Source organism: Arthrobacter sp. K5, from assembly GCF_040448525.1.
In the GTDB taxonomy this organism is placed as follows: domain Bacteria; phylum Actinomycetota; class Actinomycetes; order Actinomycetales; family Micrococcaceae; genus Arthrobacter; species Arthrobacter globiformis.
Genome location: NZ_CP159279.1, coordinates 4676960 through 4733465, shown reverse-complemented (window position 1 = coordinate 4733465; position 56506 = coordinate 4676960). Strand labels below are relative to the sequence as shown.

The window sequence follows — 56506 nt, the reverse complement described above, 5'->3', positions numbered from 1 at the left end:
CGCTGGCTCCGTGGCTCGATGATGTCACTCCTGCGTCCGCCGTCACCGGACGGAAAGTCCTGATCGTTCACGGGAACGAGGACCGGTGGACGAGCCCGTCGGCCTCACTGCGGTTCGCGCGGCGCGCGGCACCGGGCGCGGCGGAGCTGCGCTACGTCTCGCTCCGCGGGGCGGGGCACTTCATGTTCCGGCGGGTCCGGCTGTGGCACAGGCTGGCCACCGGGTTCCTGATGAAGGCCTTCATGGAACGGACCGGAGTTCCCGGGGCAGCATCCTCCGCGTCCGCCGCAGCCCTGGACAGGGTGATTCCCCCGTCCGGCGAGGCACTGCCCTTGGTCCTCTAGGAAGCAGGCGACCACTGTCATGAGCCCGTTTCCGCTGGAGGCGTTTCTGGCCAGCCTGCCGTGGACGGCGCTGGGCGTGGTGCTGGTGCTCGCCGTCACCTATGCCGTGGCCGTCGGCCAAGCGCGGCATTCGGTAATGGACGTGGCGTGGGGTCCGGGTTTCGTCGTCGTCGCGGTGATCTCCTTCGTCCTCTCAGCCGGGGAGGGCGACGGCGGCAGGCGGGTACTCCTGCTGGTCCTGGCGGGAATCTGGGGGATCCGGCTTGGCGCGCACATCGGCCGCCGGGCGCGCGGCGGACATGAGGACCCCCGCTACGTGGCGCTGCTCAAAGGAGCACGCGGGTCCCGGAACGCCTACGCCCTCCGCCGTGTCTACCTGCCCCAGGGCCTGGTGATGTTCTTCGTCTCGCTGACCATCCAGGTGGGCATGTTCACCACCGGTCCGCTGGGTCCTCTCGCCGTGGCGGGTTCGGCAGTTTGGCTGACCGGGTTCATCTTTGAGTCCGTAGGCGACCGGCAGCTGGAGCAGTTCAAAAGCGATCCGGCCCGAAAGGGAACCGTCCTGAACACCGGGCTGTGGCGCTACACCCGGCACCCCAACTACTTCGGCGATGCCGCCGTCTGGGCGGGCCTGTTCCTCGTCGCGGCGGAGTCCTGGCCCGGCGTGCTGACCGTCCTCTCCCCTGCGCTGATGATCTGGACGCTGGCCGCCAAGACCGGGAAGCCGCTCACCGAGAAGGCCATGTCCGGCCGCCCCGGCTACCGTGAATACGTGCAGTCCACCAGCAGCTTTATCCCCTGGCCCCCGCGGCGGCACTGAAGGCCTCCGAGGACCACATGCCCTGGACCCCAGCCGCCAGCGACCGCTTCTACCGCCTCCTTGTCCGGACCGGGCTGTTCCTGCGGTGGCTGTTCCGGATCCGCCTGATCGCGACCGGGCAGCAAAACCTGCCCGGCGAAAAAGCGCGCAGTGGCGACACGGCGGCGAGGGCGGTGCTGCCGGGCCGGGGTGCCGTCGTCGCCATCACCCATTTCGGATATCTCGACTTCGCCGCTGCCGAACTGGTGCTGTGGCGGCACAACCGCGGGCAGCTGCGGTTCATGATCCACCAGGGAGCCGCGGACCACTGGCTGGCGGGTCCTTTCATCAGCGCAGCGGGCCAGGTGGTGGTGCCCCGCGGTTCGGGAACTGCGGCCTACGACAACGCCGTGGCCAGGCTCCGCGCCGGCGAATACCTGGCCGTCATGCCCGAGGCCGGCGTAAGCCGCAGCTTCAAGGTCCGCGAATGCAAAACGGGGGCCGTGCGGATGGCGGCCGAGGCGGGCGTGCCGCTCATTCCGGTCTCCGTCTGGGGTGCCCACCGGATCCTGACCCGCGGCAACGGCCTTCCCCTCCACCGCGTCTGGCGCACGCCGGTCCGGGTGCATGTCGGTGAACCGGTGCATCTGGCCACGGGGATCGACGCTGAGGCTGAGACGGCGCGGCTCCGCAGGACCCTCCAGGCGGGCATCGACGCCGCGATCGCCGGCTTTCCCGTGGCGCCGCGGCCGGGCGACTGGTGGATGCCGGCGGACCTCGGCGGCGGCGCCATCTCGGAGGCGGAACGCCAAAAGCTCGATGCGGCCGATCTGGCGAGGGACCGCCGTCGTACTTCCCGAACGGCGCACCCAACTACGTAGCAGCACAGGGCGTTCCCAGACCTGGGAACGCCCTGTGCTGCTACATAGCTGGATCAGCTACATGGCTGGGTCAGTCGGAGACGACGAACGTCTCGGAGCCCTGCCGGCGGGCCTTGCCCGCTTCCATCAGCGGCCCGACGACGGCGCGCAGCGCTGCCATTGAATCGTCCACTTCCATGAGCACCGGGTATTGGTAGGCGATGAGGGCCAGCAGGTCACGGACCGCGGCCTCTGCCTCATCGGCGTCCAGCTCCGGCTCGTGGCCGAGGAACACATCCGAGGGGTGATCAGAGTTGCCCTGGGCATAGCTGATCGCGAAGGCCTGGATCTTGCCCTTCCGGCTTGCCGGCACGCCTGAACCGAAGGCGCTGGCCTTCGGGGCGCGCAGCACGATCGCGCCGTGCGCGCCGCTGAGCTCATCCAGGAACAGCCGCTGCACCGTACCGATGCCCAGTTCGCCCGGGCTGTCCCAGCCGTGGACGGACGAGTAGTACCGGCCCACGACGTCGGAAAGCTCCACGGACCCGGTGGCCAGGTCCTCGATGCGTTCCGACGCCGCTTCCTCGGAACCGTCGCCGAAGACCGGCAGCTTCAGGGCCGCCGGCTCCACCACGACGAGCCGGGTGTGCTGGATCGGGGTGAGCCCGGCCGCCTCCGCGAACGCGGCGCCGGTGGTACCCGGCTCCACCTTGCAGCGCAGCCGGGTAACGCCCGACGGCGATCCCTCCGCCTCGCGGCGCAGCATCATGAGCAGCGTGGAGCCGATCCCGGCCCGGCGGTGGTCGCGGGCGACTTCGACGTACACCCAGAGCCGCTCCGGGTGCAGGCTGGCCTCGTGGACCACGCCGGCGGCAACCGGGATGGCCACGCCGTCGACGACGTCCTCGGCCACGATGCAGCGCCTCCACGGCGCGTTGCCGGAGGGCGCGAGGGTGCCGCGGAACTGACCCGCCTGGTCGGTTTCCGGGTCGCCCCAGATCTCCAGCAGCGCCAGGTCGTCGCCCTCGCGCCATTCACGGTATTGGATCGCCACGGCTAGGCGCCGATCAGCCGTGCGGCCAGGTAGCCCTCCACCTTGTCCAGGGACACGCGTTCCTGGCTCATGGTGTCGCGTTCACGGATGGTGACCGCCTGGTCCTCGAGCGTGTCGAAGTCCACCGTGATGCAGAACGGGGTGCCGATCTCGTCCTGGCGGCGGTAGCGGCGGCCGATGGCCCCGGCGTCGTCGAAGTCGATGTTCCAGTTCTTGCGCAGCTGGGTGCCCAGGTCCTTGGCCTTCGGGGACAGGTCCTCGTTGCGGCTCAGCGGCAGCACCGCGGCCTTGACCGGCGCGAGCCGCGGGTCAAGCTTGAGCACGGTGCGGACGTCCACTCCGCCCTTGGCGTTCGGGGCCTCATCCTCGGTATAGGCGTCGATGAGGAAGGCCATGAAGGACCGGGTCAGGCCGGCGGCGGGCTCGATCACGTACGGCGTGTACCGCTCGTTGGTGGCTTGGTTGAAGTAGCTGAGGTCCGTTCCGGAGGCCTTGGCGTGCGTGGACAGGTCGAAGTCCGTGCGGTTGGCGATGCCTTCGAGCTCGCCCCACTCGGAGCCTTGGAAACCGAAGCGGTACTCGATGTCCGTGGTGCCCTTGGAGTAGTGGCTGAGTTTGTCCTGCGGGTGCTCGAAGAAGCGCAGGTTCTCCTCGCGGATGCCCAGGCCGGTGTACCAGGCCATGCGCTCCTTCATCCAGTACTCGTGCCACTCTTCGTCGGTTCCCGGCTCGACGAAGAATTCCATTTCCATCTGCTCGAACTCACGGGTGCGGAAGATGAAGTTGCCCGGGGTGATCTCGTTGCGGAAGGACTTGCCGATCTGGCCAATGCCGAAGGGCGGCTTCTTCCGGGAGGTGGTGAGCACATTGCTGAAGTTCACGAAGATGCCCTGGGCGGTTTCGGGGCGCAGATAGTGCAGGCCCTCGTCGCTGGCAACGGGGCCCAGGAAGGTCTTCAGGAGGCCGGAGAATTCCTGCGGCTCCGTCCACTCGCCCCGGGTTCCACAGTTGGCGCAGGCGATGTCCTTGAGGCCGTTCTCGGCGGGGCGGCCCTTCTTCTCCTCGTATTCCTCTTCGAGGTGGTCGGCGCGGTAGCGCTTGTGGCAGGAGAGGCATTCGACAAGGGGGTCGGAGAAGACCTCGACGTGGCCGGATGCTTCCCATACCTGGCGGGGCAGGATCACTGAGGAGTCCAGGCCCACCACGTCCTCGCGGCCGCGCACCACTGACTGCCACCACTGACGCTTGATGTTTTCCTTCAGCTCGGCACCGAGGGGTCCGTAGTCCCAAGCGGAACGCGAGCCTCCGTAGATCTCGCCGGCCTGGAAAACGAAACCTCTCCGCTTGGAAAGGGAAATGACCTGGTCGAGGACGGATTTTGCTGCCATGGGAACTCCAATTTCTACAGGGCCGCTGGGTGCGGTCCGCGGTGTCTCTGGCCCTGGACCGCGGCTGGATGCCGGGCGGGGGCGTGTGAAAGGGAAAACTGTGCAGGAAGCTGCGAGTCCTAGCCTACCGGGAGCTGCCTCCGGAAGGCGCCTCGCCTGGGGAAGGCGCTCCCCATCTCCGGAAGGCGCCGCTCATCTTCGGAAAGCACCACGCGGCCAGGGCAGGGTGGCCACGACAATGGACGCGAGGGTCAGCAGGGTCCCCAGAACCGTGGCCGCCTCCACCACGGTGCCCGGCGTGGGGACCAGCAGGTCCAGGCCGAGCGACCCCAGGAGCTGCCCGGCGATCATTCCCAGTCCTGTCACGAGCACGCCGAGGCTGCGGACCAGCAGCGCGCCGAGGCCGATGAACACGCAGCCCATGGGCCCGCCGAGGTAGTACCACCACTCCCCCGGCAGCGGGTTGGCCGGCCCGGCGACGGCCACCTTGATGGACCAGGCAACCCACAGCACGCAGGTTCCGGCGATGAAGTTCACCAGAGTAGCCGCGATTGGGGTTCCGTAGTGCACGGTGGCGGTGCCGTTCATGGCCTGCTGGAAGCTCATCAGGAACCCGGCGAGAACCGGCAGGATGATCGGCAGCAGGAGCGCTGCGGGTTCGGCCGCTCCGCCCGCTGCCGCACTGCCGGCCGCGCCCGCAGCCCCCGCTCCGCCGCCGGCGAACCGGGGCGACACCGCCCAGGAGACGGCCGCGATGGTGAGGATGCAGCCGATGACGCGGATGCCGGTCACGGACTTCTTGCCGGCCGGGCCGATGCCCAGGCGGTCCACGAGCAGGCCGCTCAGTGTCTGTCCGGTGACGGTTGCCACGGTGAAGAGGGCAATGCCCAGCAGCCCCACCGTGAAGGACTGCGCGAAGACGAAGAAGGCGCCGATGCCGCCGGCGAGCGCGTAGTACGGCGGGAAGCGGCGTTCCCGCAGGGCGGGCAGGATTTGGGCGAGGCCGGCGCGGCCGCGCGGAGCCAGCAGGGACACGATGACCATCACGATCAGCCCTGTGCTGAAACTGACGACGGCGGCGGCTATCCCGTCCCCGAGGCGGGCACCGAGGGCCCCGTTGATGCGCCCCTGGACGGGGATGGCAAGCCCGGAGGCCACAGCCATCGGAAGGCCCACGGCAAGGGGCAGCCGGGGTGCATGGGTCATTCGTTTCACCTTACGTCAGGCATTATTACTGGTATGAGCAACCCGGAAATCGAAGAGATCCCCATCCGCGACACCATGATCCGCCTGGGCCAGCTCCTGAAGCTCGCCAACCTCGTGGAGGACGGCGTGGAGGCAACGGAGCTGATCAAGAACGGCCTGGTCAAAGTCAACGGTGAGATCGATGACCGGCGCGGCCGGCAGCTTCACAACGGGGACACGGTCACCGTGAACGGCCAGACCGTCCGGGTCAGCGCTCCCCAGGCGTAAAAGCTTTTGCTGCAGGAGGGCCTACTTGTTCAGCACCTCGTGGGTGAGGAACTCGGACACGTGCCCGACCTCCTGGGCATTGATGCCGTGCCACATGCCGGTGTAAAGGACCTTGGTCAGCTTTACATGCTTGCGAACCCAGCCCATCGTGTATTCGATCTTGTCCGGCGTGATGACCGGGTCCTGCTGGTCCCGGCCCCAGAACAGCGGCACCGTTCCGTCCAGTTCGGCGTCGCGGAACTCGCCGTCGGACTCCGCATTGACCACAAAACCTGAAAGGCCGACGACGGCGGCAAAGTCAGCGGGCCGCTGCCGGAGCAGCGTAGTGGCCATGGCCATGCCCATCGAGAACCCAAGAAGGGTGACCGACGGGTGGTTGGCCTTGACCGTGTCCAGCCAGTCCAGGACGTACGCTGACGCAGCCTTGACGGCGTCGACGGAGTATTCGATCGAGCCGGTCAGCGGGAACCAGGAAAAGCCCGGCCCCATGGCGATGGGTGCGCGGACCGATGCCACCGCGAAGTCGTCCGGCAGCATCTCAGCCAGGCTGAGGAGGTCCTGCTCGTTCGCGCCGTAGCCGTGCAGCAGGACGAGCAGTGGCTTGCCGGCCCTGGCTTCCTCAGGCTTGGACCACAGAACAACGGGGGCAGGAAAGGAGTCGGCTAAAGTCATGGCTCCATTCTTACAGTTACCCATCGGTAACAACCTACGGTGGCGTAGCCAGGCGGTCACGGTACAGGATGGAAAGGTGAGCGGAATCGAACCCATGCAGCAGCCCCCGGAGCCCTTGGAAGAATCCCAGGTGCCTGCGGACCGGCACCCGTGGAGCCGGTATGTGGCGATGGGTGATTCCTTCACCGAAGGTATCGGTGACCCCGAACCCAACAGCCCGGGCGGCTACCGCGGCTGGGCGGACCGGGTAGCAGAAGAGCTCGGACGGGGTCTTGAGGATTTCGCGTATGCCAACCTTGCGGTGCGGGGACGGCTGCTGCAGCAGATCATCGACCAGCAGCTGGCGCCCTGCCTGGCCCTCAAGCCCGATCTGGTGACGCTGTCCGCCGGCGGCAACGACCTCATCCGGCCCGGCGGCGACCCCGATGCCCTGGCCGAACGGCTCGACCCGGTGGTGCAGATCCTGGCGATGAGCGGAGCCACCGTGGTGCTTTTCAACGGCCCGGACACAGGATCGTCCGTCCTTGGGCGGATCCGCAGCAAGGTGGCCATTTACAACGAAAACCTCCGGACCATCGCCGCCCGGCACGACGCGATCATCGCCGACATGTGGTCGCTCCGGCAGCTGAAAGACCCGCAGATGTGGAACGAGGACCGGCTGCACTTCTCGCCGCTGGGACACCACACCATCGCCGCCATGGTGCTCGAAGCCCTGAACGTCCAGCACAGCCTGGAGCCACTCTCGCCGAAGCCGCTCCCGCCGCGCAGCTGGCGCGAGGCCCGCAGCGAAGACCTGGTCTGGGCCCGCGAGTACTTTGTGCCGTGGGTAATCCGGCGCATGCGCCACCGGTCCTCCGGCGACGGCATCGCCCCCAAGCGGCCGACGCCGGGACCCGTATTCGGTCCGGGTGTTCCGTTGGGTTCAGGTGAAGGGCCGCTGGGCCTGGGTGATCCCGTCCGGCATTAGCCGGCGGATGGCTGGGGCAGGTGGCCGGTTGGTAACTGAACTGCCAAAGGTGAGGAGCGGCGTCGGGCATGGAACCCCATGAGGTGCTGCGGACCCGCCTGGCCGGGCAGCAGCTGAGGGATCCGCGGGCCGCCGCGGCGGAGGATGCCCTGAAAAACCTGCTGGCGGTCCAGGCGCAGGAGTTCCCCTACGCGCGCTGGTCGCTGGCCCAGCGGACCACCGGCGCGGCGGCCGCCGACGTGGAGCAGGCAGTTGCCGACGGACGGATCCTCCGGACCCACATCCTGCGGCCCACCTGGCATTTTGTGCACCGCGCTGACCTGCCATGGCTCCGGGCCCTGTCCGCACCACGGCTGCACCGGGCGAACGGCGGCACGTACCGCAAGACCGGGATCGACGATGCGGCAGCGTCCCGGAGCGCCGGAGTGCTGGCGGAAGCGGTGTCCGGCGGCGTGCACCTCACCCGTGAGCAGCTGGCTGCAAGTCTGCAGGGTGCGGGATTCCCGGCCAAGGGACTCGCCCTCGCATACCTGATCATGCACGCCGAGATCAGCGGGGTGCTGGTGAGCGGCGCTCCCGTCCGCAGACCCGGCGGCGCGCTGCGGCAGACGTACGCGGCGTTCGATGAGCGCGTGGCCGGGGCCACCCCGGCTGCCGTGCCCTCACGGGAGGAATCGTTGGCGGCCCTGACTCTGAGGTATTTCGGAAGCCGCGGGCCCGCCACCGTCCGGGACTGCGCGGACTGGTCCGGACTCACGATGACTGATGTGCGCAGGGGGCTGGCACTGGCAGGAGAGAGCGCTCCGGGCGCCATCGTTTCCGCCAGCTTCGACGGCGCCGAGTTCTATCTCCGGCCGCCGGAGGCTGAGGAGGCGCAGGGGCGGGGCGGGGAGTCGGCGCCGGCGGGTGCCTGGGATGGCCAGCCGCAGATCGACCTGATCCAGTGCTACGACGAATACATCATGGGCTATTCGGTCTCACGGCACTACTTCGGCGGAAGCGCGCCGGCCTATCCCTTTGGCGACAATCCCATGCACGTGGTCCTGCTCGACGGGGTACTGGCGGGCTCCTGGCGGCATTCCCTGGTCCGGCGGGGGTCCGCCGCACAGCGCTGCGTACTGGACATCCGGCTCTCCCGGCCGCTCGGAAGGGAGCTGGAAAACGCGTTGGACCTGGCGGTGGCAAGGTACGGGGACTTCCTCGGCATGCCGGCGGTCCGGATTCCGGCTGGCACCTGACGTCCAGTGCGGACCTCCAGCGACGATGTGCGCCCTGGGCATAAGGATCCTGGACGCGTTCCCCGGCGGGACTAAGCTGGAATGGACACTCACCGAGAGGGCCCCACCGTGTTCGACTTGTTTTTCTGGATCATCATTCTGGCCGTCCTGGTTCCCATGGGCATGCGGATGTACCGGCGGTCGGTCCAACAGCGGAACCAGGGGCCCGGCCTGCCCGGACAGTACCCCGGCCAGTTTCCCAACCAGATCGACGACCAGTTCGGCAACCAGCCAGGCAGCCGGTTCGGCGGCCCGTTCCAGGGCCGTCCGGACAACCGGCCCCGGGACGGATACACGCAGCAGGACTATTTCAGCGGTGGATTGGCGTTTCCGCAGCGCGGTGGCCGGGAAGAGCTTCCGCCCCTGAATCAGCCCTACCCGGGTCAGCCGAACCCCAACCAGCCCGGTCCCGGCGGCACTGGTGCGCCGTCCTGGCGGCAGGGGCCGGTCCCCTACGAGGACAGCCCCGAATACCGGGCCAACCCGCCCCAACCACAACAGAACCCGGTTACTGGCCCGGCGCCCTCCGCTCCCCCGCCGCCGTCGGCCCCGCAGGGTTTCCGGGCGCGGAAACTGGCCGAACTGGACCAGCAGTACAGCGACGGCCAGATCTCCATGGAGGAGTACATGGCCCGGCGCAACGACATCATGAACGGTTAGGCAGCCGGCCGCCGCTGTAGGCTACGGGCTGACCGCCAGGGTGACAGGTGCTGCCGTCGAGGGTCCGCCGCATTCGGCCGTGCCACCGATCCGCTGCCAGTTCAATTGCACCTTTTCTTCCGCGAGGGTCCCGCCCACGGCGTCCAGAGCCCGTACGGTCGCTGATCCGGGAGAGTCCATGTCGAAGCTAAAGCGCCAGGTGTCCGCGCCGACCTTCTCGACCGCGATGCGGTGAACGGCAGGACCACCACCCGGGGGGAAACCGAGACCGTTGGCGCCGGTCGGTGTCGTGGTCGGGCTTGGAGATACCGGCTGCGGGGTGGGGCGTTCGGTCGCCCGGGAACACGCGTCCGGCGTGCACAGCTGGACCCAGGCGACGTTACGGGTGTCCCCAGCCAGGGCCACAGTGACTGAGTTGTTCCACCCGATTGCCGGGCAAACCCGCGCGCATCCCGTCACCGGCAGGAGCCCTGACAGCAGGACTGCAAGGCAGGCAATGGATCTCAGCCGGGGCATGCGGCCAGCATAGATCCCCCCATGCCCGCAGGATAGGTGCCTGCAGGATAGGTGTCCGCCGGCCGTCGCGTTTGGCCGGTCCTTCCCGGCAGGCTGACCGCAGCCGGTGGAGGCCCCGCATCGGAACTGCGCCTACGCAGCGAGCGGATCCTGATTGCGTTCACGCTTCAGGGATTTGGCACGATGAAGCAACTCCCGTTTACGGCCTAGGCGTATGGCTATAGTCGGGGTCCCAGCCGCGGGCGGCGGTGCAGTGGATTGGCTGGTGCAGCTGGTTAGTCCGCGGTTTTCGGGCAGGCCGGGGTCAAGGCCGTTGAGTATGGCTTGGATTTGTGGTGGCCAGTGGGGTGGTTCCCAGTCGGGTTGTTCGCTGGGATAGTGGCGGCCGGTGGGTGAGGTCCAGCCGGGAGGGTCGTTGGCGGTGGCGGCGGTAGGGGCCCAGGCGGAGCCGTGTTTGAGGCGGTGGTGTTTGGGGCAGGGTTGGCTAAGGTTGCTGATCCCGGTGGGTCCGCCGCGGGCCCAAGCCAGGAGGTGGTCGGCGTCGTTGTCCAGGGAGTGGTTGTTGCAGGCCGGGAACGTGCATTTGGCGTCCCTGAGCCGGAGCCATTGCCGTATGGGTTTGGGGATGCGGTAGCTGGTCCGCCCGATCTCCAGGGGAGCGCCGTCGCGGGGGTCGGTCAGCACCCTGCGGAATGACGGTGCCTCGGCGACGAGTGCACGGGCCATGGAGGGCGGGATCGGCCCGTACCCGTCGAGCAGGGCCGGTTCCTCGGTCAAGCCGAGCAGGGAAAACGCCGGAACCGTGACCAGGACCTGGGCCACGGGCGAGGGGACACCCCCGACCGGCGCAAGGCCTTCCTGTGCCCTTTCAACAGTACTGCCGCCGGTGTGGCCGCTCCCCGGGCCACCCGCAACGCCGCCAGACCCGGTACCGTCTGCCGCCCCCTCGACGATTTCACCCGTGATACTGACCGGCGTGGGTTCGAGGCCGGTGGTGAGGAGCCAGGTTGAGGCGATGTCGGCGCGCAGCTGGGTGAGGGTCCTGGCCTCGGCCGGTCCCTGCATGGCCCGGGCGGCGGCGGTGGTGCGGTCCCAGATCCCGGCCGCCTGCGCCGCGGGCAGGTAGGCCGAAAACCAGGCCATCCCGTCCCGGTCCGGGATGTACTCCACCCGCCGGTCAGCGGCACTGCGGCTGTGGCGTGTTTCGATGCTGACCCGGTGGTGCCGCTCCCGCCAGGTGCGGACCTTCGCCCGGAACCGGCACGGAACAAGCTCCCCCGCCGGGCAGCCCCTGGCCGGGACCGGCGCGGCCGGGTCGAGGAAATGCGCCTCCAACGCTGCCGCCCCGGCCGGATCGAGGTCCGCGGTCTCGTCCACCATAATCCGGGCGTGCTGCCAAGAAACGGACCCTGCCTGCAGCGCGGACAACGTCAACGGCAGCCCGGTGATCAGGATGCCGGCCTCGAACCGAAGTGCACTGGCGGCGCGTTCGCTGATGGTCAGGACACCGGCGATCTCCGATGTCACGGCCATCTCCCTGACGGTACGGTCCTGCGGGGACGCGGCTGGCGGCGTCACGGCCTTCTCCACGTGGGCGTAACCGGCAACGAGCCGCACCTTCAAAGCCGCCATACGCGCTTCCATTTTGGCCAGCTCGGCCAAACCATCAAGGCACGCATCCGCCCGATCCCGCAACGGATCGGCCACGCCCCGTCCACGCCCGAGATCTGCCCACCCTTCAGCAGGCCATTTCCCATAGCGAGATCAACAAAAACAGCCAGCGCACCGACCGAGGCGCCGATAGCCTCCACCGTCTCCACAGCTGCACTGCTTTCCATACCCGAAGCATCTCACCGGGCACCGACATTTTTACTGCGCGGGCGCGGCTCTGGGGCCACACCTGCCTGTGAGGACCGTTCGCGCGAAATCCCTTACGGCGCCGGGAAAAGGAACAGCCCGCGGCCCGCTGCTTGTGGCTGCGGGACGCGGGCTGGGGCATAGGCCGGTCGTGACCGGCCCAAACTCAAGTTTTGATGTAAACCGAGTTTCGAGTTTAGTCGATCTGCGGGAAGCCGAGGTCAATGACCGAGGTGGACGGATCCGGCCAGCGCGTGGTGACCACTTTGCCGCGGGTGTAGAACCGGATACTGTCCGGACCATACATGTGGGTGTCGCCGAACAGCGAGTTCTTCCAGCCGCCGAACGAGAACGTGCCCACCGGGACGGGGATGGGAACGTTGACGCCCACCATTCCGGCATCGACGTCGAACTCGAACTGCCGTGCTGCGCCGCCGTCGCGGGTGAAGATGGCCGTGCCGTTGCCGAACTCGTTCTCGTTGACCAGCCGGACGGCGTCGCTGTAGGTGTCGACGCGGACCACCGACAGGACCGGGCCAAAGATCTCGTCGTCGTACACCCTCATGCCGGGCTTGACGTGGTCAACCAGGCTGACGCCGATGAAGAAGCCGTTCGAATCGAACTGCTGCGAGCGCCCGTCGACGACGACCGTGGCGCCTTCGCTTTCCGCTCCCGCAACGTAGGAGGCCACGCGGTCCCGGTGCTCCGCGGTGATCAGCGGACCCATCTGGGAGGCCGGATCGGTTCCCGGACCAATCTTGAGGCCCGCCATGCGGCTGGAGATCGCCTGCACCAGGTCGTCCGCGATGTTGCCCACTGCGACGAGGACGCTGACGGCCATGCAGCGTTCGCCCGCCGAACCGTAGGCAGCGGAAACCGCGGCGTCGGCCGCCATGTCCAGGTCGGCGTCGGGCAGCACCACCATGTGGTTCTTCGCCCCGCCCAAAGCCTGGACGCGCTTGCCGTGGTCGGCTGCCCGCTTGTAGATGGACTGCGCGATGGGCGTGGAGCCCACGAAACTCACCGCTTTCACCTCGGGGTGCTCGAGCAGGACGTCGACGGCTTCCTTGTCCCCCTGGACCACGTTCAGCACGCCGGCGGGCAGCCCCGCTTCGGCAAAGGCCTCGGCGATGAAGATGGCGGCCGAGGGATCCTTCTCGCTGGGCTTCAGCAGCACGGTGTTGCCGCAGGCCAGGGCGCTGCCGATCATCCACAGCGGCACCATGGCCGGGAAATTGAACGGGGTAATGCAGGCCACCACGCCCACCGGCTGGCGCACTGAGTGGACGTCGATGCCGCTGGAGACCTGCTCCGAGCGCTCACCCTTGAGCATGTGGGACAGGCCCGTGGCGAACTCGATGTTCTCCAGGCCGCGGGAGATTTCCCCTTCGGCGTCGGAGAGGACCTTCCCGTGCTCACTGGTGAGAATGGCCGCTAGCTCGGGCTTGCGCTGGTTCAGGATTTCGCGGACCCGGAAGAAGATGTTGGTGCGCTTGGCCAGGCTGGTTGCCCGCCACGCCGGGAGCGCGGCGCGGGCGGAGGCGATCGCCTCTTCAGTCCGCGACGCCGAGGCGAGCGCCACCTGCTTCTCCTGTTCCCCGGTGGCGGGGTTGAAGACGGGACCGAAACGTTCGGCGTCGCTGACGCGGCTGCCGTTGATGAAATGCGGAATGGTTTCCAAGGGAAGTCTCTCTTCGTGCGTTGCTGGCAGGTGGGACTGGGAAAAGTGTCTGGCCGTGAGGGCTACTTCGCGGAGCCCAGCGAGCCGTCGGCGAGCTTGATGATCATCGAGCAGTCCTTGCCCGCCTCACCGGCGTCAATGAGCTGCTGGAACAGCTGCTGGACGTGCTTTCCGATCTCGAGCGGCGTGCCGGTGTCCTCGGCGGCGCTGATGGCCAGGCCGATGTCCTTGTTCGCCAGTTCGGTGGTGAAGGTGGGCGCAAAGTCGTTGTTCGAGGCCGCGGTGGGGACGACGCCGGGCACCGGGTACCAGGTCCGCAGCGCCCAGGAGTCGCCCGAGGAGACGGACGCGATGTCCCAGAAGACCTGCTTGTCCAGGCCCAGCCGGTCAGCCAGGACCGCACCCTCGGCGGTGGAGGCGAGGTTGATGAAGAGCATCAGGTTGTTGCAGATTTTGGCTGCCTGCCCGGTGGTGGCGCCGCCGGTGGGGATGATGTTCGCTGCCATCGGGCCGATGTAGCCGGTGGCGTCCGCAACGGCGCCCGCCTCGCCGCCCACCATGAAGGTCAGCGTCCCCGCCTTGGCACCGCTCATGCCGCCCGAGACCGGGGCGTCCACAAAGCGGAAGCCGGCGGCAGCAGCGGCGTCGTGCAGTTCCTGGGCGGACGCGATGTCGATGGTGGAGGAATCCACCAGCAGCGTGCGGGTGTCGGCATGCGCGAGGACGCCGTCTTCACCGAGGTAGACCGCACGGGCGTGCTCGCCCTTGGGCAGCATGGTGAACACAACGTCAGCGCCGTCGACGGCCTCGGCAATGCTGCCGACCGGCTTGACGCCGGCCTCCTCTGCGGCGGCCAGCGCTGCGGGATTGAGGTCAAAACCGCGGACATCGTGCCCCGCCTTGGCCAGGTTCGCGGACATGTTGCCGCCCATGTTTCCGAGGCCAATCCAGCCGATTACTGCCATTCGTAAGCTCCTTTGCTTCGGATCCGGCCGCTCGGGCCGGAAGCTCTGTGTCCACAATCACACCCTGCTAGAGTGCAATCAAGGGGAAAAATTACAGACGGTATGTGCACTGATGCACACAGATGAAAGGCTTGCCGTGGACCTGAGGCGGCTTCCGAGCCCGGACGACCTGCTGATCCTGCTGACAGTTGCGCGTCTGGGCAGGTTCAACGCGGTGGCGGAAACCCTGGGCACCACCCACACCACCATCTCCCGCCGGATCCTCGCCCTGGACAAGCAGCTTGGCGGGCGCACTCTTGAACGCAGCCCGCAGGGCTGGGAGCTGACCCAGCTCGGTGCCGCCGCCGTGGAGGCGGCGGAAGCCATCGAGAACACTCTTGGATCACTTTCCGGCCTGATCAGCCAGGACCAGAGCGCCCTGTCCGGGCTGGTGCGGGTGGCGACGACGGACGGTGTGGGAGCCGTGTTCGTTACGCCGGCGCTGGTCCGGTTGCAGCAGCAGAACCCGCAGCTGAACATCGAGATGCTGAGCGCCACGCGGAAGGTCAGTCAGAACAGGTCCGGCGTGGACCTGGAAATCGTGGTTGGCCGGACGGATGTCAGCAACGCCCAAACAATCTTCCTGAGCAATTACTACCTGCGCCTCTACGCCAGCCCCGGCTACGCCGCGGAGCATGGACTGCCGGGAACGCTCGACGACGTCGGGCAGCACGGCTTTGTCTCTTACGTTGAGTCTGCGCTCCAGGTGGCCGAGTTGGGGCACCGCTGGTCCTCGCAGCTGCCGATGCCTACCTCGAGCTTCCAGGCCACGAGTGTCTTCGCCCAGGTTGAGGCGGTGCGGCAGGGCGCAGGCATCGGGCTGCTGCCGAACTTCATGGTGGCCGGGCAGCCGGATTTCGTTCCCGTCCTCGCCGGCGACTTCGAGCGCCAGCTGCCCATCTGGGCGGTGGCGCGGCCGGAGTCCCTCCGCTCGGCTGCGGTGCAGGCCGTCATCTCGTCACTCAAGGAGGAGGTCAAGGCCCGGGCGGGCCTGCTGGCGGGCTGACGCGCGCCTGCCCGCCGTACCCCCGTCAGGCCGTGCCCCCGTCAGGCCGTGCCCCCGTCAGGCCGTGAACAGCCGCCGCACCACTTGCCCGGACGCCAGCGCATCCAGTCCCTCGTTGATCTCGGTGAGCGGCCTGGTGTCGGTGTGCAGCAGTTCCACCGGCAGCCGGCCCTCCCGCCAGTAGCCGAGGTAGAGCGGGATGTCCCGCCCGGGAACGGCATCGCCCATGTACGAACCAAGCAGGCGTTTGCCGGCCCCGGCGAACTGCAGCGCCGGCACTGTCAGCTCTGCTGAGGGATGGGGCAGACCGACCGAGACGACGGCGCCGCCCCGGGTCACGTGCCCGAGGCACGCGGCGATCACGCCGGCCGAGCCAACCGCTTCGACAGCGACGTCGACCCCGTCCCCGGCGGCTTCCGCGATGAGTCCGGCCGCGTCCTCGGGCGTCCCCACGGCGGTGGCGCCGCAGTCGAGGGCGAGCTGGTGCTTGCCGGAATTGGGATCGATGGCGATCACGCTGCCGGCCTCCGCGAGGGAGGCGGCCATGACGGCGGAAAGGCCCACTGCCCCCAGCCCGAAGACGGCCACCGACTGGCCGGCCGTGACGGCGGCGGTGTTGAGCACAGCGCCCATGCCGGTGAGTACGGCGCAACCGAACATCGCCGCAACGGTGTCCGGGACGTCGTCGTCAATTACCACCACGGACTCCCGGGCCACTACGGCGTAATCGGCGAAAGCCGAGACGCCCAGGTGATGGTTGATGCGCTCCCCTGCCGGCGTCCGCAGCAGCGCCTCGCCGTGGAGCAGGTCGCCGGAGCCGTTGACCTCGGCCGCCTGGTGGCAGAGCGCGGGACGGCCGGACCGGCAGGCACGGCAGTCCCCGCAGCTCGGCACGAAGACCAGCACCACGTGGTCCCCCACGGACACGTCGGAGACGCCGCCGCCGACAGACACGACCCGCCCCACGGCCTCGTGGCCCAGCGCCATGGGCAGGGGCCGGACCCGCGAACCGTCCACCACGGAAAGGTCCGAGTGGCACAGGCTGGAGTAGGTGATGGCAACACCCAGCTCGCCGGCGCGCGGCTCGGGCCGGGCCAGCTCCTGCACCACCAGGGGCCGGGCGTCCGCGTAGCTGGGCTTCTGCGATGCACTACCGGTGCTGGGGACGGCGGAGTAGAGGACTGCTGCTTTCATGGAAATCCTTGGTCTCGGTGAACGGGCAACTGCCCGGCCCCGCACGGGTGGCGGGTCCGGGCAGCTGCTGGATGCTCGTCAGGGTCGAGGCTAAAGCCGGGCCTACTTCTTGCCGGCTGCGAGCAGGTCGGCAGTGCCCTGGGCGTCGGCCGCGTCCACGTCGTGGAGCGAGATGCCGCGGGTTTCCTTCAGGAAGAACACCGCGACAGCGGTGATGGCGCAGGCAATCAGCAGGTAGATGGCCACCGGGACGGAGGACTTGTAGGTGCTCAGGAGCGACGCGGCGATGATCGGGGCCAGCGAACCGGCCACGATGGAGGTCACCTGGTAGCCGAGCGAGACGCCGGAGTAGCGCATCCGGGTGGGGAACATTTCCGCCATGATCGCCGGCTGGCCGGCGTACATCAGTGCGTGGAACAGCAGGCCGATCATGATGGACGCCAGGATGATGACGTCGTTCTTGGTGTCCATCATCGGGAAGGCGAAGAAGCCCCAGGTGGCACCGAGGATTGCCCCGGCCATGTATACGGGCTTGCGGCCGAAGCGGTCCGACATCTTGCCCACCAGCGGAACGGCGGCGAAGTGCACGGCATGGGCCAGCAACAGCAGCAGCAGGATCCGCGTCGTGTCGGCCTGGACAACCGTCTTCAGGTAAGTGATGGAGAAGGTCACCACGAGGTAGTAAAGGATGTTCTCGGCAAAGCGCAGGCCCATGGCTGTGAAAACGCCGCGCGGGTAGCGCCTGAAGACCTCGGCCACGCCGTAGCCCTTGTGCCCCGCCTCGACCTCTTTGCGGGCTTCGAGGAAGATCGGGGCGTCGTTGACCTTGGTGCGGATGTAGTAGCCGATGAGGACGATCACCGCGGAGAGCCAGAACGCGACGCGCCAGCCCCAGCCGAGGAAGGCTTCCTGGGTCAGGGTGGAGGACAGGATGAACAGCACGGCCGTAGCGAGCAGGTTGCCCATGGGCACGGCGGACTGCGGCCAGCTGGCCCAGAATCCGCGGGACTTGCTGGGGCTGTGCTCTGCCACGAGGAGGACCGCGCCGCCCCATTCGCCGCCGACCGCGAAGCCTTGGGCGAACCGCAGGAAGACCAGGAGCGCGGGCGCCCAGTAGCCGATCTGCTGGAACGTCGGGAGGCAGCCCATGAGGAAGGTGGAGACACCGACCAGGATGATGCTCAGCTGCAGCAGCTGCTTGCGGCCGAACTTGTCGCCGAAGTGCCCGAAGACGATGCCGCCGATCGGGCGGGCAATGAAGCCGACCGCGTACGTGAGGAAGGCGGCGATGATGCCGTCCAGCTCGGTGCCGGCGTTGGGGAAGAAGGTCTTGCCGAAGACCAGGGTGGCAGCCGACGCGTAGAGGAAGAACTCATACCACTCCACGACGGTGCCGGCCATGGACGCCGTGACAACTTTCTTGAGGCCTGTGGCCTTGATATCGGTTTCCTCTGCACGCCTTGCGGCGGAGCTTTCCGTACTCATTGCGAACTCCTTCGGCGTCTTCCTCGACGCCACGGGGACCAGTCGATGGCGAACTGGTGTGATGCGCACCACGAACGCCGGATTCAACGAGTATGGTCTGCCGATGACGCAAGCTCAACGCCAAATAGTGCAGGGCACATCTGCATAAATGCACATATGCGGCATCGGCATTGCCACGATACGGTCGGCTCCGGCGCCGCGGACCGGCCCTGGAGTCAGTTCAGGAGGTGTGCCCTGAGCTGGGCGTTCAGCTGGCCGATCTCCGTGAGGAAGCCGTCGTGGCCGATGGGCGAATCGATCATGTGGACATCCACGTCCCCGGGCAGGGCCTCGGCGAGTTCCAGCGACTGGGCGGGAAAGTACAGCCGGTCCGTCTCCACGGCGGCAACGAAGAAGTCCGCGGAGGCCCGCGCCAGGGCTTCCTTGAGCGTCCCTCTCCCCCGGGCGACGTCATGGCTCATGAGCGCTTCCGTCAGGGCGATGTAGCTGTTGGCGTCGAAGCGCCGGACCAGCTTGCTGCCCTGATGGTCGAGGTAGCTCTCCACCTGGTACCGGCCACGGTCCGCCAGGGCGTCGGCCTGCAGCGGCTCTTCGGCGGCCTGGGCGTTCCTGCCGAACCGGAAATCGAGTTCGTAGGCAGACCGGTAGGTAATGTGCGCAATCCGCCGTGCGAGCGCCAGGCCCTCCACGGGTTCCGGCCCGCCGTAGTAGTCGCCGCCGTTGAAGTGGCGGTCCTGCCGGATAGCAAGAGTCTGCGCCTGGGCGAAGGCGATCTGTTCAGCCGTGCTCCTGGCACCGACGGAGATGACACCGCAGCGGCGCACCCGCTCCGGGAAAGTCACTGCCCATTCGAGGGCGCGGGCCCCACCCATGGAACCGCCCACCACCGCGTGCCAGCTGCTGATGCCGAGCCGGTCGGCGAGCCTGGCCTCGGCGAGGGTGGAGTCCCTGAGCGTCACCAGCGGAAAGCGCGAACCCCAGGGTTTGCCGTCCGGAGCGGCCGACGACGGTCCCGTGGACCCGTAACAGCCGCCCAGGATATTGATGGAAATGACAAAGAACCTGTTAGTGTCCGCCGGCGCGCCGGGCCCGGCGAACTGTTCCCACCAGCCCTCCTCGTCACCGGCACCCCGCGTCACGTGCGTGCTGCCGGTGAGGGCATGCTGAACGAGGATGGCGTTGGAGCCGTCCTCGTTGAGGGTTCCCCAGGATTCGTAGGCCAGTGTGACGTCCGGCAGGAAGCCTCCGGCCTCGAGCTCCAAGCCGCCAATGTTGACGTACCGGACTGTGCCGTCCTGGTTTGCGCCGCCGGGAGCGGTGCCGTCCAGACCCGTCCGGTGCGGAGCCCCGGCGGCCGGAAGGTCGGTGCTGCTGACAGAAATCGTCATAGGTAAACCTCTTCTTCGCGCTTGCCCGCCGACAGCTGTCCGGCAGGCCAGGTCTTCACCCGGGGCACCCCACCGCGGAAGGAGGGTTGCCGGCCAGCAAGCCGGGGCTGTCGCTGGCACTCATGACCTGTTGCCCAGTTTACGAAACACGCGGACATCTGCGCGAAGAATGTGACGGCTGTGTGACTCCCGGGCCTTTTCCGGGGCCTTTTTCGCCGGCACTCATGACCTGCGATCAGTGCACGAATGGCTCTGTTACGCGCACAGCTTTGTGACGAACTTCGACAAAGTATGGACTTTTCTCCAGGTTAGGCAACCCTAAGCTGAGAGCCCCGTCACAAAGTGCCAAGATGAGGGCATGCGCATGGATCACGTCTCTTACGCCTGTGAACACGATGGCCTCGCGGCCACCACCGAACGTATCTCCTCTGCCCTCGGCGTCGAAGCCGTAAAGGGCGGAGTGCACCCCCGGTTTGGAACCCGGAACATGATCATCCCCCTGGCAGGCCACAAGTATCTCGAGGTTGTTGAGGTCCTGGACCACCCGGCGTCGGACAAGGCACCGTTCGGCCAGGCCGTCCGGGCCCGGTCCGCAGCGGGCGGCGGCTGGATGGGCTGGTGCGTCGAAGTTGACGACCTTGCCCCCTTCGAGGAGCGTCTGGGCCGCTCCGCCGTCAACGGCAACCGCAAGTTCCCCGACGGCCGGGAGTTGGTCTGGAAGCAGATTGGCATCCTGGGCCTGATCGCGGACCCGCAGGTTCCGTACATGCTGAAGTGGGAAGGCGATCCGGGACTGCACCCGTCCAACGCCTACGACAGCAATGTGAAGATGTCCAGCCTCACGATTGCGGGCTCTGCCGAGCGCGTGACCGAGTGGCTCGGCGAGCCCGTCGAACGGCCGCTTGAGGATGTCGCAGTGAACTGGGTGGCCCCGCACGGCACTCCGGGAATCCTCTCCGTCACGTTCGAAACCGCGGCAGGCGCCGTCACCATCTGACGCATTTTCTGCCCTTAACTTCGGCCGCCATCAGCAGGTGCCAACGACGCCACCCGCCGATGGCGGCCGAATCATTTTTAACGGCTGCCAGCGCAGGACCGATGACGTGGGACCGCCAGCCCAGGACCACTAACCCAGCCCGGCCGCCTTGCCGAACAGACTGAAGCCGACGAACGCCACGATGTCCAGCAGCGCGTGCGCGATGACGAGCGGCATCACCCGGCGGGTTTTGGTGTAGACCCAGGCGAAAACGACGCCCATGACCGCGTTTCCGATGAAGGGCCCGAACCCCTGGTACAGGTGGTAGCTGCCGCGAAGCATCGAGGAGACAAAGATCGCCAGGGGCATGGACCAGCCGAACTTGGCGAACCGGTCCAGGAGATAGCCCACCACAATGACTTCCTCCACGATCGCGTGGCGCATGGCGGACAGGATCAGCACGGGCACTGTCCACCAATATGCGTCCAGGCCGCTGGGGATGATCGCCGTCGTAATTCCCAGGGCACGTCCGGCGGCGTAGAGGCCCAGCGACGGGATGCCGATCAGGGCGGCCAGCCCGAGCCCCTGCACCAGGTCCTTTCCGGGCCGGGCAAAGTTGAATCCCAGCTTCCGGAAGGCGGAGCCGGCGTCGTGCCCGGACCCGGCCTTCGCCTGGCGCTGGTCTGTCATAAAGTAGATCACCAGCAGGACCGGCACCAGGGCGAAGATGATGTCCAGCAGCTGGTACGTCAGGTCGAAGTACTCCCGGGTGCTTTGTGACCTATTCAGCGTGGACGTCCCCTGCGCCAGCGGTGCCCGGGTCATCTTGTCCAGCAGCTGCACCACGGAATAGACGGCGGACTGCCCCAGCGACAACCCCAGGACAATCCAGACTTCGAACCGCAGCCGGCGGCGGGAGGGAACCAACATGTTCCTATCTTGCCTGTACCTGCTGGTACTTTCCTGTCAGCCTGTTGGCTCCTGCCATTCGCTTCCTGCTGGCCAGTCGGTTCCTGTCCGGCTGCGGGCTGACCCTATGCTGGGAAACCATGAGCGCTCCCGGGAAAGTCATCATGATCCGGCACGGCCAGTCGGCGGCCAACGCGGACACCTCCATCTACAACAGGGTGCCCGACTACCGGATTCCACTGACGGAGCTCGGACTGGAGCAGGCGAAGGCCGCCGGGGAGCGCATCCGCCGGGAGCTGGACGGACGGCAGGTGAGCGTCTACGTGTCTCCGTACCTGCGCGCCTACCAGACCCTCGAGGCGCTCAACCTGGGAGCCCTGACCGAGCGGGTGATCGAGGAGCCGCGGCTGCGGGAGCAGGACTGGGCCAACTTCCAGATTTCCGGCGACATCGAGGACCAAAAGGAACTCCGCAACGCCTACGGCCACTTCTTCTACCGCTTCCGGGAGGGCGAGTCCGGCTCCGACGTCTACGACCGGATCTCCTCGTTCATGGAAACCCTGTACCGGCACTGGTCCAAGCCGGACTACTCCCCCAACGCCCTGCTGGTCACGCACGGGCTGACCATGCGCCTGTTCTGCATGCGCTGGTTCCACTGGTCGGTGGAGTATTTCGAGTCGCTGAACAACCCCGAAAACGCCGAAGTCCGCATGCTGGTGCGCAACAGTCTGGGCAAGTACGAACTCGACACGCCCTTCACCCAGTGGGTGGACCGGAGGGTGGACGAGACGGTGCTGGACGCACCGCCGGTAATCTTTTAGGCGCCGGCCACGATCACTTCGGTGCCGCGGGCCTCGAACGCGGCCTTGTCCGCCGCAGAAATGCCGGCATCGGTGATGAGCCGGGTGAAGTCGTAGCCGTCCATGGTGGCGAACGCCCGGCGGCCCACCTTCGAGGAATCTGCGATCACGTAGGAGACGCTGGCACGGCTGGCCAGCAGCGCATTGACCGTTGCCTCGGCCTCGCCGGTGTTGGTGGGCCCCACCTCGGCGTCGACACCGTTGACCCCGATGAAGGCGATGTCCAGCACTACCTTCTGCATGATGATGTCCGTGTACGGGCCCACGAGCTCATAGGACCGGGTGTTGAGGATGCCGCCTGTCACCATCACCTTGAGGTTGGGCCGGACGGCAAGCTGCGAGGCGATGTTGATCGCGTTGGTGACCACCGTGAGGGTGGGCTGGTTCGACGGCGAATTGAGGTCCTCGCGGGTGGCCAGGATCTGCGCCAGGGCGGTGCTCGTGGTGCCGCCGCAGAGCCCGATCACCATGCCCGGGGCAATGAGCGCCGAGGCGGCCAGGGCAATCTCCTGCTTGGCCACGGCGTGGTCGTCCCGGTTGTACCTGCCGGGAAGGTCGTAGGCCAGGGCGCCGGTGGTGGCGCCGCCGCGGGTCCGCGTCAGCAGCCGCCGCTTGGCCAGGCTGTCCAGGTCGCGCCGGGCGGTTGCGGGTGACACGCCGAGCCGGGTGACGATCTCCTCGACTTCCACCTGGCCGGTCGCGGCAAGGAGATCAAGGATGGCCGTCAGTCGGTCGGTGCGGGTCATGCAGGGCCTTTCAGGATCCAAAAGCGCCACGAAAAATGACGCTTTGTGATTGTAGCAGACCCGTAATGATCATGTTCCGTCACGAACGTCGGGCGGTGGCCCCGCCTGACACTACCGTGCGCGCACCCCTGCGCGCCAAACCGCGTGGGTGAGCGGCATGCCGGGCCGGTAGGCGAGGTGGGTGGCGGACGGGGCGTTGAGGACGTGCAGGTCCGCCCGGTGCCCCACGGCGATGGAGCCCACTGCGCGTTCGCCGTCGACGTCGTTGCCGGACTCGCGCTGCAGCGCCAGGGCGCCGCCGTACGTCGCCGCCCGGACGGCCTCGTGGACGCTCAGGCCCATCTGGAGGACGGCGGTGGTGACGCAGAACGCCATGGAACTCGTGTAGGACGTGCCGGGGTTGCAGTTGGACGCGAGCGCCAGGGGCACACCGGCGTCCAGCAGTTGCCGGCCGGGGGCCAGCGGCTGCCGGGTGGAAAGGTCGCAGGCCGGCAGGCAGGTGGCCACCGTTCCGCGCCGGCCCGTTCCTGCGGCGGCATCCCAGCCGGTCCAGCCGGCGGCGAGGCCGGCGATGTCCTGCTCCGAGAGATAGTTGACGTGGTCCACGCTCGCTGCGCCGAACTCCACGGCGAGGCGGACCCCGGCGCCGTGACCCAGCTGGTTGCCGTGCACCCGCAGCCCCAGCCCGGCGTCGCGGCAGGCCTGCAGCACGGAGCGGGACTGCTCCTCCGAGAAGGCGCCGCGTTCGCAGAACACGTCGGCCCACCGGGCGTAGGGGCGGACCGCGTCCAGCATCGGGCCGCAGACGAGTTTGGCGTACTCCTCCGCGTCCATCCCGGCCGGCACCAGATGGGCGCCCAGGTAGGTGACCTCGTCCGCCACGGTCGACGCGATCCGGGCGCTTCTGGCCTCCTGCTCCACGTCGAGGCCGTAGCCCGTTTTCGTTTCCAGGTACGTCGTGCCTTGCGATACCGCTTCGGCGACGCGCCCCTGCGCCAGCCGTGTGAGGTCGTAGTCGCCGGTGGTCCGGGTGGCTTCGGTGGTGACGGCGATGCCGCCGGCGCTGTAGTCCTCCCCCGCCATCCGCGCTTCGAATTCGGCCGTCCGGTCACCGGCGAAAATCAGGTGCGTGTGGGAGTCCACCCAGCCGGGCAGCACGGCCCGGCGGCCGGCATCCACGGCGTCGTCGGCCGCCGGTGCGCCGGATGCCTGGCCAATCCACGAGATCCGTTCCCCCTCGATCACCACTGCCGCGTCCTTGAGGACACGGTGTTCCGGGTCCTGGGTCATCAGTTCGGCGATGTTGGTGATCAGGGTGCTCATGGATCCATTCTTCAGCGCCGGATGGACCAGCGCGTCGCAGCCAGCGCATCCGCCGTCCGGGATACCGGACCGGCACTGGTTTCTCCCGCGGCGTTGGTTTCCGGACCCGCCAGGATCTGGGCCGCGGCCAGTTCCGCGATGCCGGACGACGTCTGGAATCCGTAGCCGCCCTGGCCGGCGAGCCAGAAGAACCCGCGGGCCTCGGCGTCGAACCCCACGACCGGGACGCCGTCGGCCGCCTCGGTGCGCAGGCCGGTCCAGGCCCTCCGGACGGGGCCGATCCCCAGCGTCGTCAGCGTATTGAGCCGGGCGATGAGCCGCTCCACGTCCCCGGGACGGGGACGTGCGTCCTCCGCCGGGCTGGCCACGTGCTCCGACGGTGAGATCAGCACGTCGCCGCCTTCCCTGCGGAAGTAGAAGGAGTCGTCGGCGGCAGCCACCATGGGGCTTCCCTCCGGCAGTGGATGGTCGACGCCGACAATCGCCGCCGTGCGCCGGTACGGCTGCAGGCCGATCTTCTCGACGCCGCTCAGCACCGCCAGTTCGTCCGCCCAGGCGCCGGCGGCGTTGACCAGGACGCCGGCGGAGAAGCCTTCCTGCCCGGCGCCGATCTCCCAGCCCGATCCGAGCCGCTGGGCGGAGTGCACGCGGGCACCGGTAATGATGTCCACGCCGGCAGCTTCGGCACGCTCCCGGTGCCTTGCCAGCAGCACCGGGGCGTCACACCCGAAGGACCCGGTGGCCAGCCCCGCGGCGGAGAAGGACTCCGGTTTCAGGGCCGGGCACAACCCGAGCGCTTCCCCGTGGCTGATCAGGCGCATCTCGCCGCTGGCCTCGGCCCGCACCGTCTCTTCGTCCCCGATGAGCATAAAGCTTCGCGGCGTCAGCACGGGCTGGGGCTGTCCGGCGTCGTCCGCTGCAATCAGCTCGAGGGTGCGGACCGTGAGTTCCTGGACCACCGGCGGACCGTAGCTGGGGATGAGCTGCCGGGCCGAGCGTGAGGACGTGTGGTACGCCAGCTGCTGCTCCGCCTCCACGAGCGCGACGGTGCATTTGCCGGCCAGCGCGGAGGCCAATGAAAGGCCGGCAATCCCGCCGCCCGCAATGACCACGTCATAGGTTGATGCCATGGGCTCAATCTTTACAGATAGCCATAACCTACGCAGCCACCGCGTCGCGGCTCTTGACGAACGCCTGGACGCAGGTTTCGACGTCGTCGGCGCTGTGCGCGGCGGAGAGCTGGACGCGGATCCGGGCGGCGCCGCGCGGCACCACGGGGAAGCTGAAGGCGGTGACGTAGACCCCGTGCTGGAGCATCTGGTCGGCCACTTTTGCTGCCAGCACGGCGTCGCCGAACATGACCGGCACAATGGCGTGCTCGCCGTCGAGCAGTTCGAAACCTTCCTCCGTCATCCGGCGGCGGAACAGCTCCGCGTTCCGGAACAGGCTGGCCCGGAGCTCCCCGGAGGTCTGCACGAGTTCCAGCGCTTTGATGGTGGCCGCCACGATGGCCGGCGCCAGGGAGTTGGAGAAGAGGTAGGGGCGGGCCTTCTGCCGGAGCATCGCCACCACTTCGCTGCGGCCGGACACGTAGCCGCCCGAGGCGCCGCCCAGCGCCTTGCCGAAGGTGCCGGTGAAAATGTCCACCCGGTCGGACACGCCTGCGTGCTCGGGGGTCCCGGCTCCGGTGGCGCCCATGAACCCGACGGCGTGGGAATCATCCACCATCACCAGGGCGTCATGCTTCTCGGCCAGGTCGCAAATGGCCTCCAGCGGGGCCAGGTAGCCGTCCATGGAGAAGACGCCGTCGGTGACGATGATCTTCCTTCGCGCATCCTTGGCCTCCACCAGCTTCGCCTCCAGGTCAGCCATGTCCTGGTTCGCATACCGAAACCGCTGCGCCTTGCAGAGCCGGATCCCGTCGATGATGGAGGCGTGGTTCAGGGCGTCGGAGATGATGGCGTCCTCCGGGCCGAAGAGCGATTCGAAAACGCCGCCGTTGGCGTCGAAGCAGCTGGAGAACAGGATGGTGTCCTCCGTGCCCAGGAACTGTGAGACCTTCGCTTCGAGTTCGAGGTGGAGATCCTGGGTGCCGCAGATGAACCGGACACTGGCCATGCCGAAACCGCGGTCGTCCATGGCGGACTTGGCCGCCGCGATGATGTCCGGGTGATCGGCCAGGCCCAGGTAGTTGTTGGCGCAGAAGTTCAGGACGGGCGAGCCGGCCTCACCGATCTGCCCGGCCGTGATGTGGCTGGCCTGGGCGGAGTCGATGTGGCGCTCGGTCTTGTACAGGCCTGCGGTGCGGATGTCGTCGAGCTCGGCGCGGAGCTGGTTCTTGATGGCTGAGTACATGGCGGGTTCTCCTCGGCTGGGAAACAGTTAAAGACTATGGGTGGGAGGTGGCAGGGGCAGGCCCGGTACGCGTCAGGTTCCGGGCGCCGTCAGCTTTTGGCGCAGGTCAGATTTCCGACCAGTCGAGCACGACCTTGCCGCCGACGCCGGCCTTCGCGATTTCGAAGCCCTTCTCCCACTGGGTGGCCGGCAGCACGTCCGTCACTACGGCGGAGATGCTGGCGTGCAGTGCGGGGTTGGAGGACAGCATGGCACTCATCGCGTACCAGGTCTCGTACATCTCGCGGCCGTAGATGCCCTTCAGGGTGAGCATGTGCGTGACCACCTTGCCCCAGTCGATGTTGATGGACTGGCTGGGCAGGCCGAGCATGGCGATGCGTCCGCCGTGGTTCATGTTGTCGATCATCTCCGGCAGCGCCGTGGGGTGGCCGGACATTTCCAGTCCAATGTCGAAGCCCTCGCGCATGCCCAGCTCCCGCTGCGCTTCCCGGACCCGCGTCTTGGAAACGTCGATGGCGAGGTCCACGCCGAGCTGCCGGGCAAGCTCGAGCCGCGGGGCAGAGACGTCAGTGATGGCGATCTTGCGGGCGCCGGCGTGGCGGGCCACGGCGATGGCCATCAGGCCGATCGGCCCGGCGCCGGTGATCAGGACGTCCTCACCCACCAGCGGGAAACTCAGCGCGGTGTGCACGGCGTTGCCGAACGGGTCAAAGATGGCGCCGAGCTCGGGTGTGACGGACGGGTCCTGGTGCACCCAGACATTCGTCTCGGGGATGACCACATACTCGGCGAACGCGCCGTCCCGCTGCACACCCACGCTGACCGTGTGGATGCACATCTGCCGGCGGCCGGCGCGGCAGTTGCGGCAGATCCCGCAGACGATGTGGCCCTCGCCGGACACGCGGTCGCCGACTTTGACATAGCGCACGTCCTCGCCGGTGGCCACCACTTCGCCGTAGAACTCGTGACCGGCGATCAGCGGGGCCTCGATGATGCCCTGCGCCCAGGCGTCCCAGGACTGGATGTGCAGGTCAGTGCCGCAGATGCCGGTGGTCAGCACGCGGATCTTGACCTCGCCGGGTCCCGCCTCGGGTTCCGGGCGGTCGGTCAGCTCAAACCCGGCGTGTGCGCCGGCCTTGTAGAGGGCCTTCATTGGCTTCCTTACGTTCGGCATGCAGTGGCATGCGGGGGAAATCTCCCTTCATTAGAGCCACCTTGGACCCGTTAGCACAAGGGGAATTTTCTCAATCGACGATTAAGGAATTGCTAAGGAATAGGATGGAACGCATGGAGATCCACCAGCTCGAAATGCTGCGGGAGCTTGGCGCGCTGGGAAGCGTCAAGGCCGTGGCCGATACCCTGCTCGTCACACCCTCCGCCGTGTCCCAGCAGCTCGCCCAGCTGCAGAAAAGCGTCGAGGTGCCGCTGACCCGCAAGGAAGGCCGGAACCTGGTCCTCACTGAGGCCGGGCAGGTGCTCGCGGACGCGGGTGCCGCCGTCGTCAGCGCCATGGCCGACGCGCGGATGGCGATCGGTGCGTACCACAGCTCAACCGTGGCGCCAGTGACTGTGTGCGGATTCCACAGCGCCGGGCAGGCGCTGTTCGCGCCGCTGGCGCGGCTTCTGGACGGCCCGGACAAGCCGAAGGTGCTGCTCTCCGACGAGGACGTGGCCCAGCAGGAATTCCCCGCGCTGACCGCGAGGTACGACCTCGTCCTGGCGCACCGGATGGACCACAGTCCCAAGTGGCCGGAGGAAAGGGTGGCCGTGATACCGCTTGCCCATGAGCCGCTGGATGTGGCGCTGCCGGCCGGCCACCGGCTGGCGGGCCAGGCGGCGCTGACAGCGTCCGAGGTCGTCGGCGAGCCCTGGGTGACCAGCCGCGCCGGCTACTCGCCCGCGGACGTGCTGTCCGCCGTCGCCGCGGTATCCAGCCGGGAACTGAACATCGTGCACCGGATCAATGACTATTCCACGGTGGCGGCGCTGGTGGCCTCGGGAAGCGTGATCGGCCTGCTGCCGCGGCATACCGCGCGGCCGGTGCTGAACCCGGACATCGTGCTGCGGCCGCTGCACGGGATCAGCACCCGGCGCCGGATCGATATCCTGGCGCGCCCGGAAAACCTCAAGCGCGCCTCGGTCCGGGTAGTGTGCGAGGCGCTGCAGGACATCATGGCCCGGCTCAGCCACGGTTAAACCCAACTGGGTCGCAGCACAGGGCGTTCTGAGCGCTCAGAACCCCCACAGCTGCGACCCAGTTGGGTTGCAAACGCTAGACGGTGACGCCGAGCTTCTCCAGGATCAGCTCGCGCACGCGGCCGGCGTCGGCCTGCCCGCGGGTGGCCTTCATGACGCCGCCGACGATCGCGCCGATGGCCTGCACCTTGCCGCCGCGGATCTTGTCCGCCACGTCCGGCTGCGCGGCCAGGGCTGCGTCGATGGCTTCCAGGAGCGGGCCGTCGTCCGATACCACGGCGAGGCCGCGCTTCTCGACGACCTCGGCCGGGGTACCTTCGCCGGCGAGCACGCCGTCCAGCACCGCGGAAGCCATCTTGTTGTTGATCTTGCCCGCTTCCACCATGCGGCTCAGCTCCACGATGGTGGCCGGCTCGATGCCCAGCTGGCCGGGGTCGACGTCGGCGTTCTTGGCGCGGCCCACGATCTCGCCCATCCACCACTTGCGGGCCACGGATGCCGTGGCGCCGGCGGCGATGGTTTCCTCGATCTCGTCCAGCACGCCGGCGTTGACGACGTCGCGGAACTCCAGGTCCGAGTAGCCCCAGTCCTGCTTCAGCCGCTTGCGGCGCTCGGCCGGCGGCTCGGGCAGGGTCGCGCGGAGCTCCTCCACCCACTCCCGGGAGGGAACCACGGGAACCAGGTCCGGCTCCGGGAAGTAGCGGTAGTCGTCGGCGTCGGACTTGGCCCGGCCCGACGTCGTCGTGCGCGTGTCCTCGTGCCAGTGGCGGGTTTCCTGGATCACCGGCTCACCGGAGTCCAGGACGGCAGCGTGGCGCTGGATCTCGTAGCGGACGGCATGTTCGACGGCGCGCAGCGAGTTCACGTTCTTCGTCTCGGAGCGGATGCCGAAGCGTTCGCGGCCGTGCGGGCGCAGCGAAACGTTGGCGTCGCAGCGGACGTTGCCGCGCTCCATCTTGGCGTCCGAGACGCCGAGGTTCTTGACGATTTCACGCACTGCCGCCACGTAGGCCTTGGCCAGCTCGGGGGCGCGGGAACCGGCACCCTCGATCGGCTTGGTGACGATCTCCACGAGCGGAACGCCGGCGCGGTTGTAGTCCACGAGCGAGTATTCCGCGCCCTGGATGCGTCCGGCCGAGCCGCCGAGGTGGGTGAGCTTGCCGGCGTCCTCCTCCATGTGCGCGCGCTCGATCTCGACCCGGAACACGGTGCCGTCCTCGAGTTCGATGTCCAGGTAGCCGTCATACGCGATCGGCTCGTCGTACTGGGACGTCTGGAAGTTCTTCGGGGTGTCCGGGTAGAAGTAGTTCTTCCGGGCGAAGCGGCAGGATTCGGCGATCTTGCAGTTCAGCGCGAGGCCGATCTTGATGGAGGACTCCACCGCGGTCTTGTTCACCACCGGCAGGACGCCGGGCATGCCCAGGTCCACCTCGTTGACGTTGGTGTTGGGCTCGTCGCCGAACACGTTGGGCGCGGAGGAGAACATCTTGGTCTTGGTGTTGAGTTCAACGTGGACCTCGAACCCCAGGACGGGGTCGTACTTCTCCATGGCTTCTTCGAAGCTCAGAATCGCGTCAGCGCTCATTATTTTGCCTCCTGGGTTCCGACAAGCTCAACCAACGCCGGGGCCTTGTCCAGCAGCGGACCGCCCCACTTCGCCTCCAACAGGGATTCCAGGACAGCGCCCACCCGGTAGAGGCGGGCATCCTCGCGGGCCGGAGCCAGCAGCTGGATGCCGACAGGCAGTCCGTCCTCGTCAGCCAGGCCGCCGGGCAGCGACAGCCCGGGGACCCCGGCCATGTTGGCGGGGATGGTGGCGACGTCGTTGAGGTACATCGCCAGCGGGTCATCGAGCTTCTCGCCCAGCTTGAACGCCGTGGTGGGCGCTGTGGGGGAAATCAGGACGTCGGCCTTGGCGAAGGCAGCCTCGAAGTCACGCTGGATGAGCGTGCGGACCTTCTGCGCGGAGCCGTAGTAGGCGTCGTAGTAGCCGGCGGACAACGCGTATGTGCCCAGGATGATGCGGCGCTTGACCTCGTCACCGAACCCTGCGGCCCGGGTGGCGCCCATGACGCGCTCGATGGTCATCGGCGGGTCCTCGGGGAGCACGCGCAGGCCGTAGCGGACGCCGTCGAACTTGGCCAGGTTGGAGGAGGCCTCGGACGGCATGATCAGGTAGTAGGCACCCAGTGCGTACTGGAAGTTGGGGCAGGACACCTCAACGATCTCCGCACCCGCTTCCTTGAGCAGCTCAAGGGCTTCGTTGAAGCGGTTTTCGACGCCGGCCTGGTAGCCCTCGCCGTGGAGCTCCTTGATGATGCCGATCTTCATGCCGTCCACGTTGCCGAGGCGCGCAGCGGCCACGAGGTCGCCCAGCGGGTCCGGCAGGGAGGTGGAGTCGTGCGGGTCGTGGCCGCCGATGACCTGCTGCAGCAGCGCCGAGTCCAGGACGGTGCGCGAAACGGGCCCGATCTGGTCCAGCGAGGACGCCATGGCGATGGCACCGTAGCGGGAGACGCCGCCGTAGGTGGGCTTGACGCCCACGGTGCCGGTGACGGCGCCGGGCTGGCGGATGGATCCGCCGGTGTCCGTGCCCAGGGCCAGGGGTGCTTCGAAGGCGGCGACGGCGGCTGCGGACCCGCCGCCGGAACCGCCGGGGATGCGGTCCAGGTCCCACGGGTTGCGGGTGGGCCCGAAGGCCGAGTGCTCGGTGGAGGAGCCCATGGCGAACTCGTCCAGGTTGGTCTTGCCCAGGATCGGCATCTTGGCGGCGCGCAGCTTCTTGACGACCGTGGCGTCGTACGGGCTGTGCCAGCCTTCGAGGATCCTGGAACCGGCCGTGGTGGGCTGGCCGATGGTGACGATGAGGTCCTTGACGGCGATCGGAACGCCGGCGAGCTCGTGCAGTTCCTCGGCGGCCTGCCCGCCTGCCGCGCGGATGGCATCCACCTCGGCCGCGACGGCGAGCGCCTCCTCGGTGTTGACGTGCAGGAACGCGTTGACGCCGCGCTCTCCCCCGTCGACGGCGGCGATGCGGTCCAGGTGCGCCTGGGTGACCTCGACGGCGGTGACCTCACCGGCGGCGAGCTTCGCGGCCAGCTGGGCCGCGGAAAGACGGATGAGTTCCGTGCTGTTGGTTTCAGTCATGTTCTAGTCCTCATCCAGGATTGCCGGGACCTTGAAGCGGTCTGCGTCCGAGTCCGGAGCGCCGGAGAGTGCCTGCTCGGCGGTGAAGGTGTGGCCCACCTCGTCCTCGCGGAACACGTTGCTCAGCGGAATCGGGTGCGAAGTGGCCGGAACGCCATCACCTGCGGCCTCGCTCACGGACTTCACCGCGTCTACGATGACGGCAAGTTCGCCGGCCATCCTGTCCAGCTCTTCAGCACTCATCTCAATGTGCGCGAGCCGCGCTAGGTGCGCGACGTCGTCACGGTTGATCGCAGCCATGGATCTCCCCTGCAATGTAGTTGGTTTCCCCTTAGTCTACGTGGCAAACGACAGTGCCCGCCTGGCACCCTGCAGCGGGTGCCGGACGGGCACTGTCGGCCGCGGCAGGGCCGCGGCAAGTGACGGATCAGTGGATGCCGATTGCTCCGGTCAGGATCCCTACTCCGAGCATGACGAGGGCGACGACTGCGCTCCTCCAGAGGACCTTCTTGTGGTGGTCGCCCAGGTCTACCTTGGCCAGCGAGACCAGGAGCAGGATGGCGGGAACCAGCGGGCTCTGCATGTGGAACGGCTGGCCGGTGATGGAGGCACGGGCCATCTCGGCTGCGCTGATGCCGTAGTGGGCGGCGGTCTCGCTCAGGACCGGCAGCACGCCGAAGTAGAAGGCGTCGTTGCTCATGAAGAACGTCATGGGGATGCTGAGGACGCCGGTGATGACTGCCATGAGCGGGCCCATGCTGGACGGGATGATCTGGACCAGCCAGGCGGACATCGCCTCAACCATGCCGGTGCCGGTCAGGACACCGGTGAGGACTGCAGCTGCCATGACCATGCTGACGACGGCGACGATCGACGGTGCGTGGGCCACGAGCTGCGCGCCCTGGTCCTTGACGTGCGGGAAGTTCACCAGCAGGGCGATGGCCGAGCCCACCATGAAGACGTACGGCAGGGGCACGAGGTCGGCGATGAGCATGCCCATGACGGCGACGGTGAGGGCCAGGTTGAACCACTGCAGCCTGGTGCGCAGGGTCTTGCGGTTGGGGTCCAGCGCGGTGTCCGCCATGGCGGTGTCGCTGTCATCGACCAGGATCTCAGTCCGTTCCAGGACGGCGACCGAAGAGCCTGCAGGGGAACCGCCGACGGCGGAGCCTCCCGTTGCGGGAACAGGTGCAGACCCGCGACCGGAACCGCCCGAACCACCGCGGCCGGTGCGGCCGCCGCCGGCGGGGGCACCGCCGTCGAACGCTTCAGCCGTCTCCGGCGTTCCCCACATCTCCGGCTGCGTGGCGCGGAGGCGGTTGCGTTCCTGCAGGCCGAGGACCCAGGCGAAGACCAGGACGACGGCGAGGCCGGCGATCAGCGACGGGATCATCGGAACAAAGACTTCGTTGACATCGATCTTCAGGGCGCTGGCGGCGCGGGCCGTGGGGCCGCCCCAGGGAACGATGTTCATGGTGCCGTTGGCCAGGCCGGCCACGCAGGTGAGGACCACGGGGCTCATCTTCAGCCGGAGGTAGATCGGCAACATGGCGGCGGTGGTGAGGATGAAGGTGGTGGAGCCGTCGCCGTCGAGGGACACGGCAGCGGCCAGCAGCGCGGTACCCAGGACCACCTTGGCGGGGTCATTGCCGAGCTTGCGCAGAATGAACCGGACCAGCGGATCGAACAGCCCGACGTCGATCATCAGGCCGAAGTAGATGATGGCGAACATCAGCAGCGCCGCAGTGGAGGTCATGGACTTCATCGAGTCCATGACCATGTCGCCGATGCCGAGGCCGGCACCCGCGAAAAGACCGAAAACGGTGGGGACGATGATCAGCGCCAGCACTGGCGTCAACTTCTTCGTCATGATCAGCACCATGAAAACCGCGATCATGGCGAATCCAAGTAATACCAGCACAGCCGGCTCCTTCTACGTGAACGGCACCACCCCGGTGTGATGCGTACTACAGACGTTAGAGTGGCCCCGGTCACGGCAGTGCCTTTGGCTCCATTGATTGGCATACTGCTTATTGGGAGCATTTTGCGCATTTTGCTCAAACGCCCTCCGCGCCGCGACAAACACAGCTGCCAGCCCCAAACACCCGGCAGCCCGCTTGACCCACGAACCCGCTCGACCCACGAAGGAGTGCCATGATGAGCCCCGCCGGCAGGCTTCCGCTCAGGTTCTCCACCCAGACCCTGCTGCTGCAGCTGGGCGTGGTTCTCCTCGTTGTGCTGCTCAGCGGCGCGGTGCATGCGTGGCTCACATTTGAACGGCTGGGCCGTGAGGCGGAAAACCAGGCACTGACGCTGGCCCGGACTGTGGCCTCGGACCCTTCGGTCCGTGCCAACGTGCAGGCCATCAGCCGGCAGGCCGGTACTCCCCCGCCCGCAGAGCTGAAGACCGGGCCACTCATGGCAGTGGCTGAGGGCGCCCGGACCCGCACCGGTGCCTTGTTCGTGGTGATTACCGACGAAACTGGCCTCCGGCTGGCCCATCCCGACGCCGACCGGCTGGGTGAGCGGGTAAGCACGGACCCGTCCGAGGCGCTCGCCGGCCGCGAGGTGACCACCCGCAACTCCGGCACGCTGGGTCCGTCGGCCGGGGCGAAGGTCCCCGTCTTTGCCCCCGGCACGGGTTCGGGTTCCGATTCCGGTTTGGGTTCCCGGACCGTGGTGGGCGAGGTCAGCGTCGGCTATTCCACCGAGTCCATCGGGCAGAGCCTGGCCCGGGACATCGTGCCGATCGTGCTGACCGCGGCCGGCTCGCTGGTGGCGGGGATCCTGGCCTCATTCCTGCTCCGGCGCCGGCTGCAGCGGCTCACGCTCGGCCTGGAACCGGAGGAAATCGGCGCCCTGGTGCATGACCAGGTGGCGGTCCTGGAGGGTGTGGATGAAGGTGTCGTGGGCATCTCCGCCGACGGCCGGATCAGTGTGTTCAACGCCGCCGCCCAGCGCCTCCTCGGCCAGCCCGACCTCGCCGGCCAGGTCTGGCAGGAGGCCCCGGTGCCAGCCCGGCTCAAAGCCCTGACCCTGCCCGATGCCCGGGAGGGCGAGGCAGCGGAGCTGGTAGCGGGCGAACAGGTCCTGGTGGCCAGCGCCCGGAAGGCGCTGCACCGCCGCGAGGACCTGGGCTGGGTGGTCATGCTCCGTGACCGCACCGAACTCCAGCACCTGACCCGGCAGCTCGACGCGGTGGGAACCATGTCCACGGCCCTGCGCGCCCAGCGGCATGAGTTCGCCAACCAGCTGCACACGATCGCCGGTTTCATGAGTATCGGCCAGCACCAGCAGGCGCGGGATTACCTTGAGCGGCTCGCCGCCACGGGCCCGCTGAAGTTCCCCGTGGACCAGGCCGAACTGTTGCAGGACCCGTACCTGCAGGCATTCATCGGCGCCAAGGGCGTCGAGGCCGACGAGCGGGGGGTATCGTTGCGGATCGGGCCGGAAACGTTGGTGCGGGGCCAGGTGTCGGAGCCGCAGGATGTCACCACGGTGCTCGGAAACCTGATCGACAACGCGGTCAACGCCGCGGTGGCCGGCACGGCTGCCGAGCGCTGGGTGGAGCTTGAGCTGCTGGACGAACCGGGAGCCGACGGCGGGACGCTGCACGTCGTCGTCGCCGACTCCGGCGACGGGCTGCCGGACGGCGGCGATCCGGAAGCGGTTTTCGCTGAAGGGTTTACGACGGCGGCCGGCGGGGTTCTCCAGGGGCAGGTCCGGCCCGCGGGCGGCCAGGGCCTGGGCCTGGCTCTCGCACGGCAACTGGCGCGGCGGCGCGGCGGCGACGTTACCGTGCTGGAACCGGGGAACGTTGGTGGACCCGGCGCCGTCTTCATGGCCACGCTGCCCGGAACCACCACGGCACGCAAAGACTGATGGATAGCGGACGGAAGGACGAGGATGTCTGAGGATTTCAGGGTGCTGATCGTGGACGACGACTTCCACGTCGCCAAGCTCCACGCCGCCTATGTGGATTCCGTGGCCGGGTTCCTGGCGCTGCCGCCGGCGGGTTCGGCGTCGCTGGCACTGCAGTCCATCCACAGCCTGCGTCCGGACCTGGTGCTGCTGGACGTGTACCTGCCGGATGCCTCGGGCCTGGATCTCCTGCATCAGCTGGACGTGGACACGATGATTCTCAGTGCGGCATCGGACGCCGCGTCGCTGCGGACGGCCTTCCGGCGGGGCGCCCTCGGGTACCTGCTCAAGCCGTTCACGGCCGAGTCCCTGTCCCAGCAGCTGCGGTCCTACGCCCGGTACCGGCGGATCCTTGGCCAACCGGGTGCCCTGGACCAGGACACGGTGGAGCGGGCCAAGCGGGCGCTCATTCCGGGTGACGTCTCGCCGTCGGCCAAGCCGCGGTCGGCGACGGAGGCGGCGGTGCTGGAGTCTCTGATTCCCGGCGAGCAGTACTCGGCGGCCGACGTCGCGCGGAGGGTAGGCGTGTCCCGTGCCACCGCCCAGCGGTACCTCTCCTCACTGGCGGACGACGGCGCCGTCGAGATCCAGCTCCGCTACGGCACCACCGGGCGGCCCGAACACCGCTACGGCCTCCCGGCCTCTTAGCCCGGGTTAGCTGGCGCTTTTCTGCGCGACGAGCTCGATCTCGACGAGCATCTCCGGGTCCAGGAACGGCAGCACGTGGACCAGTGACAGCGTGGGGCGGATCTCGCCGAAGACCTCGCCGTGCGCACGGCCTGCGTCCTCCCACTTGCTGATGTCCGTCAGGTACAGCTTGGACTGCACGACGTCGGCGAGCGCGAATCCGGCGTCGGCCAGGACGGTCTCCAGCTTCTGCAGGATGAACCGGGTCTGCTCGTAGAAGTCGCTGCCGACGATGCCGTTCTCGCCGCTGGCCGAGGTGGCCGAGATGTACAGCGTGTTGTCCACCTGGACCGCGCGGGAGTAGCCGAGCTTCTGTTCCCAGACCGAGCCGGTGCCAAACGTCTTGCGCATGCTGCGCCTTTCACTAGGGAGTTCTAAGTCGGCTCCACTCTAGGCGGGCTGGACGTCGAGCCTGAAAACCAGCAGCTTTATGTCGGTGCCGGGCACATACCAGTCGCGCTCGGGCACCCGCCGGAAGCCTGTTTTCCGGTACAGACCGTGGGCGCTCTCCCAGGTCCCGCCGGTGGTCAGGGCTACGGCACGGATCCCGTCCAGCGATCTGGCGTGCGCAATGATCGCTTCGACCATGGCCAAGCCGGCGCCACTGCGCTGTACGGCCGGATCCACCACCAGCATGCGGAACTCAAGCTCGTCGTTCAGCGCGATGTCGGCATACTTCTCACCGGCCAGCGCCAGCGTCACCGAGCCGACGATGGTGCCGGCCCGCTCTGCCACCCAGATGGTGGCCCGCTCCGCGCGGGTGGCCACGTCCTGGATCTGCTTCATGTACGGATGGTCCGCGGTCTCGAAGTAGCCGGCCGCCAGGTAGGCGTCCCGGGTGATGCGGGCGATGGCCGCAAAGTCGGCGGGGACGGCGGGACGGACGGTGATCTGCGGCTGCACCCGTCAATGGTAGTGCCGAGGGACTGATGCGCGGTGCGAAACAGCTGTTTCCGTGACTGAACTATCACGGTCCGGCGACGGTCCGGAACCGCTGCCGGAGCGGCCACCCGGTGTTACGCAGCGGGGCTCCGGAAGGCTCCGGATAACCCGACGTTGCGGCTTCTTTGCGCCGGATTTCCGGCGCATTTCCGGGGGTTTCGGCGTACGACCCGCGCGGTGGCGGCACCCATCAGGGGCGTGTTTAGTGGTGTCCACCCGCACCGCCAACCAAGGAGGATCCCCCATGCCGCCGCACCCGGACCGAACGAAGCGTCACACCCGCCGCCAGCTGCTGGCCTGGTCGGTTGCCCTTCCCGCCATTGCCGCGCTCACCGCGTGCAGCGTCCAGGCCACTGCAGCCGGGGAGGCAGACCCTGGCGCGCTGAAGGCCCCGCTGGCGTCCGAGGTCCCGGCCGGCACCGAACTGGTCGTGGGTGATCCGACCACGCAGGTTGCGCTGGAGTTGTCCGGCGAGATCGATAACTTCACGTTCCCCGTCAAGTTCGCCAATCTGTCTGGCGGCCCGCAGACCACCGAGGCGTTCCGCGCCAAGGCGCTCGACGTCGGCTCGGTTGCGGACATCCCGCCGATCCACGCCACATGGACGGGCCTGGAGGTGAAGATCGTCGCCAGCCAGTACCGGGCGGATGCGGTCCGCTTCCCCGTCTACGAACTCGGCATAGCCCCGCAGGCGGGCATCAGCAGCCTGGCCGACCTCCGGGGAAAGAAGATCGCCTACAGCCCGGGCCAGGCGCAGGGCGCGCTGGTCCTGCGGATCCTGGAAAAGGCGGGGCTCAAGCAGAGCGACGTCAAGCTCGTGGAGCTGCCCAGCACCGGGGACGTCTATCCCACCGCGCTGGCGGCAAAGCAGGTGGACGCCGCACCTCTGGGCGGGGTCAACATCAAGCGCTACCTGGCCAAGTACGGCGGTGAAGGTGCCAGCACCATCAGGCACGGGCTCCGGGACGATCCCGGACATCTGTACGCGCCGGTACAGGTACTGCAGGACCCGGCCAAGGCCGCCGCCCTTCGTGAATACGTACAGCGCTGGGGCGCCGCACAGCGCTGGATCCAGGACCATCCGAAGGAATGGCGCGACGGGTACTACGTCCGCAACCAGAACCTGAGCACGGAGGACGGCGACTACCTCATCAAGGCCGCCGGACGGAAAGACATCCCCACCTCGTGGACAGACGCCATCGCGCGTCACCAGCAGACCATCGATCTGCTGGCACGGGAACAGCAAAAGCCGCAGTTTGACGCCCACAGCCTGTACGACACGAGGTTTGAATCGATCGGCGGCACCTCCTTCGCAGGTGCGGCCACCTCCCCCGCACCATCCGCCCCGGCCACCGGAGCCCGGCCATGACCGCCGCGGTGCTGGTGCGGAAACTGGCGTACGGCGAACCCGGCAACAGCCAACGGGGCACCGGAGGCACGCCTCCCGGGACAGCCGACCGGCGCCCGCTGACCAGGCGGCTGGGCCCGGGACCCCGGCGCCGGTTCACCGCCCTCGCGGGCCCCGCGCTGCTTCTGGCCGCCTGGTGCCTCGCCTCCGGCACGGGCCTGCTTGACCCGCGCATCCTCTCCGAGCCCTGGACCGTCGTCGCCACCGCCAGTGAGCAGCTGGCCTCCGGAAAACTGCAGGAGCACCTGGGAATCTCTGCCCATCGTGCGGCCCTGGGGCTGTTCTTCGGCATTGTCCTCGGCGTCGTCCTTGCCCTGGCTGCCGGGCTGAGCAGAATCGGCGAGGCCCTGGTGGACGGGCCGGTACAGATCAAGAGGGCCATTCCGTCCCTGGCGCTCCTGCCCCTGCTTGTCCTGTGGTTCGGGATCGACGAGACGATGAAGGTCCTCACCATCACGCTCGGCGTATTCGTTCCCATCTACCTGCAGACCCATGCCGGACTCCGCAGCATCGAAACCAAGTATGTGGAGCTGGCACAGACAGTGCGCCTGAGCCGCCTGGCGTTCATCAAAAAGGTGGTGCTGCCGGGTGCCCTTCCTGGATTCTTCCTCGGTCTCCGGTTCGCGGTCACCGGCGCCTGGGTCTCCCTCGTCGTCGTCGAACAGATCAACTCAACCAGCGGCATTGGCTACATGATGGAGCTCGCCCGCACCTACGGCCAAACCAACATCATCGTCCTCGGCCTGGCCGTCTATGGGATCCTCGGACTCCTCTCCGACAGCGCCGTCCAACTCCTGCAACGAAAGGCACTGTCATGGCAACGAACGATGGCCGGCTGACCCCGACCGCCAAGGCCCCCACCACGACGGTCAGCGTGCGCGGCCTGATCCGCGGCTACGGACCCAAGGGCGTCCTGAACGGCGTGGACCTCGACATCGCCCCCGGTGAGTTTGTGGCGCTGCTGGGTCCGAGCGGCTGCGGCAAAAGCACCCTGCTCCGCGCACTGGCAGGGCTGGACCACGAGGTCAGCGGAAGCGGAACAGTCACCGTTCCCGCCAAAGTCTCCGTCGTCTTCCAGGACTCCAGGCTGCTCCCCTGGGACTCCGTGCTCGGGAACGTCACGCTGGGCCTGCAGGATCACGACGCCGAGGAACGCGGCCGCCGTGCGCTCGCCGAAGTGGGACTCGCCGGACGCGAACGAGCCTGGCCGCATCAGCTTTCCGGCGGTGAGCAGCAGCGTGTTGCGCTGGCCAGGTCCCTGGTCCGCGATCCCGAACTGCTGCTGGCGGACGAACCTTTCGGGGCGCTGGATGCCCTGACCCGACTCAGGATGCACAGCCTGCTCGCCGACCTTGTGGCCGCCCACCAGCCTGCGGTGCTGCTGGTCACCCACGACGTGGATGAGGCCATTGCGCTGGCGGACCGCATCGTTGTGCTGGACCACGGCAAGGTGGCGCTGGAACGGGAGGCCAGCTCCGGGACCAACCGTGCCCCGGACGACACCGGGTTCGCCAGCCTGCACGCAAGCCTGCTGGGAGCCCTGGGCGTGGACCGCCACCGGGCCCTCGCCACTGCATGAAAGCCGCCTAAAGGCCGCCCCCGAAGCCCACGCCCAGACACCTTCGAAAAGGACAGAACCATGAGCACCCCCGGACGCACGCTCCACCTGAACGCCTTCCTCATGAGCACCGGACACCATGAGGCATCCTGGCGGCTGCCGGAAAGTGATCCTGTGGCAGGAACCGATGTCCGCCACTTCCAGAACCTCGCCACGATTGCCGAACTCGGAAAATTTGATTCCGTGTTCTTCGCGGACTCCCCCGTGATCTTCGGGGATGTAGGCCGGCGGCCCGCCGGACGGCTGGAGCCCACAGTGCTCCTGACCGCCCTGGCTGCCGTGACCGAGAAGATCGGCCTGATCGCCACGGCCTCCACAACGTACAACGATCCCTACAACCTGGCTCGGCGTTTCGCCTCCGTCGACGTGGTCAGCGGCGGCCGGGCCGGCTGGAATGTGGTGACGACGGCGGGCCCTGATGCTGCCCGCAACTTCGGCATCGATGACCAGCCGTCCCACGCAGCGCGATACGAGCGGGCGGCGGAGTTCCTCGATGTTGCCGGCAAGCTGTGGGACAGCTGGGACGACGACGCCGTGATCGCGGACAAGGAGTCCGGGGTCTGGGCCGATCCCCACCGTGTCAGGCCCATCAACCATGCCGGCAAGCACTTCAGCGTGCAGGGGCCGCTGAACGTTCCGCGCTCCCCGCAGGGCTATCCGCTGCTGGTTCAGGCGGGCTCGTCCGACGATGGCAAGGACCTGGCGGCCAGGTACGCCGAGGCGGTGTTCACCGCCCAGCAGACCCTCGGGGACGCGCAGGCCTTCTACTCGGACCTGAAAGGCCGGGCTGCCGCCGCGGGGCGGGATCCCGAGGGGATCAAGATTCTCCCGGGCATCGTGCCGGTGATCGGGTCCACCGAAAGCGAGGCCCGGAAGCTGGACCAGCAACTCGAGGACCTCATCAAGCCGGAGTTTGCAAGGGCCCAGCTGGCCAAGACGCTGCGGGTGGATCCCGCCGACCTTGCCCTGGACCGCCAACTCCCGGCGGATCTCCCCAACGAGGACGAGATCGAGGGTGCGAAGAGCCGGTACACGCTGATCGTCCAGCTGGCCCGCCGGGAGAACCTCACCGTCAGGCAGCTCATCGCCCGGCTTGGCGGCGGACGGGGGCACCGGACCTTCACAGGGACGCCGGATCAGGTGGCAGATGCCATTGAGCTGTGGTTCCGTAACGGCGCTGCGGACGGCTTCAACATCATGCCCGCAGTGCTTCCGTCAGGGCTTGAGGCGTTCGTGGACCACGTGGTCCCGGTACTCCGGGCCAGGGGCCTCTTCCGCAACGAATACACGGGGAACACGCTGCGCGAGCACTACGGACTGGCCCGGCCGCTGAACCGTTACTCCGGCGCACTCGCCGCAGCGGGAGCGTCAGGCGCATAACCGTCCCGTCCACTGATGCGGCCGGTTGATCCCTGCCGTGTTTTCGGTATGGACCGGCGGGGTTGGCGGGACGATAATGCGTGCACCGCAGAGTTCACCGATTGAAGGGAAGAGCCATGAACGAGGAAGGGGCTCCGCGACTTACCGTCGTGCAGCCCGGTGAGGGACGCGAGGCATCGCTTGGCGGCATCGGGGTCGTGTTCAAGCTCTTCGGAGAGCACACAGACCAAAAGCTCTCGATCGTGGAGCACCCGTTCCCGGTCGGCGCACTGGTGCCTCCGCACATCCACACCCGCGAAGACGAATACTCGATCGTCATCGAGGGCGAGATAGGATTCCGGTCCGGTGACCGCGAGGCGGTCCTGGGTGCTGGCGGGTACATCACGAAGCCACGGAATGAACTTCACACCATGTGGAACGCGGGCAAGGTGCCTGCCCGGATGATTGAGGTGATCAGCCCGGCCGGATTTGAGCACTTCTTCTGGGGGCTTGCCAACCACATCGAAGCCGGGCTTCCGGACCCCGAGACGATCGAGAAACTCGCGGCCCACTTCGGCCTGCGCTTCGCCGAGGCGCCGTGGCTGCCGGACATCATTGCGCACTACAACCTGACTCCGCCGCGCATGTGACCAGGCCGTGGCCGTAAGCGGCCAGGGCTCGGACCACCCGGCTACAGCGGGAACTTGCCGGACATCTCAAGTGTGCCCGCGCAGGTCCACGCGGACAGACGTTCCTCGGCGGAGGGTCCGCCGTCGAGCGGGCTGGCGAGCCGGGGACGCCGGACCCAGCATCCGGCTTCCTCGGCCACAAGCGCGCCGGCGGCGAAGTCATGCTCATTCAGTCCCCGCTCGCCGAAGGCATCGACAGTGCCGTCGGCGACCATGCAGAGATCCAGGGCCGCCGAGCCGAGCCGCCGTACGTCCGCAAAGCCGTCCACGAAGCTCCCCAGCGCCGCAAACTGCTCCGCGCGCACCTCAGGGTCATAGCTGAAGCCGGTAGACAGGATCTGGCCGGTGCGGCCGGGAACGGGACCGGTGAGCTGGACCCGCTTCCCGTCCTGCTCCAGCCACGCGCCCTGTCCCCTTGAGGCGTAGTACACGCGCCCCAGCGCGGGGGCGTGGACGACGCCGGCCAGCCACACGCCGTCGGAATCGGCAACGGCCACCGAGGTGGCGTAGTAGACGATATTGCGGATGAAGTTGGTGGTGCCGTCGAGCGGGTCAATGGACCACCGAAGCCCGGTCGGTTCCTCCGGACGGGTTGTCCCGTGTTCCTCGCCGGTGATCGCATCGCCGGGACGCGCGCTGCGAATGGCCGTGCGGACGGCTTCCTCCGCGGCCACGTCGAAGGCGGTGACCCAGTCGCCGGCTTCGCCCTTGTTGGTCACCGTCTCCGAGTCCAGGGCTCCGTGGCTGCGTTCGGCGAGAACACCGGCACCGGCGGCCGCAGCCGCCTTGGCTACTGCGAGCAGCCCGTTCAGGTCCTGGGAGCCGGTCAGGTCTTGCGTCATTCGGAATCCTCCTGGTCGCGCGGATTGGCGGTTGCCTCGGGGTCGTCCGCCTCCGTCTCACTATTTTCCCCGGCAGGCGCCGGCCCGTTGGCCAGCAATTCCCGGAACCCGTCCTCGTCCAGCACCGGCAGGCCGAGCTGCTCGGCCTTGTCCAGCTTGGTTCCGGCGTTCTCCCCCGCCACGACGTAGCTGGTGTTCTTTGAGACGGAACCTGCTGCCTTGCCGCCCCGGATGAGAATGGCCTCCTTGGCTTCGTCGCGGCTGAAGCCTTCGAGGCTTCCGGTGACCACGATGGTCAGCCCTTCCAGGGTCCGGGGAACGGATTCGTCCTGCTCGTCCTCCATCCGCACGCCGTCGGCCGCCCAGGTGTCAACGATTTCGCGGTGCCAGTCCTCGGCGAACCATTCCTTCAGCGCCGCGGCGATGACCGGGCCCACGCCGTCGACGTGGGCCAGGTCCTCTTCCGAGGCCTGCCGGATGGCATCCATCGAGCCGAACGCCGTGGCGAGCGCCCTCGATGCCCGAGGCCCGACGTGCCGGATGGACAGCGCAACCAGCACACGCCACAGCGGCTGGGTTTTGGCTTTCTCCAGTTCGGCGAAGAGCTTTTCGGTGGTGGCGGTCGGCTTCGACGGCGACTTGGCCGTGCCCTTGCTGAAGAAGTACGGGACCAGTTCGAACTCACCCGTGCCCACGCCCTTGGACCGCTTCTCGCGCCGGATGCGGACCCCGGCGAGGTCCTCGCGCGTCAGCCGGAACAGGGTGGCCTCGCTGGTCAGCGGTGGGCTTTCCGGCTCGGCCGGCTGGGTCAGGGCGATGGCAGCTTCCCAGCCAAGCGCCTCAATGTCGAAGGCACCACGGCTGGCCACATGGAACACACGTTCTCGCAGCTGTGCCGGGCAGGAACGCGAGTTGGGGCAGCGGATATCCACGTCCCCCTCCTTCCCGGGGGCCAGCGGCGTGCCGCAGGAAGGGCATTCTGTGGGCATGACGAAGTCCCGGACCGGCGGATCCTGCTGGTCGCGGAGGGCAAGGACCGGCCCCACAATCTCCGGGATGACGTCCCCGGCCTTGCGCAGCACCACGATGTCGCCGATTTTCACGCCCTTGGCCTTGACCACATCCTGGTTGTGCAGCGTGGCCATTCCCACGGTGGAACCGGCCACCTTGACGGGCTCCATGATGCCGAAGGGGGTGACCCTGCCGGTGCGGCCCACGTTCACGGCGATGTCCAGCAGCTTGGTGTGGACTTCCTCCGGCGGATACTTGTAGGCCACAGCCCAGCGCGGTACGCGGGACGTATACCCGAGGGCCCGCTGGGTGGCGAAGTCGTCCACCTTGACCACGATGCCGTCGATTTCGTGGGTGAGGCTGTGCCGCTTGTCGCCGTAGCGCTTGATGAAGTCGAGAACTTCCTTGAGGCTCCCGAGGAGCTCGAAGTACGGGCTGGTGGGCAGGCCCCACTCGGCAAGCTGGCGGTAGGTGTCCGACTGGCTCACCGTTGCCAGTCCTTCACGGGCGCCGATGCCGTGGACGTACATGCGCAGCGGGCGCTTGGCGGTTTCCGCCGGGTCCTTCTGGCGCAGCGAGCCGGCCGCGGCATTGCGCGGGTTGGCCAGGGGCGCCTTGCCGGCCTCGATCAGTGCCTCGTTGAATTCGGCGAAGGCCTGGGACGGAATGAAGACTTCGCCGCGGACCTCCATTTCGGCCGGGAAGTCTCCGCCGCTCAGCTGCTGCGGGATTTCCTTGATGGTCAGCACGTTGTGCGTGATGTCCTCGCCCGTGTAGCCGTCCCCGCGGGTGGCCGCGCGGACGAGTTTGCCGTCACGGTAGAGCAGGTTGACCGCCAGGCCGTCGATCTTGAGTTCGGTGAGCCAGGTGGGGCCGGCGCTGCCGTTGCCGAGCTTGGCCACGCTGGCCTCGGCCTTCGCAACCCACGCCTCGAGTTCCCCGATGGAGAACACATCCTCCAGGCTGTACATCCGCTGGAGATGTTCGACGGCGGCAAAGGCCGCTGACACTTCCCCGCCAACCTCCTGGGTGGGCGAGTCATTGGAAACGAGCTCCGGGTGCAGCGCCTCGAGTTCTTCCAGCCGGCGAAAGAGAGTATCGAACTCGGCGTCGGAGACGAGCGGCTCGTCCTCCTGGTAGTACGCGAAGCGGTACTTCCGGACGAGGTCCGCCAGGTTCTCGTACTCATCCCGTACTGACTCGGAGGGAATGGCTTCCGGCTCAAGCTGGTCAGTTCCGGTGGCTGCAGTGTCTGTGGGGCCTGATGATGTGCTCACAGACCTATCTTGCCTTACAGCCCGGACATTTTGCCGAGGCGGCGGGCTGCCTACCAGTGACCGGGGCGGTTCCGGCTCCACAGGGCGAAGGCCAGTCCGCCCAGGCCCACCAGGAGGACGCCTCCCATGATGGCGAACAGGCCAAAGATGCCGATGCCGGAACTCTTTTCCACGGACACGACCGCAGCGGCCTGGCTGGCTGCCGGTGTGGCGATCGGTTTGGTCCAGCTGGACTCGGTCATGGTCGCGGACGACGACGGGTCCGGGCTGGAGGAGGCAGAGGTGACCGGAACGGCCGCGGGTGTTGCCACCTGAACAGGGTCGGCCGCCACTCCGCCAGTGAATGTTGGGGCGGTTAAGGGTGTGAGGGTAGGCGCGGGGGCAGGCCGGGCCGGTGCCGGGGCAACGCCCGGCGCCTTTGGCTGCACAGGGGCAGGTGCAGGTGCCGGAGCAGGTGCCGGCGCCTTTTGCGCCGGCGGCGGCGCCGGAGCGGGCGTCGGGACGGGAGCCGCCGTCGTCGGAGTCGGTGAACCGGACGACGGCGGGGCGACCGGTACCGGCGATTCAGAGCACTGTTGCTCCGGCAGGCAGGCTGCCCGGGCCGCGCCGGCTGCGCCGGCCACCACCGTCAATGCCAGCATGGCGGCGGTAATTCCGGGCAGCAGCGCGCCGCGCAGACGAGTGATTCGAATCATGGAAGTACCTTTGCAGCCGCGCAGGACTCCCCGCGCCGAGTTTTGTCCCGGGTATCTTCCTACAGTCCCGCGCGGCGCGCCAAATTGACTACTGCCGGTTTTCCGGCGGCAGCGCGATCTGGAGCTTGCGCACCTTGCCCCTGCCAACGATGTAGCCGCGTCCCGGAATGAAGTCGGTGCCGACCTGTCCCAGTGAGGTATTGAGGAGGCTGTCGCCGTCGATATCGCCCGGATTGATCAGCAGTCCCCGCCTGCCCGACTTGAACGGTTGCGCCAGCGACCACGCCGATGACCAGGTGGAGGTTTCGGATTCCCCTACCACCCACTGGTCGGCCTTGATGGACGCCGCCACGAGCCTTTCGATGCCGGACTCGGCCAGGGTGTCCGTGAACTCCGTGAGTCCCTCGATGAATATGGCCACCCTGCCCGGGTTGGCCGAGGCGTGGTCCGTGAGCGCTTCCACCGCCTCTTCGACGTCGTCGGCCCCCACCAGCGAGCGGTCCCAGACCGGCAGGGAGGCCACGGCGGACTTCCTGGCGGCAAGGTAAACCAGTTCGGTGCCGGGGTTGGACCGGCGCAGCGCGTACGCCATGGTCACCAGGGCCACGGTGCGGCCGGCGCCGGGCGGGCCGGCGAGCAGCAGCGGGCCCTTGGCCATGAGCGTGGCGGGCTGCAGTGTTTCATCGTCCACACCGATGACGGGAAGGTCCGGCAGCCCGGCAGGCAGGATGTCCAGGTCGATCTGCTCGGGCAGCCGCTCAATCCGCGGAGCCCTTTCCACGCCCTGGCGGAGCATGGCCTCGCTGAGTTTGTGCACTTCACGCGCCTGCAGGGCCAGGTTGGAGTTGCCGCCCAGGACGGCGAGCTGCACCTCGTGGCCGCCAAGCAGCCCGCGGCCGGGAGGCGAGGCCTGGCCGAGGACGTCCTTCGGCACGTCCATGGTCAGGTAGTCGTCCTCGGCGGACAGCCGGAGCACCAGCCGCCGCTGGATGGAGGCGAGCAACGACGCCGGGACCGAGTTGGGGCGGTCGCCGGTGACGACGAGGTGGATGCCCAGGGGACGGCCGTCAGTCGCCAGCTGCAGGAAGATGTCCCAGAGGCCGGAAAGCTTGCTGTATTCGTAGGCCTCTCGGAAGGCCGACATGCCGTCGACCAGCACGAAGATGCGCTTTTCATCGGGCATGCCGGCGAGCGTGCGGTACTCCCCGATGGTGGAGGCACGCACCTCGGCGAAACGGCTCGCCCGGTCCTCGGCGAGGTCGCGGATCCAGCGCAGCAGCCTGCCCACGCGCTCCACATCGTCGCCGTCGATGATCCCGCCCACGTGCGGGAGCTCCTCGAGCATTTTCAGCCCGGCGGAGCCGCAGTCGATCCCGTAAACGTGGACGGGACCGCCGCGGGGCGTGACGGCGGCCGCGATGGCGATCCCCCGCAACGCCGCGGACTTGCCCGAGCCGCCCGTGCCGTAGATGGCCATGTTGCCGTCTTTGTCCGGCTCGTAGAAGACAGTGGGCTGGTCCTGGTGGGCGGGGTCGTCCGCAACTCCCAGCAGGAGCCGTTCATCCGTGCGCGGGTTGGGCAGCAGGGAGAAGTCGTACGTCGTTGCCAGCTGGTTCAGCCACGGCTTCCGCGGCGGCTCGATGGCCAGCAGGTCCGCGGCGGCGATGACGTTGGCGGTCATCCTGGCGATGTCGTTCGGCCCGGCGGGTTCATCCTGCCCGGCGGTGTCGGGGGCCGGTGTTTCCCACGCGGGACCCGATCCGAAGGCCATCTCCACGATGTCGATCTGCGGGCGCTGCGGGCGTTCGGTGGTCCAGCCGCCGGCGTACCCGGTCTGGAAACCCTGGATGCGGCCCGGGCCGGTTTTCGCCGCGCCGCGCCCGGGAATAGAGGGGTCGAAGTAGGCGGCGTCCGGAACGCCAAGGATGTCCGTGGCGTCGTCCTCATCGGCCATGCGCAACGCCACCCGAAGGTTGGTGTTGGCACGCAGGCTTTCCTTGATGACGCCGGCGGGCCGCTGGGTGGCGAGAATCAGGTGCAGCCCCAGGGACCGGCCGCGGGCGGCAACGTCAACCACGCCGTCCACGAACTCGGGCACCTCGGTGGCCAGGGCAGCGAATTCATCCACCACGATGACCAGGTAGGGCGGGGCCTCGGGGTCGGCCTCGCGCTGCAGCGCGAGCAGGTCCTTGGCCTTTTTCCTGTTGAGCAGGTGTTCCCGGTAGTGGAGCTCGGCCCGCAGCGACGTGAGGGCGCGGCGCACCAGGTGCGGCGAGAGGTCGGTGACCAGGCCCACGGTGTGCGGAAGGCGGACGCAGTCGGCAAACGCGGCGCCGCCCTTGTAGTCCACGAACAGGAAGCTGACACGGTCCGGGCTGTAGGCAGTGGCCATGCCCATCACCCAGGACTGCAGGAACTCGGACTTTCCGGCGCCGGTGGTGCCGCCTACCAGCGCGTGCGGGCCCTCGTTTTTGAGGTCCAGGTGCAGGGGCTCCACGCCCTTGGACCCCACGAGGGCACGCAGCGAGCCGTTGTCCTTGCGGTTGGCAACGGCGGTGGAACGGACGGAGTTGTTCTCCTGCCAGCGTTCGGCCACGGCCTGCGGGTTGTCGAGGAAGTCCTTGCCCACCAGCGCCGCATAGGACACGGCCCGCGGCAGGTTCGAGTCGTCCTCCACGGGCTTGCCGGCGTCGACCACGGGCGAGAGCATGCGGGCCAGCTGGCCGGCGAGTTCGGCGTCGAGGCTTTCGCAGCTCACCGGGTAGGTGTGGCGTCCCAGCCGGACCTGGCCGGTGGTGGTGCCGTGCTCGCCGTCCACCGCCATGAAGTCGCGGCAGGCCGCCGGAAGGGATTCGACGCCGGCAGCCACCCACAGCACGTGGACACCTGCATCGGGTCCGCGCTCCACGAGCCGGGTCAGCCGGCCGCGGTCCACCGGCGCGTCATCCTCGACGATGACCAGCACCGAGGGCAGCACCGAGGGCAGCACCGGCGGCGGAACGTCCGCGGTTTCTTCGACGATGCCGGGCCGCTGCGCCGGACCCTGCGCTGGGCCCTGCGAACGCATGGTGGCTTCCCGGACTTCCACGAGGTCCTCGATCCGGGCGAGCAGGCTGGTGCCGCCTGCCGAACCGGCAGCAAGGTGGTCGCCGCCGAGCGGACTGTGGCTCGAGCCGACGTGCGGCAGCCACTGCAGCCAGTTCCAGCGTTCCCTGGACCGTGCCGAGGTGATGGCGGCCACGGCTACTTCCGCGGGCGAATGCAGGCCCACGAGCTGGAGCACCACTCCCCGTGCCACGTCATCGACGAGTCCGCGCGGCCCGGCGAGGCCGAACGAGCCGGCGGACCGCAACTGGGAGACCACCGGCACGCCTTCGATGTGCCGGAACTGGTCCAGGCAGTCCTCGATCTCGCGCCGGTACTCCGTCTCGGTTTCCGAAGTGTTGGGTTCCTCGAACGGGATCCGGGACGGCACCGTGCCGAGCCCGAACCGGAGTGCCAGGAACCCGGAGTGTTCCGGCCGGTGGGTCCAGAGCAGGGGGCCAAGCTTATAGATGGAGTCAACGGTGTCACTGACGGACGGCGCTTCCTGGAGCCGGACGGCCCGCTCCACGCGCTGCAGCTCGGTGGTGTCCTGCCGGAAGGCTGCCATGGCCTCCCTGAACTGCTTCAGCTGCTCCTTGCGTTCGCGCTTGTTTTGCAGCTTCTGGTCCACATAGTGGCCCACGATGAACAGCGGCATCATCAGCATGAACAGCATGGACAGCAGGCTTTGGGTCACAGCGAACAGCACCGCGCCCATCATCAGCGGCGCGATCAGCATGATGTACGGGAAGGGGTGGTGGTCCTGCCGTTTTGGCCCCGCGGGCGGCACCCGCTTTGACGGGTTGAACCGGGGAACCACGCGCGGGGAACGGTTGAAGTCCACCAGGGGCGACGTCGGAGCTGCCGCACCGCTGCGCGCCAGCGGCACCACGGTCAGCCCGGTGTCGCCCAGCGTGACGGTGTCGGAGGAATTCAGGGTGGCCCGGGTGACCGGCAGCCCGTCCATCTGGAGGCCGTTGGCGGAGTTTGTGTCGACGATCTCGATGCTCTCCCCCACGGTGATGCGGGCGTGCCGCTTCGACGTCAGGGGGTCGGTGAGCCGGACGTCCACGTTCCGGTCCCGTCCGATGTAGCTGGTGCCGGAGGGCAGCGAAAACTCCCGGCCGACGTCGGGCCCGGAGACGATCCGGAGCGTCGCCGCGGCGGGGCCGCGGTCGGCGGCCGGGCCGGCGTCGTTCGGGTTGCCGAACTGGTCGCTCACCTGGGTGAGCGAGACGACGGACCCGGGCCGCAGCCCGGATTCGAGGAGGTTGTCCGCCCGGTCGAGGACGATGCCGCGCATGCCACCGGCCACGAATGCCTCGTCGATCCGGAGTGAGAGGTTCGGCGGTGCGGTCTCCTGCCGCCGGGCGGGGTCGGCGGTCCACAGCTCGGTGGCGATGTCCGCGACGGTGGCGCGCCCGTCCACGGTGACGGCCAGGTCCTTGGCCTCCGCAGGGTCCCGGCGCAGGGTCAGTCGGATCCTCATGCTTCGCCGTCCCCGCGCATCTTTTCCAGGAGGTGGAGGTCGTCGGCGGTGACCAGGTGCGAGGTGACCGCGTGCTCCACAAGGCGTGCACGGCGGTTGGTGGCCAGCTTGCCGCCGCCTCCGCGAAGGCCGGCCACGCCGGCCCGGTCCAGTTTGTCGCACACGTTGTCCAGCTTCCGGTTGAACCGGGTGATGGCCCAGCCCAGGGTCCGGGCCGCCTCTGCCGACGACGGAATGGCGCTGAATCCGGTGCCTTCGCGCCGGAGCATGGGCTCGGCGAGCGCCACGATGAGTGCTTTCTGGGAGTCCGTGAAGACCACCGGGCCGATGGTGGTGTCCCCGCTGCTGGCTTCGCTGCTGGTCTCCTGCCGGAACGACGGCGTTTTCAGGTGGACGGCGAATTCGTAGGTGGTGGGTCCGGCGGTGAAGATGACGCTGGTGTGGCTGAAGACGAGCGGCAGCCGGGCGCCGGGTGAGAGCCAGGCCTGCATGCCGCCGGATCCGTCGGCCACCGTGGCGGAGAGCCGGCTGCCCACGTTGCTGAGCCACCAGATGCCGTCGTACCTGGCAATCTGGAGGAAGCGCCGGTGCAGGTACGGGTTGTCGTCCACCTCGAGGTCGCCTTCGCGGCCGATGCTGAAGATGTCCTCATCGGTCGGTTCGTACCACTCGCCGCAGAAATCTATGGCCAGGTCTCCCATGGTTTCCCGTCTTGTCGTTGGGTCTGTTGATGCCGGGCGGCAGTTGATGCTTCTCACGCCTGCCGCTGCCGCGTGCTAAAGGCAGGCGATGGAGTCCTCGCCGGCGGGTGATGCCGATCCGTCGGTGCGGACGATGATCACCTGGACGCAGGTGGGTTCGGCCGGATTCGCCGTGACATCCACCCGGGTGGCCGAGGTCGACAGGTAGCTTCCGCCGCCTTTGACCGTTTTGATCCGCCACTTGTAGGTGTCCCCGGGCTTCGGCTGGGGGTTGGTCCAGGTGAACCGGACCTTACCCTGCGCGCCCGCGCTGCCGGCCAGCTTGGCGACGTCGGGCACGGACCCGTCGTCGATGGCGTCGGCGGGCGGCTTGCTGACCGTTTCGGTGGGCCGGACCTCCGGCTGCGGCGCGGACGATGCCATCACGATGCCCACGATGACCGCCAGCGCCAGGAGCGTTCCGCCGGAGATGGCGAGCCACAGGTTGCGTTTCCCGTGGTCCGCCGGCTGGTCTCCCGGCTGGCCGGGCGCATCATCCTCCGCAGCTTTGGGCTGGTTGCTTCGCAGGACCGTGGCGTCGTCCCAGTCGTCCGGCGCCGGTACAGCAGGGCCCGACGGCGGGATGCCCGGTGCCTGCCCGCTGACCGGGCCCGGCGCCGGTGCGGGCCCCCCGTCCAGCGGCTTGGTGCGGGCCGGGAACGTGGGGGCGCTTCCGGTCCGGTCCGGGTCGATGGACGCGACGTTGCGGACGCGGGTCTCCTCCACGCCGTCGTCCAGGTGCACGTCCTCCGGCAAGCGTTCCTCGAGCACCTCGAACGGCGTGACGGCCAGGTTGAGCTCGGCCTGGATCCGCTGCAGCGACAGGGCGAACGCGTGGGCCGACGAATAGCGTGAGGCCGGCGGCTTGGCCATCGCCGTTGCTAGGGCCAGTTCGAGGGATTCCGGCACGTCGGCGCGGCTCAGCCGGGGTACGGGCATGTTGGTGATGCGAGAAATGAGCTCACGCTGGGAGTTGTCCCCGCCCGGCAGCACGAACGGCGACCGTCCGGCGAGCAGCGTGTACAGCGTGGCGCCGAGGGCCCACACGTCCACCAGCACGCCGTCGACGCTGCCGTCCCTGAACTGTTCCGGCGGAGACCACGGGATGGACATCCCGGCGTCCTCGTCGACGTCGCCGGCCAGCGTGCCGGAGATGCCGAAGTCGGTGAGCGCCGGACGGTTGTAGTCGGTAACCAGGATGTTGGCGGGCTTGATGTCACGGTGGGCGATGCCTGCCCGGTGCGCCGTTTCGACGGCGGAGGCCACCTGGATGCCGACGGCCAGGACCTCGTCCACGCTGAAGCGCTGCCGGCGGTACCGGACGTCCAGGCTGGGCCGGGAGCAGTACTCCATGGCGAGGTAGGAATGCCCGTCCTCGGTCACCTCGGCTTCAAAGATGGTGACGATGAAGGGGTGCGAGGACAGCTGGGCCATCAGGTTGGCCTCGGACTCGAACCGGCGGCGGGCGCCCTCGGTCTTGAGGCCGGACAGCAGGACCTTCACGGCAACCTTGCGGCGCGGCCGGTCCTGCTCGTAGAGGTAGACGTCGGAAAAGCCGCCCGATCCGAGCAGGCTGACGTAGTTGAAACCGGGAATGCGGGGCGGTGGCGCCGCCGGCCGCTTGGAACTCACAGGATCTCCTCGAAGCGCAAGGAAACGTCATCGCCGAGTTCTGCGATGTCGCCGTCCAAAATAATGGCCATTTCGTTCTGGGCAAGGCGCAGCGGCGGCTGGCCCTCGCGGATCAGCACCGTGCCGTTGGTTGCCTTCAGGTCGCAGAGCATCACGTGCCAGCCCTCCAGCTGGACCTCCACGTGGGACCTCGAAATATCACCGCCGGGGCTGGCAACCTGGACCAGCCGCGGCATGGTGCCGCCTTGGACCCGGGACACGGACGGCTGCCGCCCGATCACGAGCGACTGTTCGAGGTCGATCAGCTCCCCCGTGGACAGCCGCAGCCGGCCGAGCCGGGGGCGCGGCACCTGGCTCGCGACGTCCGGAAGCGGCGCCCCGCAGGTGAAGCACTGGCCGCTGGTGGGAGGGTTGGCGTGGCCGCCGGGGCACACCCGGGCCAGTACCAGGGGGCCGTTGCCTGCGGCAACGCCCTGGCCGGATTCCGGTTTCTGCCCTGTCTGCTGGGCCCCGGGTGCGGGGAGAGCGCTCTTGAGGACGGTCTGGCCGTCGTGGTCGCCTTCCGCTGCCTCGCGGGGCCCGGGCACGGGGAGGAGCGACGGCGGGACCTGGGGTCCCGGGAACGGTGGCTGGGCATTGGGCGCCGGGAACGACGGCGGGACGTGGGGTCCCGGGGCACGGTCGCCGCCGGTCGCCCACGGCACCGAGTCGATCAGCCCTGACAGCGCCGGTGCCGACGGAGGCGCCGGAGGCGCTGCTTCACGGGCGGCATTGCCTGGCAGGGCAGCGTCTGGCAGGTCAGCTTCCTGCAGGTCGGCGTCCTGGCCCGCTGTTTCCTGAACTGCCTCCTCCCCGGCTGCGGGAGCACCGTCGTCGTCCTCCTCGCCGGTCCGCACGGCGGCGTCCTCAATGCTGCGCACCACGGTCTTGTCCCAGAGGTGGTCGTAGGAGCTGGTGAATTCGGTGGCTGGGCTGTCTTCCCGACTCAGTGATTCCTCGGGCGGCGCGTCCTGGGACGGTGCTTCCTCGGACAGGACTTCCTCTGGCAATGTCCCGGCAGCGGCAGCACCGGTCTCGGTGAAGCCCGTGACAGTTTCCTGCAGCCCGGCGACAGTCTCCGCCGACGCCTCCATAGACGTGGCAGCAACAGACATTGCAGCCGCAGACGTGGCAGCAACAGACATTGCAGGAGCAGCAGTTTCCGGCCGGAATGACAGGGCTTGTCCGGGTCCGGTAACGCTGACGCGCAGGGACTGCAGCAGCATTGCCCCTTCCACCACGGGCAATTCGGCAACAGGCAACGCGCCGGCCGGCTTGCCAGCAACGGAGCCGGGCCCCGACGGTACGGACTGCCCTGACGCGGCTTCGGGCACCGCCACGCTGAACCACTCGGGTGTATCCAGCCACCGTTCGGTCCAGGTGGTGACGTTCCGGCCGTCGAGGTTCACGGGACCCGACGGGAGCTGGACTGTCAGGTCGATGTCGCCGCGCAGGAAGACCCGCAGCGAGTCACTGAACCCGATGATCCCGAACCACGGGCTGGCGGACAGGGGAGCTCCGAATCCTCCGGTTACGGTATGAAGAATCTCGGCTGCGTCCGGGCCTTTCGCCAGCAGATCCCACACCGTGCTGACCAGCGTGGCCGGAGTGGCGGGGTCGAGGATCACTGCAGTTCCCGACCGGATGAGGCCCAGCCATCCACCGGGGACATAGCTAGCTGCGGCCATTGACGGCGTCCTCGCTGCCGGCACGCGGCAGCGTGTCTTCCTCTTCCGCGTCGGCGGCGGTCCGGGGAGCCGTCGCCGCGATACCGGCATCGTTGAGCACGTTCCTGGCGTCGATGACGATCACCGTGATGTTGTCCCGGCCCCCGCGCCTCAGCGCTGCCTGGATCAGGGCATCCACGGCTTCCTGGGGGTCCTCGACAGTGCTGAGGATCTCCAGCATCTGACCGTCCGTCAGCTCCCCGTTGAGACCGTCCGAGCACACCATCATCCGGTCACCTTCCTCAATGGGCAGGAGCCAGTAGTCGGCTTCAGTCTCGTCGCCGGCGCCCAGCGCGCGCGTCACGACGTGCCGGCGGGGATGAACCGCGGCCTCCTCGGCGGTGATCTCGCCACTCTCGACGAGCTCCTGGACCTCGGAGTGGTCCACGCTGACCTGCGAGAGCCGGCCCTGGCTCAGCCGGTACGTCCGGGAATCCCCGATGTTCATGACCAGCCAGTAGGGAACACCCATCTGCTCCACGACCACGACGCCGCTGAGCGTCGTTCCGGCCCGCGAGCCGGTGGCGGAGCGGATCGATTCGTCGGCGCTGGACAGATACTGCTGCACCACTCCCGCGGTGGCTGTCCGCTCCCCCGTGGCCAGTTGCGGCAATTGTGCCAGCGCCCGCACGCACATGCCGCTGGCTACCTCGCCGGCTTCATGGCCGCCCATGCCGTCAGCGACGGCGAACACAGGATCCGAGGCTATGTACGAGTCCTCATTGAGCTCGCGGCGAAGGCCCCGGTCCGTTCCGTAGCCGTAGCTCAGCCTGAGGCCCGGCTCGCCGCCGGTACCTGGAGTTCCGGCCACCTGCTGTGAATTCATGCGTGTCCTACGTTGAAGGTGCGGTCCCCGAAATGAACTGTGGTTCCGGGGCTGACATATGCGGGCACGCCCGGCTGCAACGCCGTGCGCATGCCGTCGGGTGTGGTGACGGCGCTGCCGTTGGTCGAATGCCGGTCGGTGACCCAGAGGCCAGTGCCGTCCGTGAGCAGGTGGAGGTGCGTCTTGGAAATGGTCTTGCCGGGGTCCGGGACCGGCAGCAGCTGTGCCTGCGATTCCCCGGCGGCGGGTGCAGGATTGCGTCCGATCAGGACGGTCCGTTCCAGGCGGAAGTCGCGGCCGTCGTCGAGCGTTATCCTCAGCACCGCCTCAGGCGCGTCCTGGCGCACGCCGGCGCGGACCTGGGTGCGGTCCATCGCATCGTC

Annotated in this window: 49 protein-coding genes, 1 pseudogene and 1 riboswitch (2 of these 51 cut by a window edge); of the genes and pseudogenes, 18 read left to right on the top strand and 32 right to left on the bottom strand. The window is 68.0% G+C overall.

Features of this window, described 5'->3' with window-relative positions; translation table 11 throughout:
• The 3 genes in view from ABRP34_RS21490 to ABRP34_RS21480 are tightly spaced (at most 19 nt apart) and all read left to right on the top strand, a layout consistent with a single transcriptional unit that may run on beyond the window.
• Positions 1-344, top strand: partial view of an alpha/beta fold hydrolase gene (locus ABRP34_RS21490; protein ID WP_353711714.1) — the 3' portion only. It extends 388 nt beyond the left edge of the window; the window shows 344 of its 732 coding nt (coding positions 389-732); its start codon lies beyond the left edge, outside the window; it ends in the stop codon at positions 342-344.
• Between the two features lie 19 nt (positions 345-363).
• Entirely contained in the window at positions 364-1164 is an 801-nt protein-coding gene (locus ABRP34_RS21485) for a DUF1295 domain-containing protein (protein ID WP_353711713.1), read from the top strand.
• Positions 1165-1181: 17 nt separating this feature from the next.
• Positions 1182-2024 (top strand): lysophospholipid acyltransferase family protein, encoded by an 843-nt coding sequence (locus ABRP34_RS21480; protein WP_353711712.1) that lies wholly within the window; start codon positions 1182-1184, stop codon positions 2022-2024.
• 70 nt (positions 2025-2094) lie between these two features.
• Here the strand turns inward: ABRP34_RS21480 and ABRP34_RS21475 are convergent, their stop codons facing one another.
• The 3 genes from ABRP34_RS21475 to ABRP34_RS21465 all read right to left on the bottom strand — a co-directional run bounded on the left by ABRP34_RS21475 (position 2095) and on the right by ABRP34_RS21465 (position 5651).
• The gene (locus ABRP34_RS21475) at positions 2095-3057 is read right to left on the bottom strand and encodes a GNAT family N-acetyltransferase (RefSeq protein ID WP_353711711.1); all 963 of its coding nucleotides are present in this window, start codon (positions 3055-3057) and stop codon (positions 2095-2097) included.
• A 2-nt stretch (positions 3058-3059) separates the two neighbouring features.
• Positions 3060-4445, bottom strand: coding sequence for a glycine--tRNA ligase (locus ABRP34_RS21470; protein ID WP_003802092.1), 1386 nt, complete (start codon positions 4443-4445; stop codon positions 3060-3062).
• Between the two features lie 192 nt (positions 4446-4637).
• Positions 4638-5651, bottom strand: a complete 1014-nt coding sequence (locus ABRP34_RS21465) for a DMT family transporter (protein ID WP_353711710.1) — start codon at positions 5649-5651, stop codon at positions 4638-4640.
• Between the two features lie 33 nt (positions 5652-5684).
• Here ABRP34_RS21465 and ABRP34_RS21460 point away from each other — a divergent pair, with 33 nt between their 5' ends.
• Complete coding sequence (locus ABRP34_RS21460; protein WP_003802087.1) at positions 5685-5918, top strand: RNA-binding S4 domain-containing protein; 234 nt, start codon at positions 5685-5687, stop codon at positions 5916-5918.
• Positions 5919-5939: 21 nt separating this feature from the next.
• On the opposite strand, the gene ABRP34_RS21455 is transcribed toward ABRP34_RS21460, so the two are convergent.
• A complete protein-coding gene (locus tag ABRP34_RS21455; protein ID WP_003802085.1) occupies positions 5940-6590 on the bottom strand; it encodes an alpha/beta fold hydrolase in 651 nt (216 codons plus the stop codon).
• Between the two features lie 94 nt (positions 6591-6684).
• Here ABRP34_RS21455 and ABRP34_RS21450 point away from each other — a divergent pair, with 94 nt between their 5' ends.
• The 3 genes from ABRP34_RS21450 to ABRP34_RS21440 all read left to right on the top strand — a co-directional run bounded on the left by ABRP34_RS21450 (position 6685) and on the right by ABRP34_RS21440 (position 9494).
• Positions 6685-7557 carry an SGNH/GDSL hydrolase family protein gene (locus ABRP34_RS21450; protein WP_353713437.1) on the top strand — a complete coding sequence of 291 codons (873 nt, stop codon included), beginning with the start codon at positions 6685-6687 and terminating at the stop codon, positions 7555-7557.
• A 68-nt stretch (positions 7558-7625) separates the two neighbouring features.
• A complete protein-coding gene (locus tag ABRP34_RS21445) occupies positions 7626-8795 on the top strand; it encodes a winged helix DNA-binding domain-containing protein (protein ID WP_353711709.1) in 1170 nt (389 codons plus the stop codon).
• Between the two features lie 81 nt (positions 8796-8876).
• Positions 8877-9494, top strand: coding sequence for a hypothetical protein (locus tag ABRP34_RS21440; RefSeq protein ID WP_353711708.1), 618 nt, complete (start codon positions 8877-8879; stop codon positions 9492-9494).
• 21 nt (positions 9495-9515) lie between these two features.
• Here ABRP34_RS21440 and ABRP34_RS21435 read toward each other — a convergent pair whose 3' ends face one another.
• The 4 genes and pseudogenes from ABRP34_RS21435 to mmsB all read right to left on the bottom strand — a co-directional run bounded on the left by ABRP34_RS21435 (position 9516) and on the right by mmsB (position 14513).
• Positions 9516-10010, bottom strand: coding sequence for a hypothetical protein (locus tag ABRP34_RS21435; protein ID WP_353711707.1), 495 nt, complete (start codon positions 10008-10010; stop codon positions 9516-9518).
• Between the two features lie 336 nt (positions 10011-10346).
• Positions 10347-11767, bottom strand: a pseudogene (locus ABRP34_RS21430) (DUF222 domain-containing protein); the annotation flags it as partial.
• 296 nt (positions 11768-12063) lie between these two features.
• Positions 12064-13548, bottom strand: coding sequence for a CoA-acylating methylmalonate-semialdehyde dehydrogenase (locus tag ABRP34_RS21425; protein ID WP_353711706.1), 1485 nt, complete (start codon positions 13546-13548; stop codon positions 12064-12066).
• 62 nt (positions 13549-13610) lie between these two features.
• On the bottom strand, positions 13611-14513 hold the full coding sequence (gene mmsB, locus ABRP34_RS21420) for a 3-hydroxyisobutyrate dehydrogenase (RefSeq protein ID WP_003802066.1): 903 nt from the start codon (positions 14511-14513) through the stop codon (positions 13611-13613).
• Positions 14514-14625: 112 nt separating this feature from the next.
• On the opposite strand from mmsB, the gene ABRP34_RS21415 reads away from it, so the two are divergent.
• A complete protein-coding gene (locus tag ABRP34_RS21415) occupies positions 14626-15558 on the top strand; it encodes a LysR family transcriptional regulator (RefSeq protein ID WP_353711705.1) in 933 nt (310 codons plus the stop codon).
• 57 nt (positions 15559-15615) lie between these two features.
• On the opposite strand, the gene ABRP34_RS21410 is transcribed toward ABRP34_RS21415, so the two are convergent.
• From ABRP34_RS21410 to ABRP34_RS21400, 3 genes are all read right to left on the bottom strand, one after another.
• Complete coding sequence (locus ABRP34_RS21410) at positions 15616-16752, bottom strand: alcohol dehydrogenase catalytic domain-containing protein (RefSeq protein ID WP_003802062.1); 1137 nt, start codon at positions 16750-16752, stop codon at positions 15616-15618.
• Positions 16753-16854: 102 nt separating this feature from the next.
• The gene (locus ABRP34_RS21405; RefSeq protein ID WP_003802059.1) at positions 16855-18237 is read right to left on the bottom strand and encodes an MFS transporter; all 1383 of its coding nucleotides are present in this window, start codon (positions 18235-18237) and stop codon (positions 16855-16857) included.
• A gap of 215 nt (positions 18238-18452) precedes the next feature.
• Positions 18453-19625 (bottom strand): homoserine O-acetyltransferase, encoded by a 1173-nt coding sequence (locus ABRP34_RS21400; protein ID WP_353711704.1) that lies wholly within the window; start codon positions 19623-19625, stop codon positions 18453-18455.
• A 12-nt stretch (positions 19626-19637) separates the two neighbouring features.
• Positions 19638-19753, bottom strand: a riboswitch (SAM riboswitch).
• Between the two features lie 230 nt (positions 19754-19983).
• Between ABRP34_RS21400 and ABRP34_RS21395 the strand changes: the two genes are divergently transcribed.
• The gene (locus ABRP34_RS21395) at positions 19984-20622 is read left to right on the top strand and encodes a VOC family protein (RefSeq protein ID WP_003802054.1); all 639 of its coding nucleotides are present in this window, start codon (positions 19984-19986) and stop codon (positions 20620-20622) included.
• Between the two features lie 129 nt (positions 20623-20751).
• Here ABRP34_RS21395 and ABRP34_RS21390 read toward each other — a convergent pair whose 3' ends face one another.
• Positions 20752-21531, bottom strand: coding sequence for a CPBP family intramembrane glutamic endopeptidase (locus ABRP34_RS21390; protein ID WP_353711703.1), 780 nt, complete (start codon positions 21529-21531; stop codon positions 20752-20754).
• A 119-nt stretch (positions 21532-21650) separates the two neighbouring features.
• Here ABRP34_RS21390 and ABRP34_RS21385 point away from each other — a divergent pair, with 119 nt between their 5' ends.
• Complete coding sequence (locus tag ABRP34_RS21385; RefSeq protein ID WP_353711702.1) at positions 21651-22331, top strand: histidine phosphatase family protein; 681 nt, start codon at positions 21651-21653, stop codon at positions 22329-22331.
• Here ABRP34_RS21385 and ABRP34_RS21380 read toward each other — a convergent pair.
• The 5 genes from ABRP34_RS21380 to tdh all read right to left on the bottom strand — a co-directional run bounded on the left by ABRP34_RS21380 (position 22328) and on the right by tdh (position 27947).
• Positions 22328-23116 (bottom strand): DeoR/GlpR family DNA-binding transcription regulator, encoded by a 789-nt coding sequence (locus tag ABRP34_RS21380; protein ID WP_353711701.1) that lies wholly within the window; start codon positions 23114-23116, stop codon positions 22328-22330. The genes ABRP34_RS21385 and ABRP34_RS21380 overlap by 4 nt on opposite strands.
• A gap of 111 nt (positions 23117-23227) precedes the next feature.
• On the bottom strand, positions 23228-24439 hold the full coding sequence (locus tag ABRP34_RS21375; protein WP_003802047.1) for an amidohydrolase family protein: 1212 nt from the start codon (positions 24437-24439) through the stop codon (positions 23228-23230).
• An 11-nt stretch (positions 24440-24450) separates the two neighbouring features.
• Complete coding sequence (locus tag ABRP34_RS21370) at positions 24451-25569, bottom strand: FAD-dependent oxidoreductase (RefSeq protein ID WP_353711700.1); 1119 nt, start codon at positions 25567-25569, stop codon at positions 24451-24453.
• Positions 25570-25597: 28 nt separating this feature from the next.
• The gene (locus tag ABRP34_RS21365; RefSeq protein ID WP_353711699.1) at positions 25598-26794 is read right to left on the bottom strand and encodes a glycine C-acetyltransferase; all 1197 of its coding nucleotides are present in this window, start codon (positions 26792-26794) and stop codon (positions 25598-25600) included.
• 106 nt (positions 26795-26900) lie between these two features.
• Positions 26901-27947 carry an L-threonine 3-dehydrogenase gene (gene tdh / locus ABRP34_RS21360; protein ID WP_003802042.1) on the bottom strand — a complete coding sequence of 349 codons (1047 nt, stop codon included), beginning with the start codon at positions 27945-27947 and terminating at the stop codon, positions 26901-26903.
• Between the two features lie 134 nt (positions 27948-28081).
• Here tdh and ABRP34_RS21355 point away from each other — a divergent pair, with 134 nt between their 5' ends.
• Positions 28082-28990, top strand: a complete 909-nt coding sequence (locus ABRP34_RS21355) for a LysR family transcriptional regulator (protein ID WP_043418742.1) — start codon at positions 28082-28084, stop codon at positions 28988-28990.
• 76 nt (positions 28991-29066) lie between these two features.
• On the opposite strand, the gene gatB is transcribed toward ABRP34_RS21355, so the two are convergent.
• The 4 genes from gatB to ABRP34_RS21335 all read right to left on the bottom strand — a co-directional run bounded on the left by gatB (position 29067) and on the right by ABRP34_RS21335 (position 34058).
• Complete coding sequence (gene gatB / locus ABRP34_RS21350) at positions 29067-30575, bottom strand: Asp-tRNA(Asn)/Glu-tRNA(Gln) amidotransferase subunit GatB (RefSeq protein WP_307100882.1); 1509 nt, start codon at positions 30573-30575, stop codon at positions 29067-29069.
• Positions 30575-32137, bottom strand: coding sequence for an Asp-tRNA(Asn)/Glu-tRNA(Gln) amidotransferase subunit GatA (gene gatA, locus ABRP34_RS21345; protein WP_307100879.1), 1563 nt, complete (start codon positions 32135-32137; stop codon positions 30575-30577). Before gatA ends, gatB begins: the two co-directional genes overlap by 1 nt.
• Before the next feature lie 3 nt (positions 32138-32140).
• Positions 32141-32437: an Asp-tRNA(Asn)/Glu-tRNA(Gln) amidotransferase subunit GatC gene (gene gatC, locus ABRP34_RS21340; RefSeq protein ID WP_003802035.1), complete on the bottom strand. Its 297-nt coding sequence runs from the start codon at positions 32435-32437 to the stop codon at positions 32141-32143.
• A 127-nt stretch (positions 32438-32564) separates the two neighbouring features.
• Positions 32565-34058, bottom strand: coding sequence for an SLC13 family permease (locus ABRP34_RS21335; RefSeq protein ID WP_353711698.1), 1494 nt, complete (start codon positions 34056-34058; stop codon positions 32565-32567).
• Between the two features lie 233 nt (positions 34059-34291).
• Between ABRP34_RS21335 and ABRP34_RS21330 the strand changes: the two genes are divergently transcribed.
• Positions 34292-36019: an ATP-binding protein gene (locus ABRP34_RS21330; RefSeq protein WP_353711697.1), complete on the top strand. Its 1728-nt coding sequence runs from the start codon at positions 34292-34294 to the stop codon at positions 36017-36019.
• A gap of 24 nt (positions 36020-36043) precedes the next feature.
• The gene (locus ABRP34_RS21325; protein ID WP_003802029.1) at positions 36044-36706 is read left to right on the top strand and encodes a response regulator; all 663 of its coding nucleotides are present in this window, start codon (positions 36044-36046) and stop codon (positions 36704-36706) included.
• A 6-nt stretch (positions 36707-36712) separates the two neighbouring features.
• Here ABRP34_RS21325 and ABRP34_RS21320 read toward each other — a convergent pair whose 3' ends face one another.
• Both ABRP34_RS21320 and ABRP34_RS21315 read right to left on the bottom strand, forming a co-directional pair.
• Positions 36713-37096 carry a RidA family protein gene (locus ABRP34_RS21320; protein ID WP_003802026.1) on the bottom strand — a complete coding sequence of 128 codons (384 nt, stop codon included), beginning with the start codon at positions 37094-37096 and terminating at the stop codon, positions 36713-36715.
• A 39-nt stretch (positions 37097-37135) separates the two neighbouring features.
• Positions 37136-37648: a GNAT family N-acetyltransferase gene (locus tag ABRP34_RS21315; protein WP_353711696.1), complete on the bottom strand. Its 513-nt coding sequence runs from the start codon at positions 37646-37648 to the stop codon at positions 37136-37138.
• Positions 37649-37931: 283 nt separating this feature from the next.
• Here ABRP34_RS21315 and ABRP34_RS21310 point away from each other — a divergent pair, with 283 nt between their 5' ends.
• The 5 genes from ABRP34_RS21310 (at position 37932) to ABRP34_RS21290 (ending at position 42722) form a co-directional block, all read left to right on the top strand.
• Positions 37932-39056, top strand: coding sequence for an ABC transporter substrate-binding protein (locus ABRP34_RS21310; protein WP_353711695.1), 1125 nt, complete (start codon positions 37932-37934; stop codon positions 39054-39056).
• Complete coding sequence (locus ABRP34_RS21305; protein ID WP_353711694.1) at positions 39053-39934, top strand: ABC transporter permease; 882 nt, start codon at positions 39053-39055, stop codon at positions 39932-39934. The genes ABRP34_RS21310 and ABRP34_RS21305 overlap by 4 nt, the downstream gene beginning before the upstream one ends.
• Positions 39910-40674, top strand: a complete 765-nt coding sequence (locus ABRP34_RS21300; protein ID WP_353711693.1) for an ABC transporter ATP-binding protein — start codon at positions 39910-39912, stop codon at positions 40672-40674. Before ABRP34_RS21305 ends, ABRP34_RS21300 begins: the two co-directional genes overlap by 25 nt.
• Positions 40675-40734: 60 nt before the next feature.
• Complete coding sequence (locus tag ABRP34_RS21295) at positions 40735-42093, top strand: LLM class flavin-dependent oxidoreductase (RefSeq protein ID WP_353711692.1); 1359 nt, start codon at positions 40735-40737, stop codon at positions 42091-42093.
• Positions 42094-42209: 116 nt separating this feature from the next.
• On the top strand, positions 42210-42722 hold the full coding sequence (locus ABRP34_RS21290; protein ID WP_353711691.1) for a cupin domain-containing protein: 513 nt from the start codon (positions 42210-42212) through the stop codon (positions 42720-42722).
• 41 nt (positions 42723-42763) lie between these two features.
• On the opposite strand, the gene ABRP34_RS21285 is transcribed toward ABRP34_RS21290, so the two are convergent.
• The 9 genes from ABRP34_RS21285 to ABRP34_RS21245 all read right to left on the bottom strand — a co-directional run.
• Positions 42764-43603 (bottom strand): inositol monophosphatase family protein, encoded by an 840-nt coding sequence (locus ABRP34_RS21285; RefSeq protein ID WP_353711690.1) that lies wholly within the window; start codon positions 43601-43603, stop codon positions 42764-42766.
• Entirely contained in the window at positions 43600-45825 is a 2226-nt protein-coding gene (gene ligA / locus ABRP34_RS21280) for an NAD-dependent DNA ligase LigA (protein WP_353713436.1), read from the bottom strand. The genes ABRP34_RS21285 and ligA overlap by 4 nt, the downstream gene beginning before the upstream one ends.
• 116 nt (positions 45826-45941) lie before the next feature.
• On the bottom strand, positions 45942-46586 hold the full coding sequence (locus ABRP34_RS21275; protein WP_353711689.1) for a hypothetical protein: 645 nt from the start codon (positions 46584-46586) through the stop codon (positions 45942-45944).
• A gap of 88 nt (positions 46587-46674) precedes the next feature.
• Positions 46675-51159, bottom strand: coding sequence for an FtsK/SpoIIIE domain-containing protein (locus tag ABRP34_RS21270; RefSeq protein WP_353711688.1), 4485 nt, complete (start codon positions 51157-51159; stop codon positions 46675-46677).
• Complete coding sequence (locus tag ABRP34_RS21265) at positions 51156-51860, bottom strand: hypothetical protein (RefSeq protein ID WP_003802002.1); 705 nt, start codon at positions 51858-51860, stop codon at positions 51156-51158. Before ABRP34_RS21265 ends, ABRP34_RS21270 begins: the two co-directional genes overlap by 4 nt.
• A gap of 75 nt (positions 51861-51935) precedes the next feature.
• Positions 51936-53531, bottom strand: a complete 1596-nt coding sequence (locus ABRP34_RS21260) for a serine/threonine-protein kinase (protein ID WP_353711687.1) — start codon at positions 53529-53531, stop codon at positions 51936-51938.
• Positions 53528-55258, bottom strand: coding sequence for a hypothetical protein (locus ABRP34_RS21255; protein ID WP_353711686.1), 1731 nt, complete (start codon positions 55256-55258; stop codon positions 53528-53530). Before ABRP34_RS21255 ends, ABRP34_RS21260 begins: the two co-directional genes overlap by 4 nt.
• Positions 55245-56123 (bottom strand): protein phosphatase 2C domain-containing protein, encoded by an 879-nt coding sequence (locus ABRP34_RS21250; protein ID WP_353711685.1) that lies wholly within the window; start codon positions 56121-56123, stop codon positions 55245-55247. The genes ABRP34_RS21255 and ABRP34_RS21250 overlap by 14 nt, the downstream gene beginning before the upstream one ends.
• Positions 56120-56506, bottom strand: partial view of an RDD family protein gene (locus tag ABRP34_RS21245; protein WP_353713435.1) — the end only. The gene runs 924 nt beyond the window's last position; only the last 387 of its 1311 coding nucleotides appear in the window; its start codon lies off the right edge, out of view; it ends in the stop codon at positions 56120-56122. Before ABRP34_RS21245 ends, ABRP34_RS21250 begins: the two co-directional genes overlap by 4 nt.

Excerpts from the sequence above, each read along its gene's own strand:
- ABRP34_RS21355 (WP_043418742.1), top strand. The coding sequence starts at position 28,082 with ATGGAGATCCACCAGCTCGAAATGCTGCGGGAGCTTGGCGCGCTGGGA.
- mmsB (WP_003802066.1), bottom strand. The coding sequence starts at position 14,513 with ATGGCAGTAATCGGCTGGATTGGCCTCGGAAACATGGGCGGCAACATG.
- ABRP34_RS21405 (WP_003802059.1), bottom strand. The coding sequence starts at position 18,237 with ATGAGTACGGAAAGCTCCGCCGCAAGGCGTGCAGAGGAAACCGATATC.
- gatC (WP_003802035.1), bottom strand. The coding sequence starts at position 32,437 with ATGGCTGCGATCAACCGTGACGACGTCGCGCACCTAGCGCGGCTCGCG.
- ABRP34_RS21440 (WP_353711708.1), top strand. The coding sequence starts at position 8,877 with ATGGACACTCACCGAGAGGGCCCCACCGTGTTCGACTTGTTTTTCTGG.
- ABRP34_RS21250 (WP_353711685.1), bottom strand. The coding sequence starts at position 56,123 with ATGAATTCACAGCAGGTGGCCGGAACTCCAGGTACCGGCGGCGAGCCG.
- ABRP34_RS21380 (WP_353711701.1), bottom strand. The coding sequence starts at position 23,116 with ATGACCCGCACCGACCGACTGACGGCCATCCTTGATCTCCTTGCCGCG.
- ABRP34_RS21320 (WP_003802026.1), bottom strand. The coding sequence starts at position 37,096 with ATGCGCAAGACGTTTGGCACCGGCTCGGTCTGGGAACAGAAGCTCGGC.
- ABRP34_RS21295 (WP_353711692.1), top strand. The coding sequence starts at position 40,735 with ATGAGCACCCCCGGACGCACGCTCCACCTGAACGCCTTCCTCATGAGC.
- ABRP34_RS21465 (WP_353711710.1), bottom strand. The coding sequence starts at position 5,651 with ATGACCCATGCACCCCGGCTGCCCCTTGCCGTGGGCCTTCCGATGGCT.
- ABRP34_RS21460 (WP_003802087.1), top strand. The coding sequence starts at position 5,685 with ATGAGCAACCCGGAAATCGAAGAGATCCCCATCCGCGACACCATGATC.
- ABRP34_RS21400 (WP_353711704.1), bottom strand. The coding sequence starts at position 19,625 with ATGACGATTTCTGTCAGCAGCACCGACCTTCCGGCCGCCGGGGCTCCG.
- ABRP34_RS21480 (WP_353711712.1), top strand. The coding sequence starts at position 1,182 with ATGCCCTGGACCCCAGCCGCCAGCGACCGCTTCTACCGCCTCCTTGTC.
- ABRP34_RS21395 (WP_003802054.1), top strand. The coding sequence starts at position 19,984 with ATGCGCATGGATCACGTCTCTTACGCCTGTGAACACGATGGCCTCGCG.
- tdh (WP_003802042.1), bottom strand. The coding sequence starts at position 27,947 with ATGAAGGCCCTCTACAAGGCCGGCGCACACGCCGGGTTTGAGCTGACC.
- ABRP34_RS21370 (WP_353711700.1), bottom strand. The coding sequence starts at position 25,569 with ATGGCATCAACCTATGACGTGGTCATTGCGGGCGGCGGGATTGCCGGC.
- ABRP34_RS21450 (WP_353713437.1), top strand. The coding sequence starts at position 6,685 with ATGCAGCAGCCCCCGGAGCCCTTGGAAGAATCCCAGGTGCCTGCGGAC.
- ABRP34_RS21305 (WP_353711694.1), top strand. The coding sequence starts at position 39,053 with ATGACCGCCGCGGTGCTGGTGCGGAAACTGGCGTACGGCGAACCCGGC.
- ABRP34_RS21445 (WP_353711709.1), top strand. The coding sequence starts at position 7,626 with ATGGAACCCCATGAGGTGCTGCGGACCCGCCTGGCCGGGCAGCAGCTG.
- ABRP34_RS21275 (WP_353711689.1), bottom strand. The coding sequence starts at position 46,586 with ATGATTCGAATCACTCGTCTGCGCGGCGCGCTGCTGCCCGGAATTACC.
- ABRP34_RS21285 (WP_353711690.1), bottom strand. The coding sequence starts at position 43,603 with ATGACGCAAGACCTGACCGGCTCCCAGGACCTGAACGGGCTGCTCGCA.
- ABRP34_RS21290 (WP_353711691.1), top strand. The coding sequence starts at position 42,210 with ATGAACGAGGAAGGGGCTCCGCGACTTACCGTCGTGCAGCCCGGTGAG.
- ABRP34_RS21390 (WP_353711703.1), bottom strand. The coding sequence starts at position 21,531 with ATGTTGGTTCCCTCCCGCCGCCGGCTGCGGTTCGAAGTCTGGATTGTC.
- ABRP34_RS21325 (WP_003802029.1), top strand. The coding sequence starts at position 36,044 with ATGTCTGAGGATTTCAGGGTGCTGATCGTGGACGACGACTTCCACGTC.
- ABRP34_RS21485 (WP_353711713.1), top strand. The coding sequence starts at position 364 with ATGAGCCCGTTTCCGCTGGAGGCGTTTCTGGCCAGCCTGCCGTGGACG.
- ABRP34_RS21455 (WP_003802085.1), bottom strand. The coding sequence starts at position 6,590 with ATGACTTTAGCCGACTCCTTTCCTGCCCCCGTTGTTCTGTGGTCCAAG.
- ABRP34_RS21365 (WP_353711699.1), bottom strand. The coding sequence starts at position 26,794 with ATGTACTCAGCCATCAAGAACCAGCTCCGCGCCGAGCTCGACGACATC.
- ABRP34_RS21300 (WP_353711693.1), top strand. The coding sequence starts at position 39,910 with ATGGCAACGAACGATGGCCGGCTGACCCCGACCGCCAAGGCCCCCACC.
- ABRP34_RS21310 (WP_353711695.1), top strand. The coding sequence starts at position 37,932 with ATGCCGCCGCACCCGGACCGAACGAAGCGTCACACCCGCCGCCAGCTG.
- ABRP34_RS21415 (WP_353711705.1), top strand. The coding sequence starts at position 14,626 with ATGCACACAGATGAAAGGCTTGCCGTGGACCTGAGGCGGCTTCCGAGC.
- ABRP34_RS21410 (WP_003802062.1), bottom strand. The coding sequence starts at position 16,752 with ATGAAAGCAGCAGTCCTCTACTCCGCCGTCCCCAGCACCGGTAGTGCA.
- ABRP34_RS21255 (WP_353711686.1), bottom strand. The coding sequence starts at position 55,258 with ATGGCCGCAGCTAGCTATGTCCCCGGTGGATGGCTGGGCCTCATCCGG.
- ABRP34_RS21470 (WP_003802092.1), bottom strand. The coding sequence starts at position 4,445 with ATGGCAGCAAAATCCGTCCTCGACCAGGTCATTTCCCTTTCCAAGCGG.
- gatB (WP_307100882.1), bottom strand. The coding sequence starts at position 30,575 with ATGAGCGCTGACGCGATTCTGAGCTTCGAAGAAGCCATGGAGAAGTAC.
- ABRP34_RS21270 (WP_353711688.1), bottom strand. The coding sequence starts at position 51,159 with ATGAGGATCCGACTGACCCTGCGCCGGGACCCTGCGGAGGCCAAGGAC.
- ABRP34_RS21375 (WP_003802047.1), bottom strand. The coding sequence starts at position 24,439 with ATGAGCACCCTGATCACCAACATCGCCGAACTGATGACCCAGGACCCG.
- ABRP34_RS21265 (WP_003802002.1), bottom strand. The coding sequence starts at position 51,860 with ATGGGAGACCTGGCCATAGATTTCTGCGGCGAGTGGTACGAACCGACC.
- gatA (WP_307100879.1), bottom strand. The coding sequence starts at position 32,137 with ATGACTGAAACCAACAGCACGGAACTCATCCGTCTTTCCGCGGCCCAG.
- ABRP34_RS21435 (WP_353711707.1), bottom strand. The coding sequence starts at position 10,010 with ATGCCCCGGCTGAGATCCATTGCCTGCCTTGCAGTCCTGCTGTCAGGG.
- ABRP34_RS21385 (WP_353711702.1), top strand. The coding sequence starts at position 21,651 with ATGAGCGCTCCCGGGAAAGTCATCATGATCCGGCACGGCCAGTCGGCG.
- ABRP34_RS21330 (WP_353711697.1), top strand. The coding sequence starts at position 34,292 with ATGATGAGCCCCGCCGGCAGGCTTCCGCTCAGGTTCTCCACCCAGACC.